A 54,358-nucleotide genomic window follows, 5' to 3' on the forward strand; every position below is an offset into this window, starting at 1 on the left:
GCCGCGGAGCCAAGATAGGCCGCGAGTAGTACCTTGCGCATAGTCATTCCTCCATTGGTCTCGTTTATTGTTTCCGAAGCATTGCTTAATCGCCGGGCTTTTCGTCCGGCGTCTGCTCGTGCAGGGCGGTCACGATTGGACCAGAAACGATGCTGTGGTGTTTCCTCCTCCTGATGAGAGCCACGGGTCCACGTGCGGAGCGGCCCGTTCTTGTTGTTCCTGATACAATCCCTAACGACTTCGTCATCGGGAAACTTGCCCAAGAGAGAAGCTGGTTTGCTTGACAGCGCACGGGTCGGAAGTTTTTGATTTTGCAGTAGCGAATTCAGCGGCTTCCGCAACGCTTTGGCAGCGCCTTCACCGCTCAGGTTCCGCTTGACGGCGCTGCAACTAAGGCGGAGGATTAACTTACAAGGGTGGCAATGGAACGATGGCGCTCGTTCTAGAAGATCGCTCAAAATCGAGGTAAACGTCACGCAATCACGGTTCAGGGCTCCGGCAGCGCGGCTCGCGATTCGCGTCAAATCTCCGGATCAAACCAGTGGCTGGATTAATGTCCGACACGATTCACACGCTCTCGACGACGGGCATGACGCCGAAACGTCAGATCCAAAGCTGGATCGACGGGCTGACCAGCCTGTGTGGGCATTTCGACGTAGATCCGCTGGAAGCGTCTTCGCTCGAAGGCCGCATCGACTACACCAGCGTCTCGCGTCTGAAGCTCTGCCAGATCGAGGTCAGCCAACATCGCATCGCGCACACGCTGGCGCGCGCCAAGGCCAATGAACACCCGTATATCAAGATCCACTTCCAGACTTACGGCGTGTCCTATTTCGAGCAGGAAGGCCGCCACATCGAGCTGAACCCGGGCGACATCATCGCCTATGACGTCTCCTGTCCGCATTCGATCATCAGTCCCGCTTTCACGCGCCATGACGTGGTGATCGTGCCGAAGGCGCTGCTGCGCGACCGTGGATTCCCGTCGCAGCGAATGCCCGCCTGCAAATTGACCTCACGCACGGGGACGGGGCGCATCGCCCATGATTTCGTCCATGCGACCTTCGACGAGGCGGCCAAGCTGTCGGCGAACAGTGCGGTCGGCGTCGCCGATTCGCTGATCGACCTCTTGCTGCTGCCGCTGCGCGAGGCCGACACGATGCTCGATCGCGTCGGACCCGAAGCGACCTATGTGCGCGCGCAATTCTTCATCCGCGAGCATTTGCGCGATCCGGATCTGTGCATCGACCAGATCTCCGGCGAACTGGGCTGCTCCAAGCGTTATCTGCACATGCTGTTCTCGGAGCGCGGCACCACGGTGAGCGACTACATCTGGCAGGCGCGTCTTCAGAATTGCCGCCAGGAGCTCGAGGCCCACGCCGGCAAGACCATTACCGACGTCGCGTTCTCCTGGGGCTTCTCCAGCTCATCGCATTTCAGCCGGGTGTTCCGGAAATATTTCGGCGTAGTGCCGTCCTCGATCCACAAGGCGCAACAGGGCGCGGTTGCGGCGGACGAGCACTAGGCAAACGCCAGGTTCGGAGTCGACGCGACGGTTGACCGTCACGCGCCCGCGATGTCTCTCATGCCGATATGGCGATGTAGGGAATGCTGGTCAGGAGAGCGACGAGCAACACCGCGTTGCCCAGCATTCCACTCCAATGCAGTCGGCGTAGCCGGCGCGGGGCCTCGGCATCGCCGGCGTCCCTGGCGCTGAGCTGTTCGTCCATCTGTTGCATGAACCAGCGGCGCCCATAGATCGCCAAGGCTGCAAGGAGGCCAACGCCCATCGCTGCGACCAGACGACCGTCGAGCAGGAAAGCGACCGCTCCGATGATTCCGGCAACGCGCATCACCAGAAAATGCGCATTGAACATTCCGCGCAAAAGCTGGGCGACGGGCTGGATATCCAGCTTCACCAGCAGGAAGGCCGGAGACGCCAGGGTGAAATAGCCCATCGGAAAGAGTAGGATGATCATGACGGCTACGGCAACGCCATCCGGTGTCATGGGATCGGCCTTTCTCGTCCGCGCCGGCGAGACCTTCCCGCCAGCGTCGCACAATCATAGCGGGAAAATGCGCTTCCGGCACTAGGCTTTGGTCGGACGCCGCGCTGCGAAGGGCGTCATGCCTCGCGGTTCAGGCGGGTTCGAGGCCGAGCGATCGCGCGCTCTCGATCCAGATCGGCAGCTCGCGCTGATACAGGGCGTTGGTTTCCTTGAAGCCGATCGCGGGTTCGAGCACGAACGTGTTGAGAACCTCCTTCACCTTCGGATCGCTGTTGGCAGCGACGCAAAGCTCCGCCAGGCGGTCGACGACCGGCTGCGGTGTCGCTTTCGGCACGGCCCAACCGGAGAAGCCGCTGACGGTGAAGAATTTCGACGTCGCGCCCTGCTCGGGGAGGGTCTTGATATCAGGGATGGCGTCGACCTTCTTCGAATGCACCGCGAACACGGTGCCGCGATCGCTTTGCAAGACCGATTGCGCTGCGGTGTAGCTGCCCATGGCCACATCGAGCGTACCTTCCAGCATGCCCGTCCACATCGGGGCTTCGCCGCGATAGTGGATCGGCTCGATGGCAAGGCCATACTGCTTGTTGAGCTCGTGGACCGTCATATGCGGGGCCGAGCCCGCGCTATAGGTGCCGAAGTTGACTTTGCCGCTCTTGCGCGCAAAGGCGACGAAATCCTCCAGCGTCTTGACGCCGGTTTTCGGGTTCGCCACCAGCAACAGGCCGGCGCCCGGAATGACGCTGACCAGCGTCAAATCCTTGTCCATGTCGTAGCCGGGAGTCTTCATCACCACCCGGTTCATGATGTAGGTGGTCGAGATCGAGCACAGGATTGTGTGGCCGTCGGGCTCTGCGCGGGCGACCTCCGCCGTCCCGATCGCGCCGGCGGCACCGGGCTTGTTCTCGACGACGACGGTCTTTCCGACCTGCTTGGCAATGAATTCACCATAGGCGCGCGCGAGCAGATCGGTCTGTCCGCCGGCGGGATAGCTGCAAATCATGCGGATCTGCCGCGATGGCCACGCAGCCTGCGCCGAGGCGCCACGCGAGACGAAAGGCATCGCGAGTGTGGTGGTGCCGGCGGCGATGAAGCGGCGGCGATCGAGTTTTGCGGACATGATTCTCTCCCGGGTTGTCGCCGACGGTACTGCATCGGGTCGCCTCTGCCATGGGTGGCTGGCGAGACAGATTGGCGCATTCGAAGGGCCGCGCTGGGTGCGCCAGCTGTCCACTAGCGCTGAATGATCTTCAACCAGACGTCGCCAAGGATCGCAGGCTCCCGCGGCGGCAGATAGCTCAGCCCCGCCTGTGTGCCGAATTCGGCGATCTTGCCCTCGGCAGCAAGCCCGGTCAGCGCCTTGTTGACGGCGTCGAGCAGTGCGGGATCGCTGGCCAGCCCGACATAGCCGCGATTGGCCCCGATCGGATAGTAATAGCCGGACGCGGTGATCGCCGTGTCGGGGTGCGCGGCGCGATGGGCGTCGAAGCGGCCGAGGTCGATCAGCGTCGCGTCATAATCGCCACGGGCAAGTGCGCCGAGGAGATCATCGCGGCCGGGGACGAGATGCGTGATGTCGTCGATCAGGCGCCCCTTGTCGAAGGTCATGAGGATCGCATCGCCGAGCGAGCCGCTCTCGATGACGAGGCGCAGGCCGGCGAGATCTCCGATATCGCCGATGTTGCGACCCCGCGCCTTCGGCCCGAGCACGACCGTCATCGGCGAGTAGACATAGGGCTGGCTCGGCGCGAGCACGCCGAGCGCGACGCGGCGGCGCCGGTCGTCGCGCGTGGCGCCGGCAAAATCCGGCAAGCGCGCCGTTTTCATGCCGGGCTTGACGAGGGAGTCCGTCGTCAGCGCGTAGCCGCCGACGAGCGAGCAACGCCCATCGGACAGCAGCGCATTGGCCTCGAGCTGCGGGCTCGAATCCTCGTCCAGCTTGCTCTCGAACCACTGGATCGTCAGCGGCCGTCCGAGCCGGTCGGCGATCGCCTGCGCCAGCAGCACGTCGAAACCCGAGCCGGGCTTGCCCTTGTGATGCACGGAGAGTGGCGGCCTGACCTCGTCGAGACAAATCTTGAGCGGATCGTCGGCCGCGCGTGCAGCTGCGGCCGCCGCCGCGAGAATCGCGGCAATGCTCCAAACGGCCAGCCAGCGCCTCATGGTTTTCTCCGGCTCGAGATGAAGGCCCAGAGATTCCCGATCTCCTCGTCGCTGAGAATGTCAGCCCAGGGCGGCATCTTGTTGTTCTTGCCGTTCTTCACGGTGGTGACGAAGCGCGTCTTGTCGTCGGGGAAGGCGCGCAGGTCCGGCGTGATGGTGCCGGGGTTCATCATGTTGGGGCCGTGGCAGTGCGAGCATTTCTCGGCATAGGTCGACTTGCCGTGGTCGATCTGTGCCTGCACGGGATTGCCGGTTGAATCATCCGCGGCACGAACGGTCGCCGCAAGCGCGACCGTCAGCACCGCGACGGCGGCGAGGATCGCCACCGTCTTGTGAGATAGCTTTCTCAGCATCGTGCCGTGGTTATTGCTTGACCGCAAAAACCCAAAGTGAGCCGCCGGGCGGGACTTTGGCCAGCCGTTCGTCGCCGGAGAACAGCGAGTAGACGCCGCCATAGCCGCTCGTCACGGCGACATACTGCACGCCGTCCTGCTGCCAGGTCACCGGTTGTCCCTCGATGCCCGAGCCGGTCTGGAACTGCCAGAGCTTCTTGCCGGTATCGGCATCGAAGGCCTCGAACTCGCCGGTCAGCGCGCCCGAGAACACGACACCGCCCGCGGTCGACAGCACGCCGGAGAAGCGCGGGATGTCGCTGGGTGCTTCCCACTTCGCCTTGCCGGTCATGGGATCGATCGCCTTCAGATGACCGCGCGGGCCGTCACCCCATTCCCAGAGATCGGTGAGGTCCATGCCGAGATACCATTCACCCTGCCTGAAGGTGGCGGGTTCGGTCTTGTACCTGCCGCCGAAGGCGAGCGTGTTGGCGTAGGCGAGGCCGGTCTGCGGATTGAACGACATCGGCTCCCAGTTCTTGCCGCCGAGGATCGACGGATAGACGGTCACCTTCTTGCCCTCACGCGCATCCTTCGAGACGTCGGTCTCGATGGGACGTCCGGTCTTCATGTCGATTCCCGTCGCCCAGTTGACCTTCACGTAAGGATTGGCCGCGAGCAGCTTTCCGTTGGTGCGGTCGAGCACGTAGAAGAAGCCGTTGCGGTTGGCGTCCATCAACACCTTGGTCGGCTTGCCCTCGACGTTCATATCGGCGAGGACCATCTCGGCCACGCTGTCATAGTCGAACGGATTGTTGGGCGAGAACTGGTAGTGCCACTTGATCTTGCCGGTCTTGGGATCCATCGCCAGCACGGAGCAGGTGTAGAGGTTGTCGCCCGGGCGTACCGCCGAGTTGAACGGTCCGGGATTGCCGATACCCCAGTAAACCGTGTTCAGCTCGGGATCATAGGAGCCCGTAATCCAGGTCGAGCCACCGCCGAGCTTCCAGGTATCGCCCTTCCAGGTGTCGCCGCCGGGCTCATCCGGAGAGGGGATCGAATGGGTGCGCCACAGGTGCTTGCCCGTTGCGGGATCCCAGCCGTCGATGAAGCCGCGGGTGCCGAACTCGGCGCCGGAGATGCCGGTGATCACGACGCCGTCGGCGACCAGCGGCGCCACCGTCATCGAATAGCCTTCCTTGATATCGGCCGCCTTCTGTCGCCACAGCTCTTTGCCGTCCTTGGCGTCGAGCGCGATCACGTTGGCGTCCAGCGTGGTGCGGAACACCTTGCCCTCATAGAGTGCTGCGCCGCGATTGATGATGCCGCAGCAGACGATGCGCGGCGTTTCGGCAGGATACTCGACCTTGGATTTCCAGATCTGCTTGCCGGTCTTGGCGTCGACCGCCATGGTCGCGTTGTGCGACGTCACGTAGATCACGCCCTGGTACACCAGCGGCTGCGATTCCTCGCTGCGATCGTCGTTGAAAGAGTAGTTCCAGACCGGGACAAGGTTCTTGACGCTGTCCTTGTTGATCTGGTTCAGCGTCGAGAAACGCTGAAGATTGTAGCCCATCCCGTAGTTGAGAACGTTCGATGTATCGGTCGCGCCTTTGACCAGCTGCTCGCTGGTTTGTGCACTTGCACAAGTCGATGCAAGCATGACGAGGCTCGCGGCCATCGCAAAGCGTTTCATCCGTCCCTCCCAATATGCGCGCCTATTGACGCTGCGACAGCAACACTCCGCCCGAATGCAAAACGCGTCAATACGAAAGTCGTAATTGCGATGCCGATATGGTAGGCGGCGCGGGATGCCGTCACCTGACGGAGACCTGACAAAGCAACTCTCACTTGTGCGCAGGCGCTGAAGAAATTCCGCGGCATGGAGCAGAGCGCGTGCGCCACGGCAGCGGTCGCGCCGACGGGTTCTGCAAGTTGTGCGGTGCGCAGGCTGCAATTCGGGACTTGAACCGAGGCTCGCTTGTGGACTTATGTCGTTTCGATCCGGTTCGAATCGGAGCTCTTGGTGAGGGAGGTTTTCATGATATCGCGTCGCTCTGTTGCACTTGCGCTCACGATTGCACTGCTGTCCGGTCCGGCATGGTCGGCCTCCGGCAACGCGGTCAAGACGTTCGATACCGACAATGACGGCACCCTCGATCTTGCCGAGGTGAAGAAGGCGGCGGCGGCGTTGTTCGCCAAGCTCGATCCCGATCACGACGGCACGCTCGACGCCCGCGAATTGCGCGGACGGTTAACAGCGAAAGAACTCGCCGCCGCCGATCCCGATCGCGACGGGACTCTCACGCTCGACGAATATCTCTCGGTGGTGGAGCAGCGCTTCAACGCGGCGAATCCCGACAAGGATGGAACGCTGGATGCGAAGGAGCTGAACTCGCGCGCCGGTCGCGCGCTGCTGCGCTTGTTGCGGTGAGAACCGCGCCGCTTGACTGGGAGCGAAGGCGAGTTGCCCGAGAGAGAAATTTGCAAGCGCGATGCGACAGTTCGCTGTGTCAACGGTGCGATTCCAGACTTGCGCTGTGGCTGACGCAGCCCTAGGTTTTCGCCGGCGCGATGTCGCGCTCAATCCCTTGGGAGTCCCCGAATGGCCTGGAAAGCTCCGAAGATCGTGGAAGTGCCGGTCGGCATGGAAATCAACATGTACGCCTGCGCTTTGCGCAAGTAAGACCACAAGTAAGACTGACGACCTGCCGCGGCTTCGATGGCAACCACCGTCGAAGCCGTGGTAGTGTCGGGGATGCGCGCGAGAGCCCTTACATTCTGGACCATAGCCGCCTGCACCGTCGCGCTCGCGCCGGCATGCGTCCGCGCCGAAGAGGGCTTCGATACCGAACACATCTTCGGCTTCATGATCGGTACCGATGTCGGCAATCCCGGCGAGCGCGAATTCCAGACTCAGACGACAGGCCGATTCGGCAAAGGAGGCGGGACCTATCGCGCCCTCTCGCAGGAGGTCGAGATCGAGATCGTGCCGCTGCCGAACTTTCGCATCGAGGTCGGCGGCACTGCCACCCTGCACGACATCACCGGCGTCCCCGACATCGGCGACCGCCGCCAGTTCAATTTTCAGGGCGCTTCGCTCGACCTGCGCTATCGCCTGCTCGATCGCGAGCGCGCGCCATTCGGGTTGACCGTCGCCGCCGAACTCCATGGCGACCGCATCGACGAGACTTCTGGAGCAAAAGGGCGGATGTACGGTACCGATTTCACGCTCGCCTTCGATCGCGAGCTGATCCCGAACTTCGCCATCGGGGCGCTCAACCTGATCTATCAACCCGAATGGGCGCGTTTCGAAATGGCGGGACTGTCCGAAAAGAGTTCGACCATCGGCGCGGCCTTCGCCGGCCTGGTGCGCGTGCGGCCCGATGTGCTGCTCGGCGGCGAGGTGCGCTACTTCCGGCAGTACGAAGGCATCGGCCTCGGCGAGTTCGCAGGACAGGCGCTCTTCGTCGGTCCGACCGCTTATTTCCAGCTTTCCGAGCGCTCGCGCCTGACCATGAGCTGGAGCATGCAGGCATGGGGCCGGCCGGCCGGATCGGGCGGCAATCTCGACCTCGTCAATTTCGAGCGCCACCAGGCAAGGCTGGTCTTTGGAGTTAATTTCTAGCGCTCGGGGAGAGTTGACAGGCAATTCCCGCTTTATTTCGGGCGGCCGGATTGAAACTTCCCGCTCATCGGAACGTAATCTTTTGTGCTAACTTCATCGCCTCTGCGAGGATCCCGGCATGAATCCGATCGACCTGGTGGTGACTGTGTGTGCGTTGCTCTCGCCAGCGACCTGCGAGGAGCAACATCTGGTGTTCAACTATGCGGGGTCGCCGACGCAATGCGCGATGGCTGCGCCGCCCTATATCGCGCAATGGATTGGTGACCATCCGAAGTGGCAGGCGGTGCGGTGGCGCTGCGAATATCCGCATCCGAACGACAAGGCGTAAAGCCCTGAGCTGCGTTGCCGGTCGCGACTGGCTTAGGTCCTCATCCTGAGGAGCTTGCGAAGCAAGCGTCTCGAAGGATGGCCGCAGGGCGACAGACGGGCCTGCATGGTTCGTGACGCGCGTTCCGCGCTCCTCACCATGAGGGGATAACGCTCGTAACGCAGCCCCCGTTACTTGCTGCAGTCCTTCAGATCCTTGTCGGCGATCGAGAACACCGCATCCGCCTTGATCTCGATGTCGCGCACGATGCATTGCCGCGCATTGGGATAGCTGACCCTGGCGTCGTAGCGGCCGGGCTCGACGCCGGTGATGCGCAGCCGCTCGTCGTGGTCGACCTCCTTGTCTTTGTCGTTCAGGCACTGGTTCGGCCCCCACTCGGTCTTCCCGGCCGGGGAGAGCTGGAAGCCGGAGATCGCCTCCGTCGTCAGATTCCAGAGCCGGATACCCTTGCCCTTGGCCTGGGCGAGCGCCGCGCCCGGCATCGCAACCAACAGGATGCCGATCGCAATCAGCGTACGCCGCATGATGACCCTCCCGCGAAGATGTCGTTGGTCCAATTGACCATGAGTTCTCATTGCGATTCAAGCTGCAACGCCGCGAGCTCGGCCCTGATCTTGCCGAGTTCGGCCTCGCTGCGCTCCGCGCGCGGGATGGCAATCGGCACCTCGCGCACGATGCGCGCCGGTCGCGGCGACAGCAAGAACAGGCGGTCGCCGAGCCGGATCGCGTCATCCAGACTGTGGGTGACGAGCAACGTCATCACCGGACGGCGCGCCACCAGCGTCGCGATCTCGTCGCGCAAACGGCCGGCGAGTGCGTCGTCGAGCGAGGCGAGGGGCTCGTCGAGCACGAGCAGGTCAGGCTCGACGGCAAAGGCGCGAGCGAGCGCGACGCGCCGGGCGAGGCCAAGCGACAGCTCGCCTGGAAAATGACTGCGATGCGCGTCCAGCTCCAGGATCCTGAACAGCTCGGCGAGCTTGGCGTCGGTGACATCGGGTGCCGCAAGCCGCACATTCTGCTCGACCGAGCGCCATGGCAGCAGCCGCGGCTCCTGGAAAACCATACCGATCCGCGCTTCCGGCGGGCGCGAGACGCGTCCCTCGAAATCGCGGTCGAGGCCGAGGATAATGCGCAGCATCGTGCTCTTGCCGCAGCCGGACGGTCCGATCAGCACGCCGACCTCGCCGGATTGAAGCGCGAAGCTGACCGGCGCGAGCACCTCCTGCGTCCCGCCCGCGGCACTCTTGAACCTCTTGCCTGTGATATCGACCTCAAGCCGCACGGGGTCGCCATCGTGTTGCGCGGGCTTCGAACGGTTGCACCAGCGCGGTCTCGATCACGAGCACGACGGCGGCGAAGGTTAGCGAATAGGCCAGCAGCCGCGGCGTGTCGAACAGCTGGAAGGCGACGCCGATCTCGAAGCCGACGCCGTTGGGTCGCCCCAGGAGTTCGGCGACCAGCACGATCTTCCACACCAGCGACAATCCGGAGCGGGCTGAGGCTGCGATATAGGGCGCCAGTTGCGGCAGCACGACGTGGCGGAAAGCGCGCCAGCGCGGCATCGCGAACACGCTCGCCATCTCGTCGAGCGAGCGGTCGAGCGCGCGCGCGCCCTCGCGCAGGGTGACGATGGCGGTCGGCAACTTGTTGATGGCGATCGCCGCGATCGCTGCGGCTTCGGTGAGCCCGGCCCAGATATAGGCCAGCACGATCACGACCAGCGCGGGCAGGTTCAGGAGCAGGATTAGCCAGGGATCGCCGAGCCGGTCGGCGAGCTTCACCCGTCCCATCAGATAGCCGATGGCGCTGCCGAGCGACATCGCCAGCACGAAGGCGAGGCTTACGCGGGCAAGCGTTGCGCCGAGATGCAGGAACAGCGCGCCGCTCGATGCTTCCGCGACGACGACGTCGAGCACGGCGGGCGGGGAGGGCAGCTTCGCGGCGCCGACGAAGAGGGCGGCGATCCACCAGATCGCGAGCAACAGGGCAAACGACAGAAGACGCAGCACCTCACTCCCCGGCAACTGCGTGAAAGAACGTGCCGGGATCGAGCTCGGCAGCCGGGCCGACGAGGTCGCGGCCGCCGGTCTCGGCCAGCACGCGGTAGAGCACGCGCGCGTCCCTTTCTTCGTCATCGATGCTCCGGCGCGGAATGCCGTCGCGATAGCGCTCGCGATAAGTCTTGAGCAGGGTGGCATCGCTCGTGCCGGTGAGCGGTGCGATCTTGTCCCAGGCGGCATCGGAGGTCACCAGCAGCTGCTTGGCCTTGCGGGTCATCGCGATGAAGCGCGCCACCGCATCGCGATGACTTGCCGCCCAGGTTTCGTCGAAGACATAGCCGACCGCGGAGACCGCGCCCTTGGCGCCGAGTTTCGGCAATATGTCCTCGATACCGGCAAGGCGTCTAAAACCCTTGGCCTCCAGCTGTGCGCAGAAATTCCAGAAATTGAGGCTCGCATCCATCTCGCCGTCGAGCGCCTTGGCGGCGAGCAGAGGCGGAGCACCATAGACGATGGTCGCCTCCGATTTCAGGTCGATGCCGTCCTGCTTCATGCGCGCCTGGAGCAGCAGCCAGCTCTTGTCGATGGGACCGCCGCCGACGGCGAGCTTGCGGCCCTTCAAGTCGGCGAGCGACTTGATCGGCGAGGAGGCCGGCACCATCACCGCGCCGAGCGCGCTGGAATAGGGATAGAAGGTGAGCTTGGCGCCAAGCGTGCGCTCGCGAGACACCCACAGCCAGTCGGAGAGGATGATGTCGGCATTGCCGGCGCGCAGCGCGATCTTGCCGGCCTCGGGGCTCGCAAGCTCGGCGACGTCGAGCGACAGGTCGGCCTCCTTGTCGAGGCCGTTGGCGCGGATCGCGGCCAGCTCCCAGGAGAATGTTCCGGTCTTCTGCACCGCAAGGCGAATCGTATCCGCGGCGCGGCCGGGCCCGGTTAGCGTCAGCGCCAGCGCCACCGCGAGCGCCAATGATCCACCAAATGTTCTCATCACGTTGTGAGCCGTTTCCTCTGACAGAAGTGCTTTTCAGGACAATACGCATAGCATAGCTTCCGTCGCAACCAGCGGGAGGACGCTCATGAATCTGGCCGGACAGCTACGACCGATTGTCGCCGCATTGGCGGTGTGGGCTGCGACCGCGCTCGCCGCGCAGGCTGAACAGGCCAATGATTATCCGACGTCGGCGCGTGCCGAGTATGTCTATGGCTGCATGAAGGCGAATGGCGAGAGCCGGCAGGCGATCGAACAATGTTCCTGCTCGATCGACGTGGTGGCCTCGATCGTGTCCTATGAGCGCTACGTTACCGCAGAAACCGCGCTCAGCATGTCCCAGGTCCGCGGCAATCTCGGCGTCCAGTTCCGCACCTCGGAGCAGGCGAACTCGGCCGTGAATGATTTGAGGCGTGCCCAGGCGGAAGCCGAGGTGAGGTGTTTCTGACCGCTTGGTTGTACGACCACCGTATTCGTCATGCCCGGGCTTGTCCCCGGGCATCCACGTCTTGGCGGCACCTAAGATCGTGGATGGCCGGGACAAGCCCGGCCATGACGACCGGGAGCCTCACGTCCCCGGCTTCTCCACGTCCCACTCGTTCCGGAACACGTGTCCGTCCGTGTCCTTGGCTTCCGCGCGAAAACGCCTGGCGCCGTTGGATACATAGGTGAAGCGCAGATTTGGATCTTCCGAGATCGAGATGCCGCCTTCCATCGACAGCACGGGGCTGTCGTCCTGCGTCAGCTTGAGCTGGTTGATGAAGAAGGCGGGAATGTAGAGCTGTGTGACCTGGTCCATCTGCAGGCCGGAATTGTTGGGATGGCCGATCATGATCTGCGCTTCCCGCATGCGGCTCGCCGGGGCCTCCTCGCGCGCGAATTGGCGGTAGCGCATCTGGCCGAGCCGGTTCTGGGCCTCCTCGGCATTCTTCCCTGCTGGTGCCGAGCAGCCGCCGGAGGCCTTCACGTAGACTTTCGAGACATAGAGCTGGCCATCGCTGAGCTCGGCCACCGCATGAACGTCGGTGTAATTGTTGACGCGCACGCGGGTCGAGATTTCAGTGACGTTGGCATCCGGTCCGAGCTCGAACTTCGCCGCCATCGGCGCGGGATTACGATCGATCACCAGCGTGATCGAACGGATGCGGCGGGCATCGCCGGGCGAGAGCTTGCTGCGCAGGGTCACCGGCACGATGGCCGCGTCTTCGGCACGATACGGCATCTCGATTCCAATGACATTGCCGCCGTCATTCATCGGACGGCTGCTGAAGATGTCCTGCACCAGGCCCGGCCAGGGATCGTAAGCCTCTTCCGCCTGCGCCGGCACGGCGAATGCAATGCCGAGGAGCAGGGCGATCAGAGGCAGTCGGCGCGTGCATCCCGTCATGGTCATGGTCCCGCGGACGAAGCAACGTTTCACGCATCGTAGCGCGTCCGCTACTCCCATTCAATTTCCGAAAATGCTGCGGTTGCGTTGCGGGCGTTGTAGTCGTCGAACAGCTCCCAGTGCGGCCGTTCCGAGGCGGCGGCCCTGTCTGCAGCGGTTCGGATCGGCTCGCCCTTCTTGTTCGACGCCCGGATGTCCGCCAGCAGTGCCGTCAGATAGCGCCGTTCATCGGTCAGCGCGGCAGGCCATTCACTCACAGGTCCGTGACCGGGAACGACGCGCTGCGCCGGAATGCTCTCGAGTTCCGCGAGGATGCGAAGCCAGCCGCGAATGCTGCCGTCCATCACCGGAATATGGCGGAGGAAGATGAGGTCGCCAGTGAACAGCGTCTTCGTCATCTCATCGAACACGGTCAGGTCATTGTCGCTGTGCCCGGCCGGCCAAGCCCGCAGGTTGAGGCGGCGCGCACCGAGATCGAGCATCAGGGTGTCCGTGACGAGCATTGTGGGCGGCACGATTTTCACGGGAGATATCAACTCGTCGCCCATGATGCGCCTAAAATTGTCGAGATAGTACGGCCCACGGGCAGCGAGCGCCCGCGGCAATCGGCTGTGACCGACGAAAATGGTGTCCCCGGCGACGAAAGCCGCATTGCCGAAAACATGGTCGGGATGGCCGTGGGTATTGATGACGTAGCGGATCGGCTTGCTGGTGCGGGCCCGCACCGCCGCCAGCAGCGCCTCGCCCTCGCGAACGCTACCGCCGGTATCAATCACGGCCACCGCATCTTCGCCCACGATGAAGCCGACATTGGCGATGTCGCCCTCGTTCTCGCGGGTCATCAGGGCGATGGTCCCGGAGTGTACGAAGATTCCCGGCGCGACTTCGCTCACAGGCAATTCGGCCGCTGCGGCGCATGCTAGCGTCGCTGTTACCAGGGACAAGGCTGCGATCACGAGAGCGATGCGAGACACTTTTCAGCCTCAGTTCAAAGGTTGCGCGCATTGCACTGCAACAAAGAAAGCCAGCACAAAGTCTGGCAAAACATGGCGCGTCATGCGTTGCATGGCTAGCATTCAAACAAGCCTAGGAGGAAGCGCGATGACGGAGGCCGGACGACATCGTCGCTGGTTGCTTTCACTGAGTATCCTGGTTGCGTCTTGCGCGTTCGGCGACGTCGCCATAGCGCAGACCAACGAGACGGGTGACCTCTCGTTCGAACTGGTCGACCCCAAGGTGCTACGCGTCTGTTCCGACCCGCGCAATCTGCCGTTCTCGAATGAGAAGGGCGAGGGGTTCGAGAACAAGCTTGCCGAGCTGTTTGCGGACAAGCTCCAGAAGAAGCTCGACTATGTCTTTTTTCCGCAAGCCACCGGCTTCGTGCGCATGACGCTCGGCTCGCATCGCTGCGACGTCATCATGGGCTTCCCCCAAGGCGATGACCTCGTGCAAGGCACCAATCCCTACTACCGCACGAGCTATGCCTTGGTCGCGAAAGCAGGTAGCGGGCTGGAGGAGGTCGACACGCTGGAGGATGCCAGGCTCAAGGGCAAGCATGTCGGCATCGTCGCCGGCACGCCGCCTGCGACCAACATGGCCATTGCGGGACTGATGGGTGATGCAAAGCCCTATCCGCTCATGATCGACACGCGCTACGACAATTCGGCGCAGGCAATGATCGATGATCTCACGGCGGGCAAGATCGACGCCGGCGTGCTGTGGGGACCGATGGCAGGGTTCTACGCGAAGAAGGCGGGGTCGCTTCATGTCACGCCGCTGGTGAAGGAAACCACCGGGCCAAAACTGGTCTATCGCATCGGCATGGGCGTGCGTGGCGCCGACCAGAACTGGAAGCGGCAGCTCAACAAGCTGATCCAGGAGAACCAGGGCGAGATCAACAAGATCCTGCTCGATTTCGGCGTGCCGCTGCTGGACGAGAACGATCGGCCGCTTGGCGCGGAGACGACCAAGAAGGCACCATGAGGCAGACGCCATGAGGCGGCACCTTGCGGCTGCGCTGGTCGGCGCCGTGCTGGTGGCGCCGGTCGTTGCGCAGCAGCAGGAGCCGTTCGAGCCCGAAGGCTATCGCACCGACAACTACCGCGCGCCCGTGCCGCCGACGCTCGGCGGCGCGCGCGTGCTGTCGACGTCAGAAGCCGAGGCGATTTGGCGCGCGAAGAGCGGCGCCTTCATCGACGTGCTGCCGCGCGCGCCGAAGCCGAAAAACCTTCCCGCGGGTACCGTTTGGCGCGAGGCGCCGCGCAAAAATATTCCGGGCAGCATCTGGCTGCCGGATACCGGCTACGGCACGCTGCCGCCCGCCATGGACGACTATTTCCAGCGCGGCCTGGCGCGTGCATCACACGGCGATAAGAACGCGCTGCTCGTGATCTATTGCCTGGCCGATTGCTGGATGTCCTGGAACGCCGCCAAGCGCGCGCTCGCGTATGGCTACTCCAACATCGCCTGGTATCCCGATGGCACCGACGGCTGGGAGCGTGCAAAGCTTCCTACTGAGGAGGCGCAGCCCGAGCCGCGGCCGGAGCAATAGGCAAGAGATCGTCATGCCTGGGCTTGCCCGGGCATCCACGTTCTTGGTGCCTCGTGGCTGTGCGTGGATGGCCGGGACAAGCCCGGCCATGACGCCCTGTCGCACGTGGGAAGAGGCGAGGAAAAGCTTACTGCTTCTGCAACTTCGTCAGCGTGCCCGTCCCGTTATTGTCGGTCGCAGAGTAGCTCACCCTGTCGCCGGCGTGGACGGCGTCGAGCATCGCGGCATCCTTGGCCTTATACTCCTGGAGCGCGCCGGCGCCGCCTGCGCTGCCGCCGACTGTGCCCTTCTGCGTCTGCTGGATCGAAATCGTGCTGTTGAGCCGATCTATCCGGGTGACCATTCCGGTCAGATCGTCAGCGAATGCGCTGCTTGCGAGCATGCTGATGGCTGCAGCGCCTGCGAGGATGAATTTCGTGGTTCCCATCGAGGCCTCCCGATGCCTTGGATTACCCGTCGACAAGACATCCTAGACCGATTTGGTTCCGGCATATAGCACGGCGGCAGGTTAATGATCGCCATGGAGGCGCGGGAACCGGCCGCAAGCGGTCAATGAGGCTGACTCTATTCCATTTCCTGCTGGATCACGCGTCCAAGCGCAAACAGCCGCTGGTCGATGGTGGTGGGAACCTCGCAGACGAATCGCACCACCTTGTGGCGGTCCTCGAAAATGCGAGTCTTCCAGATCAGCTCGTTGCTGAGCGCATCGACCTTAGCCTCGTCGCGCGGCGTGGCGCCTTGGAGCGCCTGAAGCTGGACGCTCTCCTCGCGGATCTTGTCGGCGGCTTCGCGCTGCTTGCGGCTGACGCGTTCCAGCCCGCTCATGACCTGCGAGCGCTGAGCGTTGAGCGTGTCGAACAGGCCTGCGAACAGCAGTTTTGCGTTCGTGGTCTTGTCGGCCGCGGAGCCCGCCAAAAACTCCTTCACCAACTTCTCGCCCTCGTCCAGCGGCGTCTTGCGTGCCGACAGTTTGGCGACCAGCGCGCTGACCTTGGCGTCGTCCTTCCATTTGTTCTGCACGTCGTCGAGCGGAGGACCGGCCCATACGGCGGCGAGCGAAATTTCCGGCACTTTGGCCTGCGTGCAGGGCCAATCCGGATAGCGCGGATCGGCCGCGCGTGCCGCCGTGCTCGCGGCTGCGAGCATCAGAGCGGCCATGGCCAGAACCCGAACCGTCATCCTTCGCCTCCCGCAGGCCCCCGTCGCGCCAGCCCGCGCGAGGGATCATAGGCCAGAATCGCGCCGATCATGAAGACGATTGTGCAGGTCGCGACCACCGCCAGCGAGATCCAGTTGATCTGTCCGTACAGCGCGAAGCGGATCAGCTCGACCGCATGGGTGAACGGATTGGCCTCGCAAACATAGTAGAGATATGGGCTGCCCTCCTGCACCCGCCAGAGCGGGTAGAGTGCCGATGAAGCGAAGAACATCGGGAAAATGACAAAATTCATCACGCCGGCAAAGTTCTCCAGCTGCTTGATGCCGGAGGAGATCAGCATGCCCAGCGAGCCCAGCATCAGTCCGGACAGGATCAGGGCCGGCAGCACGGTGAGATAGCCCGATAGGGGAGGGGTGATGTCCCAGAACCAGGCTATCAGCAGGAACGCGTAGACCTGGAGCAGCGACACCGCGGTGCCCGCGAGCAGCTTGCAGAACAACAGGTAGGCGCGCGGCAGTGGGCTCACCAGCAGCGTGCGCATGTTCCCCATCTCACGGTCATAGACCATCGAGAGCGAGGACTGCATGCCGTTGAAGAGCTGGATCATGGCCATCAGCCCCGGCGCGATGAAGACCTCGTAGAGGATGTAGGTCTCGTAGGGCGGGATGATGGAGATGCCGAGCACCTGGCGGAAACCGGCGGCGAAGATGAACAGCCAGACCAGCGGCCGCACCAGCGCCGAGACGAACCGCTCGCGCTGGTGCAGGAAGCGCAGTCCCTCGCGCCAGACAATGCCCGTGAGGCAGGTCATGTATTCGGCGGCCGAGAAGCCGCGCTGCGCCTCGCGCGTGGTGATGCTGCTCATGCGCCGCCGCCCGGCAGGGTCTGCGCGCCGGTCAGGCGCATGAAGGCGGTGTTGACGTCCTGCGCGCCGGCTTCCGCGACGACGCGGCTCATCGGTCCCTGCGCCAGCACCTTGCCCTGATGCAGCACCACGAGATCGTCACCGGCCATGATTTCGTCGAACAGATGCGTGGCCCAGAGTACGCCGATGCCTTGCTCGCTCACGAGCTGGCGCACATGGCTGATGATGTCGGCGCGCGCCTTGACGTCGAGGCCGACGGTCGGCTCGTCCAGCAAGAGCAGGCGCGGCCGGTGCAGCAGCGCCCGGGCGATCTCCAGCCGCCGCATCTGCCCGCCCGAGAGATCGCGCACCTTGCTGCCGGCGCGCTCGGTAAGCCCGATGCGACCGAGCAGCTCGGCGGCTCGAGCGCCGGCTTCGCGGCGGCTGATGCCGTGGAGTGCGGCGTGATAGAGCAGGTTCTGCGTCAGCGACAGATCGAGATCGAGCGTGCGCGGCTGGAACACGACGCCGAGCAACCGCAGCGCCTCGCCGGGACTCTTGCTGATGTCATGGCCGAAAATGCCGACGCGGCCGGACTGGATGCCGAACAGGCGCGTGATCAGCGAGAACAGCGTGCTCTTGCCCGCCCCGTTGAGGCCAAGCAGGGCCGTGAAGCTCGCGGGCTGCACGTTGAAGGACACGTCCATCAGCGCGCGGCGCGGTCCATAGGCGTGGCTGACGTCGTCGATCGATAGCGCGGGCACGGTCGCCGGATCGGGCCTTGGTGTTTCGCGTTGTTCGGCGATGGGAACAGGGCTGGTCATGGCGCGATCGTGATACCCCAGGGCAGTTCGCCCACTTGAATGGTCTTGATCACCTTTTGCGCGGCGACGTCGATGACGGAGACGTCGTTCGAGACGCCATTGGTGGTGAGCAGAAATTTTTCGTCCGGGGTGAATGCCATGTGCCAGACCCGCTGTCCCACCAGCAGATATTTCGTCACCTTGCGCGAGGCGGTATCGACCACGGCGACGCGATTGGCGGGACCGAGCGCGATGAAGGCGGTCTTGTCGTCCCGGGTCATGCCGATGCCAACGGGCTGGATCGCCTCTTTCCTCAACCCCGGAATCTCGAAATTGATCTTGCCGGTCACCTCGTGCTTTCCGGGGTCGATGATCGAGACGGTGCCGCCGATCTCCGAGGACACCCACAATTCGGAAGCGTCGTGCTTGAATTCGGCAAAGCGCGGTCGCGCGTCGACCAGCACGTTGGCGACGATCTGGCGCGACGACGTGTCGATGAAATGCGCCATGTTGGTGGTCTCGGACGTGTTGATCAGCGTCTTGCCGTCCGGGCTGATGGTCATGCCCTCGGGCTCGACGCCGACCTGGATGTCGCCAAGGCGAGCGCGCTTCTCGAGGTCGATCACGGTCACTGTGTTGTCGTTCTCGTTGGCGACATAGAGGACCTTGCCGGCGGCATCCTGGGCGAACAATTCAGGGTCGGGACCGGAGGGCAGGCTGTCCACCACGGTTTGCGTCTTCGCGTCGATCATCTGGATCGTGTCGTCGTCGCCGACCGCGACCATCACGAACTTTCCGTCGCGCGTGAAGTCGATGCCACGCGGGCGCTGGCCGACCTTGATGGTCTTGGTCACCGTCCAGCTTTCGGTATCGATCACCGACACCGTGTTGCTCTTCTCGTTCGAGACATAGGCGATGAACGCATGCGCCGGCGCTGCCGCCAGCGCCAATCCGGACAGCAACCCAACACGCCACGCGCGGAACGTCCAAGTCCTCACTTTAATGTCCTCACTTCAGCTTGCATTTGCTCTCCGGGCGGTCATAGCCGAGCGTGTCGAGCTCGGAGACCTGGTGCAGGAAACCTTCTTGCGGCGACACCGACACCACCATGCGGCCATCGACCAGCAGGATCGGCTGGCGCAGCTGCAGGTTCCAGTCGCGCAAGGTCAGCTTCGTGCCCTTGAAGGCGGCGACCGAGAACTCCGGGCCCTTGATGAAATCGGTGACCTTCTTGACCTCGCCGGAATTGGTGCGCGACGTGGCCTCTCCGATCATGCGCACGGCGGTCCACGCCTGCATGTCGAGCGCAGTCATCCGCCGCGCGTTGAGCTTGACGAAGCGGTTCTGCATCTGGATCGCGCCCCACTGGTCCTGCGCAGCGTCCCAGCTCCGCGGCACGAGGCCGGCCGAGCCCGCGACAGGCCGTGGATCCCAGGTGCGATAGGGCAGGTAGGCGCCGAACACCTCGCTCTCGTCAGCGGCGACCAGTACATCATAGGCCGGAGCTTGTTGCGTGAACACCGGCATCTGCCGCTGGATCAGCGTCACGCCGGAGTCCGTGCGGCGCGCGCCGCCTTTGTCTTCGAAGCTGCGCTCCTGCACGATCTTGGCGCCGAACCGCGTCGCGGTGCGCCGGAGCGCATCGGCGAACAGTCTGTCCTCGTCATGCGAGCCAACCACGAGCAGCCAGCGCTTCCATTGCTTCCACACCAGATACTGACCGAGCGCATCGGCCAGCATTGCGCGCGTCGGCGCGGTGTGGATGACGTTGGCACGGCAATCGGCCTCGCGCAGCCGCTCGTCGATCGCGCCGGCGTTGAACAGCAACGTGCCGCGCTCGCGCAGGGCGTCGGCGACCTTCAGCAGCGTGTCGGCCGGCAGGTCGGCGATGATGAAGCCGTTGCGTGCGGCGAGCTCTGTCGCGGCCTGCACGGCATCTTCGCCCTCCTTGATACGACGCTCCTCCAGCGCAAATCGCTGGTTGAGGAATTTGCCGGTAGTGTTGTTGTCCTCGATGGCCAGGCGTGCGCCGGCGACGCCGTCATTCTCCGCGGGCTGCTCGACCAGCGACAGCGTTGATCTGGTGCCGGCGATTCCGAGATAGCCGACGCCGATCATGACAGGGTCGGCTGCGAGCGCACTCGTCGCAGCAAAACCCAGGCAGATCAGGCCGACCAACCATCGGATCATGTTTCCTCCAGATGTTCTCCCCGGCTTGACCGCCGATGGAGAATTGTCTCTGCTAAAGCATGACCGATTTGTCAGGGCATGCAACCCCGCATTTCGTCCTCACGCCGCCACGCCGGGAATCACGATCATGCGAGCGCTGATATGTTTCGCCGCTTTGCTGTTGACGGGCTCGGCCGCATTCGCCGATCCGCCGAAACTCGCGGTGTTCGATTTCGAACTGATCGACACCAGCCTGCCTGGCGAGTTCTACGGCTCCAAGCCCGAGGAAGCGCGGCTCGACCTCATCAGCGAGCAGTTGCGCAAGGCACTGGTTGAGTCAGGCAGGTTCCAGCTGATCGATATTGCGCCGGTCCGGGATGCGGCCCGTCACGCCAATCTGCAGGCCTGCGGCGGCTGCGACCTCAAGCTTGCCGGGCAGCTGGGTGCCGATTTGGAAATCACTGGCATGGTGCAGAAGGTCTCGAACCTGATCATCAATCTGAACATCTACCTGCGCGACGTGAAGACCGGCAACATGATCACGGCCGCCAGCGCCGATATGCGCGGCAACACCGATGAATCCTGGACGCGCACGATGAGCTATCTGATCCGCAACCGCTTGCTGGCGCCGAACTACGGCAAGCCGTGAGGGAGATATTTACCCCTTCAATCGCTCCGCATGCCAGTGCAGGTGATCGCCCATGAAGGTCGAGATGAAGTAATAGCTGTGGTCGTAGCCCGCCTGCCGCCGCAGCGTCAGCGGAATGTTGGCCTTGGCACAGGCCGCCTGCAGCAATTCAGGACGAAGCTGCTCTTTCAAAAAGTTATCGGCCTCGCCGACGTCGACGAGGAAGCCTGAAAACTTCGCGCCGTCCTCGATCAGCGCCACCGTGTCGTGGCTGCGCCAAATGTCCTTGTTCGGCCCGAGATAGCCGGTCAACGCCTTGATGCCCCAGGGCACGAGCGACGGCGCGACGATCGGCGCAAAGGCGCTGGCCGCGCGAAAACGGTGCGGGTTGCGCAGCGCGACCGTCAGCGCGCCATGGCCGCCCATCGAATGGCCCATCACCGATTGGCGCTTCGCATCGACCGGAAAATTTTCCGCCACGAGTTTCGGCAGTTCGTCGGTGACGTAGCTCCACATGCGATAATTGCTTGAAAACGGCGCTTCCGTCGCGTCGACATAGAAGCCGGCGCCAAGACCGAAATCATAGGCATTATTGGCATCGCCGGGCACGTCGGGGCCTCGCGGGCTGGTGTCGGGCGCGACGAAGATCAAGCCGAGCTCGGCGCAGGCTTTGCGGAATTCGCCCTTCTCGGTGACGTTGGCGTGCGTGCAGGTGAGGCCGGAGAGATACCAGACCACAGGCAGCTTGGCGCCCTGTGCGTGCGGGGGAACATAGACCGAGAACGTCATGTCGGTTCCGGTCGCCTGGCTGGCATGGCGATACACGCCCTGCACGCCGCCATAGGATGTATTGGTCGAGACAGTCTGGATCGTCATGCCGTTATGCTCCGTGGCATCAAACCACATCAGGATTGCAACGCTTGTGTGACCGAATTCGCGGCGGCCGTCAGGCCACGCCGCTGTCGATCGCCAGCCGCACCAGCTCGACAGAGGTTTTCACCCCGAGCTTCTGGCGCATGATGGACGAGGTGTTGGCGACAGTCTTGTAGGACGACTGCACCAGCCAGGCGATCTCGGATAGGCTCTTTCCGGCGCTGAGCAGCCGCAAAATCTCCATCTCGCGCGCGTTCAGCTTCGACAGCGGGCTTTGCGCCAGCGCGGGTCCCGCAAAGGCGATGCTGCGCGCGATCGCGCTCGGCAGATAGGTGCCGCCGCCGCCGACGGTGCGAATCGCCTCGACGAGATCGTCGGGGTCACCGGTCTTGGAGACATAGCCCTTGGCGCCGCACTCGATCGCCCGCGCGGCAAAAGCAGGGTCGTCGTTCATGCTGAACATGATGATCCGGGCCTCGGGCGCGCGCTCGAGGATGCGGCGCGCGAGCTCGAAGCCGGACACGGTCGGCAGGTTGATGTCGATGATCGAGAGGTCGGGGCGCTCGACGATGAAGACGCACTCGCCGTCTTCGGCGTCGGCGGCCTCCAAAATCTCGATCTCGCCCTCGTCCGCCAGCACGGCACGGCAGCCGGAGGCGACGATGGGATGATCGTCGACGATCAAAATGCGCATAGGCGTTCCTCGCGACAGCGTCTTGGCCTGTTTCGCGCCCGGCCGGGATTGCTGTACGCTTTCGATTAGATATCGGGCGCTTCGCCTCTGTCAACGTTATCGGACAAGGGGCAGGCCAATCCTTCGCGGGGGCACGGGCGATACCAATGTGGCAAAATCTATCCTTGCGCGGGCGCATCAACCTGCTGCTGGCGCTGCTGCTGGCGCTGGGACTCGCCGTCAATATCGGCCGCCAGGTCGCGGAAGCCGGGCCGCGCGTGCAGGCCGAGGACCAGAGCGTGATCCGGCTCGCGCGCGAATTCATCGAGATGATCGTTGCGGATCTCAACGAGGCGCCCGATCCGGATGCCAGGCTGAACCAGATCGCACGCGACCTCAGCCGCCTGCGCCATGTCAGCATCGCGCTTCGGGACGAAGCCGGCCGTCCGCTGACGCAGCCCCGGACCGACGCCGATGACGACACCCGCGCGCCGCCGGCCTGGTTCGTCAGCCTGGTTCATCCCGAGCAGACCGCGGTGAGCGTGCCCGTCTCGATCCATGGCAAGCCGGGTTCGCTGCTGATCACCTCCCATCCCGATGACGAGATCGCCGAGATCTGGGACGCCATCGTGACCCAGCTCGAGGTCGGCTCGGTGATCGCGCTGGCGCTGTTCCTGGTGATGATGAATGTGATCGGCCGGGCATTGGCGCCGCTCCAATCCCTTGCGGACGTGATGGCCGAGCTCGAAGACGGGCGTTATCAGGCGCGCGTCGCGCCGGGCGGCGCGCCGGAACTCGCCGCGATCTGCACCAAGCTCAACCATCTTGCGGCAACGCTCAGTGACGCCATCGAGGACAAGCGGCGCCTCGCCGAGCGAACGGTGTCGCTCCAGGACGTCGAGCGCAAGGAGATCGCGCGCGAGCTCCATGACGAGTTCGGGCCATACTTGTTCTCGCTACGCGCGCATGCCAGCGCGCTGGCGAAGCAGGCGGACGGACGCGCCCCGAATGCGGAGGCCGTGCGAAAACACGGCAGTGCCATGCTGGAGCAGATCAACGCGCTTCAGCAGTTCAATCGCCGCGTGCTGGAGCGCCTCCGGCCAGTCGGCCTGGCCGAGTTCGGCCTGCGCCAGGCGCTGGAATCGCTGTCGCGGCTGTGGCGGGAGTCGCATCCCGATGTCACCATCGAGACCGTGATCTCGCCGGCGCTTGGCGTCACCGGGGAGACCGCCGACCTCACCATCTACCGCATCGTGCAGGAGGCGCTCACCAACGTGTTCCGCCACGCCGGCGCGACCTCGGTTAACGTCGTCATCGAGCCGGTGGCGGAGGCGGCAAGCGACGGCCGCAGCTGTGCCCGGGTGCGGGTCAGCGACAATGGCCGCGGCATGGAGCCCGGCCAAAAGCTCGGCTTCGGGCTCGTCGGCATGCGCGAGCGGATTCTCGCGCTGGGCGGCACGCTCAACGTCGTCTCGGGTGACGGTGGTCTGACCGTAGAGGCCCTGGTCCCGACGGCAGCGGCCTGATCGCGTCGGGAAAAATTCCCGATTTGGTCGGGAAATTTGGTGCGATACGGCCCGACCTTTTGTGGTGGCGCACGCATTCCTGCCGATTACACTCGTCTCGACCAACCGGGGGAAGATCAAAACAGTCGGTGGTCACGGATGGGAAGGCTGGGATGGGCGATCGTGTTTGGTTCAAGCGTTTTCGGTTCAAGCCTATTGGGTTCAAGCCTCTTGGGTTCAATCGTCGTTTGTTGATCGCCTTGGTTTCGACCGGGCTGCTCTCCGTCTTCGCGATCCCCGCGGGGGCCGCGCAGGACGAGGAAACCAACGTCCAGAACCTGCCGCCGGTCGAGGTGACGGCGCCGCCGCGGTCAACGGCGCGGCGCACCGCGTCATCGCGTCCGGTCGCGCACATCGGAGCGCCGTCATCCGCCAGCCCCAAGACGCGCCTCTACGTCTATCCGACCGCGCCGGGTACCGGCAGAGGTCTTGACGTCGACAAGGTCCCCTCGGCGATCAACGCCGTCGACGCCAGCCAGATCAAGCGCACCGGCTCGCTGAACATCACCGACGCGCTTCGCGACAACATCGCCGGCGTCAACATCAGCGAGGTTACCGGCAATCCATTTCAGCCGGATGTCGAATTCCGCGGCTTCGTTGCCTCGCCGGTGACGGGCACGCCGCAAGGCCTCGCTGTGTATCAGAACGGGGTTCGCATCAACGAGGCCTTCTCCGACGCCGTCAACTGGGACCTGATCCCGACCGCGGCGATCCGGTCGGTGACGCTCGTGACCAACAATCCCGCCTTCGGCCTCAACGCGCTGGGCGGCGCGATCAATTTGCAAATGAAGGACGGTTTTACCTATCAGGGCGCGGAGCTTGATCTCATGGGCGGCTCGTTCGGCCGCATTCAGGGCTCGGCGCAATGGGGCAAGACGGTCGACAAGAACTACGGCGTCTATGCCGCGCTCGAAGGCCTGCACGACAACGGCTTCCGCAATTTCTCCCAATCGGACGTGCGGCGCTTCTACGGCGACGTCGGTTACAAGGCGGGCGACAGCGAATTCCACGCCAACATGGGCGTCGCCAAGAACGATTTCGGCGCCAACGCCACCGTTCCCGCCGAGCTGCTCGACAAATATTGGGGCGCGACCTACACGACCCCGCAGACCACTTCCAACCGCGTCGGCTATCTCAACCTGACGGGCAAGGTCGATGCGACGCCGACCTGGACACTCGAAGGCACCGCGCATGTGCGCAGGTACGAGCAGAAGCTCGTCGACGGCAATCCGACCGACGCGCAGGAATGCACTGACCCGGGGCTCGCTGGGCTTCTTTGCTTCGGCGACGGCGCCACACCGGCAAACGGCGTGAACGGCCTGCCGCTTGCCAATCCTTTCGCGTCCGGGACCATCCTCGGCGAGATCGACCGGAGCTCGATACGTTCGACCACCTTCGGCGTGTCGGGGCAGGCCACCAACACCGACCAGCTGTTCGGCCACGACAACCGCTTCGTGATGGGCGCGACCTATGACGCCAGTGTCACGCGCTATAACGCCACCGCCGAAATCGGCACGATCGGAGAAAGCTACGTCGTCAGCGGCGGCGGCCTCTTCCTGGGGCCGACTGGCGTACCTGATACCGTTGCCGGCCCTGTCTCGCTGCGGACCGTCAATCAATATAACGGCCTCTACGCAATGGACACGTTCAATATCACGGACGCCTTCGCCGTCACCGGCGGCGGCCGGTTCAACGTCGCGCGCATCACGCTGGAGGATCAGCTCGGGACCGATCTCAACGGCGATCACACCTTCACCCGCTTCAATCCGGTAATCGGCGGCACCTACAAGATCACGCCGGAGCTGACGGCCTACGCCGGCTATTCCGAGGCCAACCGCGTTCCGACGCCGCTCGAGCTCGGCTGCTCGGATCCAGCCCGTCCCTGTCTGATTGCCGCGTTTCTCGTCTCCGATCCGCCATTGAAGCAGGTCGTGTCCAAGACCGTGGAAGCGGGCCTGCGCGGCAGCAGGGAGCTGAACATCGGCACGCTCGGCTGGAAAATCGGCGGCTTCCGCGCCACCAATTACGACGACATCGTCGCCGTTCCCGCAGTCGGCCGCACCGGCTTCGGCTATTTCTCCAACGTCGGCCGTACCAGGCGTCAGGGGCTCGAAGCTGAGGTCAACATCAAGTCGCCCACGCTTCAGTTTCAGGCGAGCTACGCTTTCGTCGACGCACGCTATCTCGACGCTTTCGCGCTCGGTTCCGAAAGCCCGTTCAGGGATACTGTCACCGAGACCATTCAGGTGCTACCCGGCAACCAGCTCCCCGCGATCCCGCGCCATCGCGTCAAGGTCGGCATCGACTATGCCGTCACCGACGTGTGGAAGGTTGGCGGCAACGCGCTGTTCGTCTCCAGCCAATATCTGGTCGGCGACGAGTCCAACCAATATACGAAGCTGCCGTCCTACACCGTGTTCAACTTGCACACGTCCTACCAGGTGACCAAGAACGTCCAGCTCTACGGCAAGATCGACAATATCTTCGACAGGCGCTACGCGACCTACGGACAGTTCTTCGACCGCGAAGCCGTGCCCAACTTCACCAATGGCGGTGCCGAGTTCACCGACCCGCGCTCGCTCAGTCCGGCAAGGCCGCGTGCGTTCTATGCGGGGATGCGGGTGACGTTCTGATCTTGGCTCGGTAAGCCCGGGTTGGCGCCGCCCGGCATGGCGTGTCACGCCGGCTCTGCTCTACCTCAAGCCGATTGACTCATTGTTCATGTTTTGTTCTTATGCTGCTCGTCCAGCCAAGGGAGCGAGCCATGGACAACCGCATCAACGAAATCCGCAGGATCATCAGGGCGTTACGCGTCAGCATGCGTGAGGCCGAGGCGATCATGCATGAGCAGATCAACAGGGACGAGGACTGCAGCTTCGTCGCAGGCGAAGTCATGAAGATGCGCACGGTAATGAGCGGGCTCGTTCAGGAGCGGGCCGCGCTCGGAGACACCGACCCGATCGTCGTCGCCAGCCTGTTCGTTCCCCGCCGTCGGCCGATGCCATCGCGCGTCGGGGTTGAGAAGCGCAGCCTTGTTCCGCCGCGAAAGATGGCACGAGCATGAAGGGGGAGAGGCCGACCTACTTCTCCGACATGCAGGAGCCGCCGGAATTTCTGAAGGCGCTTCATCATGCGCGGCGCCTGTCCTGCCTCGAGGGTTGGTGCCGCATGCACATCGAGGCCATCCAGGTTGCGATTGATCAGTACGCGGAGGCGGCTCTCGGTAACCGGGAGTTCTTCCTCAATAAGCCGCACAGCATCGGTGGAAGTCGCAGCGGCGGCGACGTGCCGTGACAGCGGTGCGTGTCAGCGTATCGACCTTTTGACATCTCCGATGATCCCGCCCGCCGGCGAAGCTTGGCGTCGCGTTGTTTTTACCGATTGGAAACCATAGCGAATGATCCTAAAATTGTAACGAAACTGTTCGGCTGTCTCTGCGTCGGTTCGTCGGAGGGCCCGTCCGATGACAGAGCACCAGTTGAGAGAGCAGGAATTCCAGATCGCGCGGTACCGGCATTTGGAGCGCGAAGTGACCGATCCACTTGCCGCCTGTCTGCTTCACAGCATCATTGAAGACCTGGAGGCCGAGCTGCGCAGGAATAGCCCGGATTGGCTCGGGCCGCGCGATTAACGCTTTGTTAGCGCTGATCGTGTCGATATGCGCGAGGAAATACCAGGGGAGACTGCTCCCATGTTGAAGGACGGCACCTACGCCGCCTGGTACAAGACGCCGCTCGATCAGGGGACCGGGATCGTCCATATCGCAGACGGACAGATCTGGGGCTGCGACAGCCTGATGACCTATCACGGCTCTTGCAAGGTCGACGGCGATCGCTTCACCGCCACCGTGTCGACGAAGCGCCATACCGACGGACGCGCAACCGTGTTCGGCGTCGACGATGAGCTCACGCTGGACATCGAGGGAAACTGCCCGGGCAAGGTGGCGACCTACACGGCGACGGCAGCGCAAGCGCCGGGAATGATCCTCCAGGGTACGCTGATTCTGACGGAACAGCAGGCGCCCGCACCTGAACGAACCGGGCAGATGCCGCCGTTCAATCCCGACAAGCTGCCAAAGTTGCCGAAGCGCTCGCGCTGATCGCGGAAGCCCGCGCGCCACCGCGGCGGAAGGACCTCATGTCTGCTCCCGACCCAGGCAGACATTCCGCAATCCAGGCTCGCCAAGCAACGAGAACGGTCCCGTCGTTGGTCATGGCAACACCGAGCCAATTCATCCGCGCTGGATTCCCGCCGTCATCAAGCGATCACTGCGAATACGAAAGCTGATCTTCCGTGACGACTCGCTCGATTTTCTCCGACTTGCACTTGATGCGGTATCGGAGACGTCCATCGGACTCGATGGGCATATGCTGGACGATGGTGTAAATCATCGGTGGCTCAGTTGCGGCACGTCCTTGTGGGCCTTGGGGCTGGTGGCGAACGTCTTCATTCAGCTTGTAGGCATACGACATACATCTACCTCGAATTCACGGTGGCTCTGACGCGGGTCAGTCATTGTATCCCTGGCAGGACAGGCGCTTGGTCAAGCGGAAGAGGTTACCACAGTCTGATGCGGTCAAACCGCGTCATAAGTCAGTCGTTCTCTTGCTTGACCGGTGCAGACAGACAATCGCCCAGAGCGGAGCGGCGATGGCTGCAGCATACGCCATATTTGCGAAGTTTGGTCGTAATTTCCGAGCGGTATATGGCATTCTGTGAGCCTACGGGCCCTCGTATCGAGGGAACTGACAACTTCCTTGCCGGATTGGGCTGGAATTCGAATGACGGTGGGGCTGGTATTTCGGCTTTGGGGTAGCTCTGCCGACGATCGCCCTAGCCCCTTTCGGACAACTTTGTCGCATTCCGCAATCCTGCATCCTCGGCCCTCGGCTCGCCCGCTTCTCAAACGACCCGCGATTCGCCATGGTGCCACCGAAAGAGCATCACCCCGGAGCACGATCAATGTCGGACAAGGTCTCGCGTCGCCAGTTCGCCACGCTGGCGGGATTGTCCGCAGCCGGAATCGCCAATCCTCTCGAGGTCGCGGACGCCAAGCCCGCATCGCCGCCGCGAAACGTGGACGGTTTCCCCGCGGGCTTCGTCTGGGGCACGGCGACCTCGTCCTATCAGGTCGAGGGCGCGGTCAACGAGGACGGGCGAGGGGCCTCGATCTGGGACAAGTTCGTCCGCATCCCCGGCAAGATCGAGGATGGCTCGACCGGCGACCGCGCCAACGAGCACTATCACCGCTACAAGGAGGACATCGCGCTCATCAGGGAGCTCGGCTGCAAGGCCTATCGCTTCTCGGTGGCCTGGCCGCGGCTGTTTCCGGACGGCGACGGCAAGCCCAACCCGAAGGGACTCGATTTCTACAACCGCCTGGTCGACGAACTCCTCAAGAACGGCATCGAGCCGTGGCTGACGCTCTATCATTGGGACCTGCCGCAATCGCTCCAGGACCGGTTTGGCGGCTGGCGGTCGACGGAGACCTGCAAGATCTTCGGTGATTACGCGGCCTATGTCGCCGAGCACCTGACCGATCGCGTCAAGAACGTATTCACACTGAACGAGAGCGGTCGCTTCGTGTATTTCGGCTACGGCATCGGCATCGACGCGCCCGGCGTGACGCTGCCACAAGCCGAGGTCAACCAGATCAGGCACAACAGCGCGCTCGCGCACGGGCTTGCGGTGCAGGCGGTACGCGCCCATGGCCGCCGTGGCACCAGGGTGGGGCCGGCGGAGAACATCGATGCCTGTGCCCCCGCGATCGACACGCCGGAGAACGTCCGCGCCGCAGAGATCGCGCTGCGCGAAATGAACGCCGGCTATCTCAACGTCATCATGACGGGCCAGTACACCGACGCCTTCCTGAATTTCGCCGGGCGCGACGCGCCGAAATACACGGATGCGGAGCTGAAGATCATCTCCTCGCCGGTCGATTTCCTCGGCCTCAACATCTACGCGCCGCAGAACTATGTGGTGGCCTCCGACCAGGGCGCGGGCTTCATGCCGCTGCCGATCCCGAAATCCTTCCCGCACATGAATTCGGACTGGCTGCGCGTCGGCCCCGAGACGATCTACTGGGTGCCCAAGCTGGCGGCAAAGATCTGGAAAACGGACGCGATTTATATCAGCGAGAACGGCACCTCCGGCGACGACGTCGTGACGCCCGACGGCAAGATCTACGACACCGACCGCATCATGTATTTGCGCAACTACCTGGCCCAGCTCCAGCGCGCCACCGCCGAAGGCGTGCCGGTGCGCGGCTATTTCCTCTGGAGCCTGATGGACAATTTCGAATGGGTATTTGGGCTCAACAAGCGCTTTGGGCTCTACCACGTCAATTTCGATACGCAGGTGCGTACGCCGAAACTCAGCGCCAGCTTCTATCGCAACGTGATCGCGAAGAACGCAGCGGGGGTTTGATTGCTCTCCCTCGCCCCGCTCTTGCGGAAGGGCGACGAGCTTGGCTCGCGTTGAGAGGGCGGGGTGAGGCGGTTCCGCCAGCGCGCATTGACTCCCTTCGCCCGCTGATTCAAAACGCTTCCAACCGTTCAACAAGAGGATAATGCCAATGATCGACGCACTCATCATCGATGCCTGCCGGACCCCGCGGGGCGTTGGCAAGGCCGGCAAGGGGGCGCTCTCGGGCATTCATCCGCAGCAGCTGGGAGCAACCGTGCTGCGCGCGCTCGCGACGCGCACCGGCATCGACACCGCCGACGTCGACGACGTCATCTGGGGCTGCAGCGCGCAGGTCGCAACGCAAGGCGGCGATCTCGGCCGCATGTCGGCGCTGGACGCCGGCTACGACGTGCGCGCGAGTGCCGTAACGCTCGACCGCTTCTGCGGCTCCGGCATCACCGCCGTCAACATGGCCGCAAGCTCGATCATGTCGGGCACGGAGGACCTCGTCGTCGCCGGCGGCTGCGAGATGATGTCGATGGAAGGACGCCGCGGCGGCGGTCCGATGATGATGGACAACGGCAATCTGCGCCTGCGAGCGCGGCATCCGCAGTCGCATCAGGGCGTCTGCGCCGACGCGATCGCGACGCTGGAAGGCATCACGCGAAGGGACGTCGACGCGCTCGGCCTCGAAAGTCAGAAGCGTGCCGCGCATGCGATCGCGAACGGCCACTTCAAGAAGAGCCTCGTGCCGGTGCATCGCGAGGACGGCAGCCTCGCGCTCGACCATGAAGAATATCCGCGGCCGCAGACCACGATGGAAGGGCTGAGCGCTTTGAAGCCCGCATTCCCCGCAGTCGCCGACCATGCGCTCGACGACAGGGGCACGACCTATCGCGGCCTGATCCTGCAGAAATACCCCGACCTCGAGATCGACTTCATGCACCACGCCGGCAACTCGTCCGGCGTCGTCGACGGCGCCGCCGCGATCCTTCTGGCTTCGCCCGCTTACGCCAAGGCGCACGGCCTGAAGCCGCGCGCCCGCGTCGTCGCGATGGCGAATATGGGGGACTCGCCGACGCTGATGCTGAACGCGCCGGTGCCGGCGACGCGCAAGGTGTTGGCGAAGGCGGGGCTGACCATCGACGACATCGACCTGTTCGAGATCAACGAGGCCTTTGCCGTGGTTGCGGAAAAATACATCCGCGACCTCAAGCTCGACCGCGCCAAGGTCAACGTCAACGGCGGCTCGATCGCGCTCGGCCATCCCATCGGCGCCACCGGCTCGATCCTGATCGGCACCCTGCTCGACGAGCTTGAACGGCGCGACTTGAAGCGCGGTCTCGTCACCATGTGCGCGGCCGGTGGCATGGCCCCGGCCGTCATCATCGAACGTATCTAGCGCGAGCGAAGCTCGTCGCGCTCCCTAGAAATAAGGGAGAGAAAGTACCCGCGATCGCCACATCACGACGATCTAGCCTTATTTTCCAGGGTGAATCGCGACCGGACTCCGACAAAGAGGCCGGTCATCGCTTGTCGAAAGCATCGAATCAGCTTTAGCAAGGCTGCGTGCGGGCCTTTGAAACAAGGTAAAATCCGCTGCCTGAGGCTTCTCCCGCTCCGGAAGTGGCTAAAAAGCAGGGTTTTTTGCCACAGAGGGCCAAAAAAGCCCGTAAAACCCCGACAAAACTGTGCAGAAGGCTATAGGCCTTCACCGGTTGGTCTAATATGCAGCCGTCAACGAATCAGAGGAGACACGATGGCCACCCAAATGTCGAAATCGCAGCTGATCGAAAAGATCGCGACCACCACCGAGCTTTCCAAGCGTGACGTCAAGAGCGTCATGGAGACGCTGACCGACGTCGGTCACAAGGAGCTCAAGAAGAACGGCCTGTTCCTGGTGCCGGGCTTCGCCAAGTTCGTGGTCATCAAGAAGCCCGCCACCAAGGCGCGCAAGGGCACCAACCCGTTCACGGGCGAAGAGATGATGTTCAAGGCCAAGCCGGCCCGGAAGATCGTCCGCGCCCGCCCGGTCAAGGCCGCCAAGGACGCCGTGGGCTAACAACGCAAAGGCCCCCTCGAGCGAGGGGGCCTTTTGTTCGGGGCTGTCGCGAGGACTTGAGACGGAGGGCTCAACCCTTGCGGCGCTTCGCGCGGACCGGGATCGGCTGAAGCCGCGGTCCGGATGCCGCCAGCGCATCGCGAACCCCGTCTATGGCGCGATCGAGCAACTGGCGCAACCGCTGCGTCTTTCGCGATTGCTTCGCTTTTTCCAGCAGTTTCTTCATCGCATTCACTCCGCCGCTTCGACCTTGGCCTCGATTTTGGCCTCGGCCGGCTCGAGCGCCGCGGCGATGGCTTCGTCGACGCGCTCCAGCCAGATGAATTCGAGGTTGTCCCGCGCGCTCTGCGGGATGTCGTCGTAATCCCGCTTGTTGCGCGCCGGCAGCATCACCCGCTTCAGGCCCGCGGCCGCGGCTGCCACCACCTTCTCCTTGATGCCACCGACCGGCAGCACCAGGCCGCGCAGCGAGATCTCGCCGGTCATGGCGGTGTCGCTGCGCACCGTGCGATTGGTGAGCAGGGACGTCAGCGCCGTGAACATCGCAACGCCCGCGCTCGGTCCGTCCTTCGGGGTCGCGCCCGCGGGCACGTGAACGTGGATGTCGCTTTTTTCGAACAGCTGCGGATCGATGCCGAGCTGCGTGGCCTTGCTTTTCACCAGCGTCATCGCAGCCTGCACGCTCTCGCGCATGACCTCGCCGAGCTGGCCGGTCAGGATCATCCCGCCGCGGCCTGATACCCGCGAGGCCTCAATGAACAGGATGTCACCGCCGACCGGTGTCCAGGCGAGGCCGGTGGCCACGCCTGGAATGCTGGTGCGCTGCGCGATCTCGCCTTCGAAGCGCGGCTGGCCGAGCACAGTGCCGATATCCTTTGGCGTCACGACGACCTTGGCAGCCGTGCCTTCGGCGACCTGCACGGCAGCATGGCGGAACAGCTTTCCGATCTCGCGCTCGAGGTTACGCACGCCGGCTTCGCGGGTGTAGCCCTTGACCACCAGCTTCAGCGCCTCCGGCTCGATCTCGGCCTGCTCGGTCGTCAAGCCGTTGGCCTCGAGTTGCCGCCGCACCAGATAGCGCCGCGCGATCTCCAGCTTCTCATCCTCGGTGTAGCCGGCCAAGCTGATCAGCTCCATGCGGTCCAGCAACGGACCTGGGATCTGGTCCAGCATGTTGGCGGTCGCGATGAACACCACGCGGGACAGGTCGAAGGGCACGCCCAGGTAATTGTCCCGGAACGTCCCGTTCTGCTCGGGGTCGAGCACCTCCAGCATCGCGGCGGAAGGATCGCCCTGCACGCCGCGGCCCATCTTGTCGATCTCGTCCAGCATCATGACGCAGTTCCGGGCGCCGGCCTTCTTAATGCCCTGGATGATGTTGCCGGGCAGCGCACCGATATAGGTGCGCCGGTGGCCGCGGATCTCGGCCTCGTCATGCACGCCGCCGAGGCTGACGCGCACGAAAGGACGGTCCATCGCGCGTGCGATGGACTGGCCGAGCGAGGTCTTGCCGACGCCGGGCGGTCCGACGAAGCACAGGATCGGCGCCTTGCCCTGCGGCGCCAGCTTGCGCACCGCCAGATATTCGATGATCCGGCTCTTGATCTTCTCCAGGCCAAAGTGATCGGCGTCGAGGATGCGGCGCGCTTCCTTGATGTCGATCGGCTTCTCCGCGGGCAGTGCCCACGGCAGCTCGATCAGCCAGTCCAGGTAAGTGCGGACCATGCCGGCCTCGCCGGCGGCCTCCGGCATGCGCTCGTAGCGGCGCAGCTCCTTCTTCGCATGTGCATCGGCCTCGGGCGGCATGTTGGCCTTGGCAATGGCAGCGGTCAGCTCGGCGACCTCGGCCGCCTTGCCGTCGCCTTCGCCGAGCTGGCGCTGGATGGTCGCCATCTGCTCGCGCAGGATCGCTTCGCGCTGCCGCTCGTCGAAGCTGGCGCGGGTCTGCTGGCCGATCTCGTTGCTGATGCGCAGCACCTCCAGCCGTTCGGCCAGATGCTTCGACACCTTCTCGACACGCAGAGCGAGGTCGATGGTCTCCAGCACCTCCTGCTTGTCCTGCGGCTTGATGTCCATGAACGAGGTCGCCAGGTCCGCCAGCGCGCCGGGCGCCGTGGTGCCCTGGAACATCGCGACCAGTTCGGGCGGCGCCTGCGGCAGCAGCTCGATTGCCTCGATGGCCTGGCGCTGCAGGTTCAGCCCGCGGGCCTCGATCTCGGGCGTGCTGGTGGTCGGCTCCGGAATCTGCTGGATCCGCGCGGCCGGGAACGGCGTCGCCGGCAGGAAGTCGAGGATGCGCGCGCGCTGCACGCCCTGGCAGACGATGTGATGGGTGCCGTCGGGCGCGGTGATGTAGCGCACGATGTTGGCGATGGTCGCGACCCGATAGAGGTCGTCCGGTCCGGGCTCCTCGGTCTCGGGGCTGCGTTGCAGGACGATGCCGACCGGCCGCTGCTCGCGCAGCGCCTGCTGCGCGGCGGCGACCGACTTCGGCCGTGCGATCGCGATCGGCGCGATGGCGCCGGGGAACAGCACCATTTCGCGCACGGGAATGATGATCAGCGCGTCTTCGGGAATCTTCACGTCGGAATTGCTCTGGGGATTGGTCGGTGCGGTATTCATTGGTTCGGTGGCCATGATCGACCTCAGGATTTGGCGAGGCGCAGCGCGACGCAGCCGTCCATCACGAAGCGGCTGATGGCGTAACGGCCAACGGGCAATGCAATGCGGCGCTCAAAACGCCCCTGCGGCAGTTCGAGCCGGTGGATGCGGGCGTTGCGAAGCTCTGGCGGAAGGGTGCGCTGGCCGGAGATGACGAGCACGCCGTCATGGATGACAGTCTCGACATTGTCGGGATTGACGCCGGGAAGCGCGACCAGGATCAGGAGCTCATGCTCGGTTTCGAGCACGTCGATTGGCGGCTCCCAGCAGGCTTCCTGCCGGCCGAACTGCTGGCGCAGCCGTTCGGCGCGGGTCAGCGAGTCCAAGGCTTCGGACAGCATCCAGTCGAGGGGATTTTTGGGTTGCATGATGCGGGCTCGGCGGGTGAGGAACCCTGAATATGGGGCCGGTTCCCGAGAATTCCAGCCCGGCTGCGCGCAGGTGCCATGCGGATCGAGAGATCCGAAAACAAGCGCCGCGGCCTTCCGGGCCGCGGCGTTCCGTCGTCACCCTATGTGTGCCTCAGGCCGCCTGGCGGTATTCCTCTTCCGCCTCGAGGTTGATCACGGAGGTGGCGAGCTCGGTCAGGGCGTGATCGGTCGCCTCTTCCTCGTCCAGCGTCGCCTGCAGCAGCTTTGCCGCGTCCTGCATGCCGAGCTCCTCGGCCCAGGTGCGCAGCGTGCCGTAGCGGGAGATTTCGTAATGCTCAACCGCCTGCGCGGCTGCGAGCAGGCCTGCGTCGAGCGCAGGAGCGTTCTTGAACTCCTTCATGATCTCGGCGCCTTCGTCGGTGATGCCGTTGATCGCTTCGCAAGGCTTGCCGCGGGCCGGCTTGCCCAGCATCTTGAAGATCTGCTCCAGACGTTTGACCTGGCCCTGGGTCTCGCGCAGATGCTTGTTGAAAGCCGCCGCGAGCTCCTTCGAGTTGGCGGCCTTGGCCATCTTGGGCAGGGTCTTGATGATCTTGTTCTCGGCGAAATAGATGTCCTTGAGCGTCTCCAGGAATAGGTCGCTCAACATCTTCGGCGCCTGACGGGCGCGGCCCGTCGACGATTTCTTGGTTGTGCGCTTCTTCGCTTTTTTGGCCATAAATCCTCCTCTTGAGGCGACACGGGAAGGCATCGCCTTCCTCAATCCTCAGGCGATCCAAGCCTTTCGGTGAACGAAAGTTCCAAACGGCAAGCTGCACTCGGCGCGTCGCTCAGGTCGGACGCTTGTACGGGTCTTCCTGGCGCTGCCGCTCTTCCGTCGCGCGGTCGAGACGGGCCCGCTCGCTGCGACGGAGGTGACCGGCCTTCATCACTCCGTAGACGAGGGCGCCGCCAAGCACGAACGCGCCGATGAACCAGAGCCAAAGCATCTGGGTCGAGGCGTGGCCCAGCAACATGCTAACACCGCTGTCGCTCATAGATGATCTCCACCATGTCCCTTGCGGTCATGGTCAGCTAAGTCGGATGGCGGAAGGTCGTTCCTCAACCAGCCCTCGTCGCATGCGGCGCCTCACACCGGATTGGCGACAGGCTGCCGCACCGAACTCCCTCTCGGCTCGCCCGCACGTGCGGTGAAGTCCCCGGCCTCGGTCGAGGTCCGCAGCCATTTCGTCACATCGCCGATCGCCTCCCGCGGCGATCGGCCGAATTTCCTCAAGCCCCGGAAATATTCCAGCTGAAGATGGGCCGAGGTGCCGCGCTTGGGGATGGTCTTGAGATGCTGGATATCGTCCTCGATGCGAAGATGCGCGATGTCGGGGGCCAGCATGGCGATCACCGTCTCAAGCCAGGTCCTGAACGAGACCGGCTCGAACGACACCAGGTCGATATACGTCCCGTCGGTTCCGTAGCGCTGGGCACGCCAGCGGTTCTCCTCGATCAGCGCGCGGTGCACGGCCGAATGGGTGGCGTTAAGATCCGGATGGTGCACGGCGTGCCTGACCAGCGCGCGAAACAGCGCCGCGATCGCCACCGAGTCGGCAATTGCCGTGCAGCAATCGGTGATGCGCAGCTCCAGGGTGGGATGTTGGAGCGAAGGCCGGAGCGCCCACCACACATAGGTGGCATTAGGGACGATGCCTGCATCGACCAGGGTCTTCACATAGGTCTCGTATTCCGCGAGGTTGCGAAACATTTCGGGAAAGCCGGTCCGGGGCAGGGCGTCGTTTGCGGCATTGCGGTAGCCGAGCAGTCCCGTGGGGTAGCCGCACCAGAACGGCGACGAGGTCGACAGCGCCAGCAGCAGCGGCAGGAATGGCACGAGGCGGTGCATGATCTCGACCCGGTGGTCTGGCTCGGGCACCTCGACGTGAACGTGCAGCCCGCTGATCGGATTGCCCAGGCCAACCATCCCGAGGTCGCTGATGACCTTGCTGTAGCGGCGCTTGCGCGTCATGCGCTGCTGCTGGGGTTGAGCCAACGGATGCGTCCCCGCCGCGACGATGCCGACCCCGTGCTCCTTGCCGACCTCGGCCAGGACCGCGCGGTAGTGTGCAAGCTCAGTGACGGCATCGGCTGAAGTCGCCAATGGCGGCGTCGCCACTTCGATCTGCGATTGTAGGATCTCGGTGGTCAGCCGCTCCCCAAGGCGTTTCTGGGCGGCTGCCATATAGGGCTTGGGCAGCTCAGACTTCGGTGCCGCCGATTGGCGGTTGACCAGAAAATATTCCTCCTCAATGCCGAAGCGGTAACGGTGCATGACCTACGCTGCCCCTTGCGCCTTCGCATGCTGACGAACCGCGTCTCCGAAGGCAGAGAGAATGCGGGCCGACGCGTGGTCGGAGCTCGCCCAATAATCCGGATGAAAGATCGTGCCGAGCGCAAAAGCGCTCGCGCCTTCGACGCTGACGGCCTCGACCGAGCCGTCCTCGGCCACGGCCTCCGCCACAAGCCCCGGTGCGAGATCGGCGATCAGGCAGCTGTGCAGAGAATTCACCGAGATGGCGTCTGTGCCGCAGATCTGCTGCAACACGCCGCCTTTGCGCAGCGTTACTTTTTGCCGCAGCCGATAGCGGGCATCCTCATTGTCCGCCTCGGGCGTGCCGTGGCGTCGATCCTCGGGCAGATCGTCCGGCTCTTTCGCGAGCGTGCCCCCAAACGCGACGTTGAGCTCCTGGATTCCACGGCAGACGAACAGAGCGGGAATGCCGCGCGCCAGCGCGCGCGGAATCAGGCGTAGTGCGACCTCGTCGCGGAATTCATCAAATGGACCATCGCGCGCTTCGTCGGCCGTTTGTCCGTAACGGGAGGGATGGACGTTGGTCTGCCCCCCGCCGATGAAGAGGCCGTCGAGGCGGTCGAGATACGCATCGACATCTGCTTCCGGTGCCGCGGGCAGGACCCGCGGCACGGCGCCCGCGACGAGGCCGACGGCGTTGACGCAGATCAAGGCGACCGAGGCCAGCTGTTCGCCGCGCGCAACCATGGAATCCGAGAGGATGCCGACCTGTGGCGCGCCGCTGCGGGCTTGCCACTGGCCACGGAATGCGGTGAGCCGCCACTGCTGAAGACCGTACGCCACTGCGTCCGCGGCGCCGCCGAATTGGTGAATGGCGGCCTGGAGTTCTCTGACGTTTGTCCCTAATCGAAGCGCCCAGCGGCTGCAGGAAATGGGATCGTGCGGATCAATTCTGGAATGGGGCTCGTGCAATTGTCTGGGCTGCTTCTATTGGTGTGTCGATGCCGAGGGCAACGGCAATCCTGCAGAATGGTTGCTTCGCGATTGAGCTGCTTGATGTTTTTGAGCACACGCTGAACTAACTTTTGTTATTGCGACGTGCTTGGGCCGTCGGATCGGAAGAGGCGCCATGATCGATTTCTCCCTGTCCGCCTTCGTGACGCTGCTGCTGGTGGTCGATCCCGTTGGTCTCGTGCCCGCCTTCCTCGCCGCGACCGGAGGAATGCCCGACAAGACCAAACGCACGATCGCGCTGCGCGCGCCGCTGATTGCGGCGTCGATCCTGGTGGTGATCGCCACGATCGGAAACTGGTTGCTGCGCCAGCTCGGGATCGGCATCCCCGCGTTCCAGATCGCCGGCGGGCTGCTGCTGTTCGGCGTGTCCTACCAGATGATATTCGGCGACCGTCCGCATCGCGAGGCCCGCGAGGCCGACAAGGCAACCTCCGAGCATGCCTCCGACGTCGCGGTCTTCCCGCTGGCCATCCCGATGATGGCCGGTCCCGGCGCGATCGCGACCACGCTGCTCCTGACCGGCGATGCAGGCTACGGGCCGAGGCTCGCGATCATCATCGCGGTCGTGCTCGCCGTGTGCCTGCTCTGCATGCTCTGCTTTGTCTCGGCGAGCCTGATTGCCCGCACCCTCGGGCGTACCGGAAATGCGGTGCTGTCGCGCGTGCTCGGCATGTTGCTCGCGGCCTATTCGGTGCAGTTCGTGATCAACGGAATCGCGGCCGTCCGGGCGGGCCTGCCCTAGAGCTGCGACAATCTGTTAATAGTTTGATTTTCATGTTTATTCCATGATGCCATGAGGCAGCTGACGGGATCGTGCGCGACCCGGTCCGCTTTCTCTTGCGCTGCCACATTGCTTTGACGTACTCCCCGTCTGACAGGCGCCCACCGTCAGGAAATCGAGATGTCGATGACAGCGGACGAGCTCGACAAGAGACAGGCCATCATCGGCGCCTGCCGCCGCATGAATGCGCTCGGCATCAACCAGGGCACCTCGGGCAATATCAGCGTCCGGCATGTGGACGGGCTTCTGGTCACCCCGACCAGCGTGCCCTACGACGCCATGACGCCGGACCAGATCGTGTTCATGACGATGGACGGATCGCACGCGCCCGATCAGAAGCCGTCCAGCGAGTGGCGCTTCCACCTCGACATCCTGAAGGCCCGGCCAGACGTCGACGCCGTCGTCCACGCCCATCCGACCTATTGCACCATCCTGGCGATCATGGGCCTGGAGATCCCGCCCGTGCACTACATGATCGCGGCCGCCGGCGGCGACAGCATCCGCTGCGCGCCCTATGCCACCTTCGGAACGATGGAGCTGTCCGAGCATGCCGTGCGGGCGCTGGAGGGCCGGCTTGCCTGCCTGCTCGACCATCACGGCATGATCGCGATCGGCAAGTCGCTGGACAAGGCGATGTGGCTCGCGGTCGAGGTCGAGACGCTGGCGCGGCAATATCACGGCTGTCTCCAGATCGGAGAGCCGCCGCTGCTGTCGAGCGCCGAGATCGAGCGGGTCCGCCAGCGCATGTCCGGTTACGGCATGTCGGAAGGGTAGGGCGGACAGAACGTGTTCCTGCGGATCAGACATCTCGCCGACCGCAAGGGGACGAACCGCATCATGGTTCGGCTGCGGGCGCTGCTGCGCAGCAACGAATTCTATCTGATCCCGCTGGCGCTGGTGATCGGCACGCTCGCCGGCGCCATCGTGACGCTGATGGCCGAGATAGCGCAGATTGCCCACATGGTGATCTACGGCATTCCCATCGACGTCCGCCTGTCCGCCAATACCAGCGTCAGTCCCTGGGCCGCGCTGATCGCGCCCGCGCTGGGCGGGTTGGTGCTTGGGATCATGGAGTGGTGGCGGCGACGGCTCAAGCTCTCCAGCGCGGTCGATCCGATCGAGGCGAACGCGCTGCGCGGCGGCAATCTGTCGATGCGCGACAGCGTGGTGGTGTCCAGCCAGACGCTGATCTCGAACGGCTGCGGCGCCTCCGTCGGCCTCGAGGCCGGCTATACCCAGATCGGCTCGGGTATCGCCTCGTTGCTCGGCAAGTTCTTCAATCTGCGCCGCAACGATCTGCGCCTGATCGTCGGCTGCGGTGCCGCTGCGGCGATCGCGGCGGCCTTCGGTGCACCGATCACGGGCGCCTTCTACGCCTGCGAGCTGATCGTCGGCGTCTACTCGGTCGGCAGCGCGGCGCCGATCCTCGCCGCCTCGCTCGCGGGCGCCCTGACCGCGCAATGGCTCGGCGGCGCGCCATACTCGCTCGAAATACCCAAGGTCAGCGCCGTCGGCGTCGAGCAATATCTGGCGCTGATCGGTCTCGCGCTCGTCACCAGCGGTGTCGGCATCGCCGTGATGCGCTCGTCCTCGATGTTCGAGCGCCTGTTCAAATGGCTGCCGGTCTGGTTGCGCCCGGTGATCGGCGGCCTCATCGTCGGCGGTTTTGCGATCGTCACGCCGCAGGTGCTGGCGGCCGGCCACGGCGCAATGGTGCTCGATCTCTTTCACGACATGACGATCGGCCTGATCGCGCTGATCATCGCCTTGAAGGTGACGGCCTGCCTGATCTCGCTCGCCTCCGGCTTCCGCGGCGGCCTGTTCTTTGCCTCGCTGTTCGTGGGCAGCCTGATCGGAAAGTTCTTCTCCGCGGTGCTGCTCTTGATCAGCCCGAACTTCGTGATCGATCCGCTGGTCGCGATGCTGACGGGCATGGCGACGCTGGGCGTCGCCATCGTCGGCGGTCCCTTGACCATGTCGTTCCTCGTGCTCGAGATGACCCGCAACGTCGACGTTACCGCCGTGGTGCTCGCCGGCTGCATCGTCACCTCGATCTGCGTCCGCTTCATGTTCGGGCACTCCTTCTCGACCTGGCGCCTGCATCTGCGCGGCGAGACCATCCGCAGCGCCAACGACGTCGGCTGGCTGCGCAACCTCACCGTCGAGCGGCTGATGCGCTCAGATGTTGGCAAGGTGCCGTCGACCACGACGATCGCCGCGGTGCGCCGCGAATTCGCGCTGGGCTCGCGACCCGGGATCGTCATCGTCAACAATGCGGACGAATATGTCGGGCTTGTCCTGCTGCCCGACCTGTTCTCGGGCGACCTCGACACCATCGCCGACGAAATCCAGGTGATCGAGCTCGCGCGCCTGACGGAGATCGTGCTGATCCCGGAAATGAACGTGAAGTCGGCGATGGCGGTGTTCGACGAGGCGGAGGCCGAGATGCTGGCGGTGGTCGATTCCACCGACAGCCGCAAGGTGGTCGGCTTCCTTACCGAGACCTTCGCCCGCCGCCGCTATGTCGAGGAGATCGACAAGGCGACGCGCGGCGTACTCGGCGCGCTGTCGTAAGGTCACGCGGAAGCGGGACGGCGTGCGTCATGCGCCGCCGTCCGCGCCTGCTATCGGCCTGGCTGCGAGGGAGCAGCGACGACGCTCGCCACGATCCGGCGGACCAGCGGCAGCACCATCAGCAGCGTCGGAAAGGCGACGAGCCATGACAGCGCCCAGGCGCCCGGCCAGGTCGCGAGGAACGCCGGCGTTGCGCCGAGGCTTCGAAGGGTGGAAATGACCGACACCACGGCCGTCATGAGGATGGACAGCACAAATGGCATCACGATCGACGCATAGCGCGCCGGCAGTTTGCGAACCGCAATCATCTGGTTTCTCTTGGAATAAGACGCGTCAGTCACGGTGAACCCAAGAATGGCATCGATCCCGACGGCGTCGGTTGATGCGTTGGTTCACGTAAAACGCTTACGGCGACCGAAAAACGGTGCGCCTGTTCATTATCCGCTCATGTTGGATGGTTCAAGCTGGATCTGGACGTTCGATTTACAATCGTTCAACGCGTGGCAGATTGCCGCGATCACGAAACCATTTCAGTGGTTTGCCCGTTAAGTGGTGTTTGATTATGTCGCTTTGAGCGAGAACAGGAAGGTCAAGATGAATAAGGGACCGATGATTTCTGCAGCCGGCCGCAACGTTGGGCTGGCAGCTTTCGCAAGTCTTGTTCTGATTACGGCCCCGCTCACCCCTTCGGCTGCTGCCAACTCGCCCGCGCCCACCAAGGCCGCTGCCGCGGGCCCGGCCGCTCAAGCTGCCACCGATTTCAGCGCGGCTCGCCGCCATCGCTATTATCGTCGCGGCCCGAACGCTGCAGGCCTCGCCTTCATGGGCGCGGCGGCAGGTCTGATCGGCGGCGCGATCGCAGAGAGCAGGCGCCAGGAGTACTACGAGGACCGCTATAATTACGGCCCCGGTCCTTACTACGGCGGCCAGGGATATTACGGCGGCGCTCCCTACTATGGTCCGCGTGGCTATTATCAGCCTTATTAGGCGCCTGTCCTCGCCGCAGTCTCGTTTCGCGCCAAGGGGCGGTGTTTTGCACCGCCCCTTGTTGCTTCTGCGCGAGGCGTCTCATTGCGCGACCTGTGTCGCGGGCGCGTCAATCCCTTCCGGAAAAAATATTCCACTTTACCGAAATTCGGTTTTGGCGTATGTGTCGCCCATCCCGGCTCATCCTCGAGGGGCGATCTTGTGGTCGTCATGTTCGCGAGCCGGGCTTGCGGTGGACGCGGCAGCGTTCGGGTGCGAGAGGCCAAGGGCAGCTCTCCGTGAGCCCAAGGCTTCGTTCCGACGAGCGGCGCTGCTAGGCTTCGTCTCGTCTGTAAGTTTCCGGCTCCGTCGACAGGGCTGGGAAAACTGCGGCGAAATGGCGGGCCGTGCGTACGGCAAAACCGTGTGGTCCTGGCGTCTAGCGATTTCCTGCGCTTGGGAAAAACTCAAGAGCCTCGTCTAATGAAGGACTTATATGGGATTGGTGCCCGGCGCCGGGTCCGGTCGAAATGCGTTGGGCCCTATTAGGCCCTAGTTTCGCATGCTGGCGGCGCGGGCCTGCTGGATGCGATGGCCGGACCTGCCCGGTTGCGCTGGCGGCGCGCTGTGGGGCTTCCCTGCGGCCTTCCTGCGGCCTCGCCGCTGACCCCTGCCGGTCGCGATCTACTGGATCCGGTCAGCGATGATGCCGAGCATAACAACTACAGCTGCGAGCAACCACATCACCCCTCTAATATCCTGCCGCGTATGTCGAATGTAGTCGTCGGTGCTGCCAGTGTCCTTGCGCTGCTCTCTATTCGCGAGGAAGGCCACTACGACTATCATGCCAATGCCGATCAGCGTGAACATGGTGCTTCCTCACTTAGCCTGCCCGTCTTGGGCGGCGAGAGCATCGAGCAGGGCTTTGCAGGGTGCCTCTAGTCTGAACCGCTTGCAGATGCCCTCGACCATGAAGACGATAGTGCTCTTGGGCGCGGCGTCGATGAACTTGCCAGTCTCTTGAGAAATGGCCTTTTGGATTTCACCGTAATTGATTGGAAGACGCGGGCAGTATTGTTGGTTGAGCTTATCGAGGTCGTCGCGGCCAGACGCGGAACTGGTGGCATATTTCAGGTCGACACACATGCTGTCGGCGCTCTTCCATCCCTCTGCTGAACAGGCCAAGCGTCGACTTGTCACTTTAGCCGCGCCCCCGCTGGCAAGCCCTCCCTCCCCGACGAGGCTCGGGCATTCACACACGGTCGCCCCTGCAGAATACGACTGGCCCGCATAGTCGCACGTCGGCAAAGACAATGCGGTTGTCGGGATGGTAACAACAAACGCGACTGCCAGTATCCACTTCATGTTGCGCCCCCTTAAACCTACAACTCCGATAGAGTGTGGTTTGTCCTTGCGGTCAAGGGGCCACTCTCTTCAACAACGGCCTTGTCAACATCTGTTGCTCAAGGGGGCCATGGGCTCGCCCGCCGCTGCCTGCCGTCGCGTGGGTCGTGGTCACCCCGCAAAAATTATCCGCGCGGATAACATCGACCGCGACATGCGCGACGCTGGGCGATGGTGACGCGGTTACGCTTGAAGAGGACGTGCTCGTCGTTTTTCCATATCAGGGGTTAGCACGGTCAAAGTGATGCGCGACGGCTGGCGGGGCCGTCGAAGGATGGCGGTCCCATCCGCATCGGTCGCCAAGGTACTGTGGAGGGCGTCAGTTTGTGCGGGGACCGCGCGACGGCCCCGTATAAATATATTTGTCATTTTGCATTCCCGGTTTAATTTTATGCTGGTTGGTACACAAAGGGCGGTGCGCGATGTGGCGCATGTCGAATAGAAGCAGTGATCTTCATGGATTGGAACGCCGGGACCGGCACGAGGTTAGATGGATTGCGCACGCTCGCGGCGGCGCTGACCGGCGCGTCGGATTGGAGGCGGCCGATGAAATTCATCGTGGATGAAGCCGGCGAGATCATCGCCCAAGCAACGGATGACCATACTCTAATTGGCGGCCAACACCGCCTCGCAGTGGCGGCCAGCCTCGGTAAAAGACTGTTCTGGCGAGATACCGGCGAACCTTTAAATCTTGATAACTTCTTCAAGCATTATGGAAGTTCTCGTGGACATACAGCCTGAGCCACTCACCGAGCGTATCCCTGTTAGGGGACATCGCACCGTCTTGGAATAATTGGCGCGATGTTGCCGTCCGCGACGGCCCGGCGCTATCGCCTCACCTGGCCCTGCTGCTTGATCGCCCACAGCCGGTAGGCTTCGTCCTCGTAGGGATCGTCAGCGGTCCGCGGCGGCACCAGCTTTGCGCCTTCCTCGCGGAAGTGCTGGAGCCCGCGCCCCATCGCCTTGCCCTTGATCGTGTGCTGATCGAACGCCCAATCCGGTAGCTCCGGCGTGTAGCCCTCCAGCATCGACCGCAGGCCGATGGCCGCAGCGAGGTGGTCGGCCTCACGGCTCTTCCTGGCGCGGCACATCGACCGTATTGCATTGCCTGTGGCCATGCGCGATGCGCCCGGCTTCTCCGCGTCGTACCATCGCTGCGCCTGTTCAACACACGCCCTGACGAATGGGATGATGGTCCTGTCGGCGGTGTCGATGTCCTCATGGCTGCCGAATGCCGGAAACTCGCGAGCTTGCCCAACACCAGCCGGCATCTATGCCCGGTATGGCTTCGACCAGAGCGAGACCGGCGCGGACCGCGCGCTCGGCGTCGTGCTCGCTCGCCTGCGGATAACCGAAGTAGGCCAGTACGCCGTCGCCTCCGGGAATACTGGGCTTCCTATGGTGGCAGGCTTGCGGTACTGCCTCGTAGGACGGGATGCTCATTGCCGACCACCGTCTTGAACGCCGCTTGGCTGTGGAATTATCGGACTACGTGCTGAAAATCGACCACTGGCTAGCGGCCAATCAGGAGGGCTACAAAAAGCGCCAAGTACGAAGCACTCGCTTCTGAGCTTTCCGAACTGCAGCATCTCCATGAGCTGGTGCTTGAGACCGCAGATCTGGCGGCGCCCCAGCGAGCCGGTTGCATGGGACAAGATAGCTTTGACGGTGCCGGGGCGCATCTCCGGCCCACTACCGAGAACTATCGAAACTTGGCGCAGCCTGGACGATCACTTAAAGAGGCCGCCGGCCGAGTCGGCCTTACCACATCTTCCTATAGGTGCCGGAATTGAAAGGGGCCACCGCGAGGTGGCCCCTTGCCGGTTGCAATAATTGTTCGTGACCAAATGCCGTAACCGTCCGGTGAGGCTCGACCGGAGGCTTACGAAATGCCAGCCCCGGCCTGCACATCTCAACCCACCCGCGATTGGAGCCTGAGGCAGGTGAGGGCAGCACCCGGGCCGCATGCATCAGAAGTATCGGTCGGCCGGATCTGCGGAAGAACGGTTGCCAAAAGATATGAAAAGCTCTGCGATCTCAAAGGGGGTAAATCACGCCGTTTCCCAAAATAGCTTGTCAAATCAATGTTCTGCCTCCGCCTGGGAGACTAGGGGTCGGAGGTTCAAATCCTCTCGCTCCGACCAATAATTTCAAGGACTTAATCTGAGCGGGCCAAGGGCTTGGTTCGCCTCCGGGAAACCTCGGGGAAACTCTGCACTGGCCGCACGGAGGGCGAACCGTTTGGCAAAAGCACTGACCTGCGGAAGCAATTCGCCGCCACTTTAGCGGCGCCTCCTCAAATTGCCGCACCGCCGCCGTCGTGGCCGGCTTGTCGGTTCGCATAGTCCCATGTTGGTCTCCGTCGAGTTGGCCATCTTGGCTGTTCGGCGACAGAGCCGCCTCCTCTAGAGCAGGGCGGCGACTCCCGAATGGCAGCGTGTGCTGCCGAAGCTTCGCCAGCTCACAATCGCTGATCTCGGCAGCCTCGAAAGCGAGTGCATCGCGATCGACCGCGTCCCGAGCTTGAGAAGCCGTCTCGCGCTGGCATCCATCCAAAGCTCTTCGGATGCAGGTTAAGGTGATAGTGACCGCCCGGCCGGCTTGCGGCCGAACTCGGCTTGCACCCTATTTCCCCGTCGCGCCCGGCAGTCCGAGAGAACGATAGCGAAGCGACGAAGACAGCCGGTCGTCCTCTAGGGATACCTACTCCCGAACTGGGGCCGCCACGGTGGTCGTCCTCGGCCACAACCGCCGCGCTTGCCGCGGCCGCAGTGGCACTTCCGCAAATGTCGCCGAGCGTGCTGCTCCGATCGCACTGCTGCTTGCGACCGTCTTCGCTGACGCAACGAAGGATCAGCATCAGACCAACTCCACCACTCAAGGACTGAGCGCCACGCGGAATCCGTGCGTCGGATAGCGAACATTGGTGTCGTAGCCATCGCGGTTGGACGGCCGCACATATCTCGAATCGTTCTTCCAGGAGCCGGAGCGCAGGACGTGAGCGCTGCAGTCGCCGCTGCTCCATGCCGATCCGTCGCCGGGCGCGCCCTGATAGGTCTTGTGCCAGCAGTCCTCGACCCACTGATCGATACCGCCGCCCATGTCGTGGAGCCCGAACGGATTCGGCCTGTAGCTACCGACCTTCGCTGGCTGCTCGGCCGCGAGATCACCGCAATCCTTGCAACCGGCCACGCCCGGCTGCAGCTTGTCGCCCCACCAATATTTGGTCTGCGTTCCGCCCCGCGCGGCATATTCCCATTCGGCTTCGCTCGGAAGCCGATAGGTCTTCTTCGTCGCCTGAGCGAGATAGGCCGCATATTGCTGCGCGTCTGTCCAGCTCACATTGCTGACCGGCGCATCGTCCTTGCCGATGGCCGTGAAGCCGCACGCCTTTGCAGCGGCGCACTCGTTCCATTCCTGCACGGTCACCGGATATTTGCCGATCGAGAACAGCTTGACGGTCACCTGGTGGACAGGACGCTCGGTCGGGTCGTCATTGCTTCCCATTGCAAAGCTGCCGCCGCGAATGGCGACCATCTCGGGTTCGCGGACGGGAACTGTCGATGGACTTGGCACCGGAGCGGGCGAGGGAGGCGACGAAGCCAACGAGGGAGAAGGCTGCGGCGTCTGCGGCGCCGCTTCGCGCGGCGGAGGCTGCGGGCTCGGCGATGCGGCCGGAGAAGCGGCAGGAGAGGCGCTGGGCACGGCGGCCTGCTCGCTCACCTTGCCCGGCGCCTGCGCCAGCAGGTACCACAGCACGCCGGTGGCAATGACCAGCAGCGTGAGGCTCAGGAGGAAGATCAAGATATTCTCGCGCCGGCCCTTGGTCTTGCCGACCGCATCTGCATCCGCCAGCACGCGATAGACCCGCACGGGATCGGTGATGTTCTTGACTTTGCGGTCCCCGAGCGAATCGTAGCCGCACACGACCTTGTGCTTGATCTGCTCGTAGATCGCGCCGGAGATATAGACCTGGCCCGGCTCGGCAATGCCCTCGATGCGTGAGGCGATGTTGACGCCGTCCCCGTAGATATCGTCCGCCTCCACGATGACGTCGCCGAGATTGACGCCAATCCGGTACTCGATCCTCGTATCCCTCGGAAGCGAGGCGTTGCGCCCGATGAGATTCTGCTGGATGACGATGCTGCATCGCACGGCCTCGACCGGACTGTCGAAAATCGCGATGAAGCCATCCCCCGTCGTCTTCACCAGACTTCCGTGATGCTCGACGATGCTGGGCCGGATGAGGTCCCGCTCGATCCGCTTGACGCGGACGTGCGTGCCCTCTTCGTCGGCCTGCATCAAGCGACTGTAGGAAGCTATGTCACCGACTATGATGGCGGCGAGACGACGAGGCCCGACGCCGTGTGAAGGGGGTTCACCGTTGTTCCCCGATCGGAAGTTGCGAATTTCGCCCATAGCGGGACCCACAAAACTGCAAGGCGACCCAGCATACGACCCGTCAAAAGGATCATCCGCGACGATATCACATCGATGAACGCAGACAACATCGAAGCACTCGTGCATCGCCTTGCCGATCGAAATGCCATCCCAGATCACCTGCTGGTCGTTGGACGCGGTCGCCGCCGATGCCCCTCGTGCGTAGGGATGGGGCTTAAGGCGCGGCGACCAGAGCGCGCCGATCCCCGACCTTCACATACCTGCGACAATCGACTCCATGGCTTTTGACGTTCGGCGTCATCTCCGCGTCAATCAGTGGTGCAAGCAAACTGCCGCTAGGCTGGCCTGCGTTATCGGCATCGATCTCTTGTCAGGTGTGGCGCACCGCAGCCCGCGTAACCGAGAACGGATTATCGCGTCGCGTTCGCTTACTGTTCGGCTTTATTCTCAAAAACACAACCCGAAAGCACTGATCCGTTGTATTGCCCTGCGCGGAACACGCTGCCGATCTCGAAGTTAGGAGTCTCGTGACTAACACTACTTTGGCAGATTGTTGATTTTGCCGCGATTTATAGGATTCCCGAATCAATTGTTCAATGATTCATGGGTGGTCGGCTCTTGGAGGGCTGACCATGCCGGGATGGGAAGACGAACTCGAACGCTGGCTGATGCCGTTCTTGGACCGGCTGGGTCATAAGACCCGACAGCGGATGTGTCCTCTATATGTTGCGGGATTGATCGGTCCTGGCGATCGCAAGAGCGTTCAGCCGATGGCGGAACGCCTTGCCACGAGCAACTACGACCAGTTGCACCATTTCATTGCGGACGGCGTCTGGAACGCGACGCCGCTAGAGACAGAGCTGCTCAACCAGGCGGACCGACTTGTCGGCGGCAGGGATGCGGTGCTGGTTATTGATGACACCTCACTGCCGAAAAAGGGTGAGCGATCGGTCGGTGTTGCGGCTCAATACGCGTCGGCTCTCGGTAAAACTGCAAATTGCCAAACGCTGGTGTCTTTAACGCTTGCGCGCGGGGAAGTGCCCGTGATGGTCGCGTTACGTCTCTTTCTGCCTGACAGCTGGACAAGCGACATGCCTCGCTTGAAGCGCGCTCGCGTGCCAGTCGAACACCGAACGCCGCGGTCCAAGCCGGAGATCGCTTTGGCCGAGATTGACCGCGCGATGGCAGCCAACATACGCTTTGGATGTGTGCTGGCGGATGCAGGATACGGCCTCAGCGCGCCGTTTCGACAAGGGCTAACAGAGCGCGGGCTGGCCTGGGCGGTCGGTATCCCTCGGCACCAGAAAGTGTATCCGGTCGATGTGAAGCTCATTTGGCCGATCACCAAAGCCCGTGGCAAACCACGAAAGCACCACGTGCCCGATATCTTATCGATTGCGGCAGAACAAATGCTGGCCAGCGCCAAATGGAAAACCGTGAGTTGGCGCAGCGGGACGAAAGGTCGGCTCAAAGCCCGATTTGCTGCTCTCCGTGTCCGCACCGCCGACGGCCCTCCGCAGCGGATATGGGATAAAGGTCAGCAGCATCTCCCAGGCGACGAAGCCTGGCTCATTGGCGAGCAACGTGCCTCCGGGGAGAAGAAATACTATCTCGCCAATCTTCCGGCGACGACGGATCTGCGCACGCTGGCCGCCACCATCAAGGGACGGTGGATTTGTGAGCAGGCGCATCAACAGTTGAAGGAGGAACTTGGACTTGATCACTTCGAAGGGCGATCATGGCAAGGTCTTCATCGCCACGCCCTTATGACAATGATTGCCTACGCCTTCCTGCAACATCGTCGCCTCGCAAACGCGGGGCGAAAAAAAAAGAATCAACGGGCCTCCGCCTCAACCGACTATGCCCGCCGTACGTCACGCCATCGTCGATCTCATCCTTCGGCCGCCGCCCCAGCAGTGCCCACATTGCCGAAAGCAAATCCTTGAAAAACAGCGGCGAAAACACATTCTGCCAAAGTAGTGCTAAGAAGGTAGACTGCCCCGCCGTCGGCTTCCAACGCCGGCGGCGGGCTTTTTGTGAGTAGCGTTAGTGCCAAAGCGTACCCCAGCACCGGCCAAGAAGCCGCGAGCTTCCATGCCGGGCTTCATCAGCCCCCAGTTGGCGACACTGAAGATGAAAGCTCCTTCCGGGGCTCAGTGGATTCACACGACGGCTACCGCATCCAGCTCCACATCGAGGGCGACACCCGTAAAGCCTTTACCCGCAAAGGCCATAACTGGGTCAACCGGTTCTCGGTCATTGCCGGCGCCTTCAACATCGAAGGGCAAGCCATTGTCGATGGTGAGGTGGTCGTCATTCACCAGGGACGAACCAACTTCTCCGAACTCCAGGCGGACCTCGGCAGAGGCGACCAGGACCGGCTGGTTTACTTCGCCTTCGATCTCCTCTGGCTGGACGGCAAGGACCTTCGCAGAATGGCTCAGCTTGCCCGCAAGGAGCTTCTAAAGGAGTTTATCGAGGCCAACGAGGTGGAGAGGCCCATCCTGTACAGCGAGCACCATGAAGGGGACGGGCAGGCGCTGTTCGAGGCTGCCAGCAAGCTGAACTACGAGGGTATCGTCTCGAAGCGGGTTGATGCCCCGTATCGGTCGGAGCGGGTTGAGGCCTGGCAGAAGATCAAGACGGTGCACCGCGAAAAATTCCCTGTTGTTGGTTTCGTCAAGGACCCGTCCGGCGTCGCCGCGCTCTACCTCGGCAAGCAGGAGGGCAAAGAGCTGCGGTATATGGGGAAGGTCGGCACGGGTTGGAGCCGGACGAAGTCGGCGGAGATCCGCAAGGCCCTGGATACCGTCGTTAGCCCGAAGCAGAAGCTCACAAAGCCGATCAAGAAGCCGAAGGCCACGTGGGTCGATCCGAAGTTCTACGCCGAGATCGAATACCGGGACATCACCTCTGAAGGCCTGCTGCGCGCCAGTTCATTCAAAGGGTTGTCCAAGAAATAACTGATGTACATTTGACGCCTCAGCACGCGGGCTAGTGATACCTCTGCGTGAGCGATGAGGATGCGGTGGCCTTGAAGCGCCAACGCTCCAAGCAGACGGGCTCTGTTGAAGCCTCTCGCCATTGCTGCCAAAGGCAGGACAAGCTCACAACGGGGCCAAGCAGGGCTCTTGCTCAAGCGCACCTATAACGCAGATTAAGCGATCAGCGCAGAGGCGCCAGCTTCATACGCAGCGGTAGGAACGGGGCGAAGCAGGTCAAGTTTTCCAAGCTATATGTAACCTCCCCAGACTAGGCCTCCGCCCTTCCGGAGGCCTTCCTTTTGGGAACACACCGTTCTTACGGGCGTTTTCCTTGCCAGTGAGTGGAGTACCGGCATGCCGGACCGCGTAACCCAAGCGGTAAAAAAAGCCAAAGCCATCTTGGCTCGCTATGTCGAGCCTGGCCCGAGGGACTGCGAGAAGACGATCAATGACCTGCTGACCGTTCTTGACGATGAACGGCTTGTACAGGCGATGGAGGAGGAACATGAGCGACAATCTCACCAAACGGGACCAGCGCGACCGTAGCAAGATCAACATGCATGAAGACTTCGAGGTCAAATATGGGACCAGGGAGCTTGGTGTCTCCAGCGACGAGCTGCAGAAAGCCGTCGACAAGGTAGGCAATTCGGCCGCCGCGGTTCGCAAAGAATTGGCGGCGTAACCGAGGCGCGCGGTATGCTTGCGATCTTTGGAGCAAGGCCCGCGCGCTTTTTCATGCCATGACGATCCCAACTGTCCCATCTGCTTTGGCTTAGGCTTTGTCTGCGAGAACCACCGGGACCGGGCATGGAGTGCAGAGCTCGGCTGCCAGTGTGGTGCCGGTGATCCGTGCGGTTGCAATTCCTCCGACGAAATCAAATCAAGGCATTGAAGAGCCTGACGCAAGCCACGTTATTCCCAATCCAGACGGAAAGAAGCGTCGTCATTGAACGGCAGACGACATCGAAGTGGGGACGCGCTATCCCGACGCGACGTTCGCTTTGATTGCGGCGCCCACGACAGAGCAATCGTTAGCGAAGATTACCGGCTTGGCGCATCCGACATCGGCGATCCTCACAGTAAGACGGCCGGCAGTCGTCGCCTGCGGCATGGCGTAAGACGGGCTGCCCGACGGGTGGTGTACAGGACAGAGGGCAGTCGAGAGCGTTTGGCCGTGATCGTGATCTGTGATTGCGGGCATATTCATCCAACTCGCTTTGCCACTTCGGCAACGATCAAATCCCGCTCCTGTAAATGAGCCTTTTGAGTCTCAATCAGAGTGTCGAGGACGGACAACGCGAGAGCAAGATCGCGCCCCTCGCGCTTGAGTCGGTTTATCAGCGTCTCTTGCTGGCTGATGTGTTGCTCGCCTTCATGAAGGCGACGCTCGGCCAAGGCTAAGAGTGCGCGGAGGCGCGGCAGCGGTCTCCCTTGCCTTCGCTCTGGCTCAAAGCGACCGAGCCGCCGTGGACCACACCACACTTCGATCGGTTGGTTCGCCACCCCGGCAGAGCCAAGCTGAAGAGCCTCTTCCGCGCTGCCGCACTCGATCTCCTGCACGTCCAGCGTCTTGCCCCAGTCGTCGAGCGTGAAGATATAGCAGCGCATCGAACTTTTGCAGCTGTTGCTCAGTCAAAGAATTCCGACACGGCCTAGACGTTCCTTAAGGATTTACCGGTTCAGCACCTTCGGTCGGCTTTCCCGGTTCCCGAATTAACTTCCAGCCTGCACATCAAGCTTAATTTGAACCTTAGATTGCGGCGAGCCTTCCGCGGGTTATCTTGGCGCATCGGACATTGCTCCCGTCCGGGCCCACCCATGGCGAAGTCGTCGCGCCAACATATTCGACGCGACGCTTCGTTCGATTGCAGGCCATTTCGTTGAAAAGCCAGCCGGACCACGAACCGCTTGATCTCGTCGAGATGCGTCGGCAACTCACCGGACTGCGTTCGCAACATTCCGACAATTTTCGAATAGCGTCGTTGTTGAACCGCTTCCTCGTGAAGATCGCGTTTCTGTCAGAGCCGAGGGACGTCGCGCACTCCCAACATCTTCGGTCTGAGTTCGCACGTACGCTACAAAAGGTTGGAGAGATCGCCTCGCGGTCTCCATCAGTAAAGCCATCAGACGCCGGCAAGCAGCCTAAGTAACATTAACGCACGGACGTTCTTGCGCCTGCCGCTGGCGGAGCCGACGCTGGATGCAGTCGCGAAGTCGTCCTCATCTCGCGTAACGGCGCCTTCGCGGCGAGGGGTCGCCGCCGTCACAAGCGACGGCCCCGCCCATGATCAGCTCTAGTGACCGCGCCCTACTGCTCGGGGCACAAACGGCAGTCTCGG

The 54,358-nt window shown here is 63.2% G+C and carries 61 protein-coding genes (2 of these 61 cut by a window edge); 27 read left to right on the forward strand and 34 right to left on the reverse strand.

Annotation, left to right across the window (positions count from 1 at the left end; genetic code table 11):
• On the reverse strand, nt 1–41 hold the 5' portion of the coding sequence (gene xoxF5, locus IVB54_RS11860) for a lanthanide-dependent methanol dehydrogenase XoxF5 (RefSeq protein ID WP_018460306.1). 1,765 nt of this gene lie to the left of the window's left edge; 41 of the gene's 1,806 nt are visible here — the first part of the coding sequence; its start codon is at nt 39–41; its stop codon lies beyond the left edge, outside the window.
• A 512-nt stretch (nt 42–553) separates the two neighbouring features.
• On the opposite strand from xoxF5, the gene IVB54_RS11865 reads away from it, so the two are divergent.
• A complete protein-coding gene (locus IVB54_RS11865; protein WP_007601369.1) occupies nt 554–1,522 on the forward strand; it encodes a helix-turn-helix domain-containing protein in 969 nt (322 codons plus the stop codon).
• Nucleotides 1,523–1,580: 58 nt separating this feature from the next.
• Here IVB54_RS11865 and IVB54_RS11870 read toward each other — a convergent pair whose 3' ends face one another.
• The 5 genes from IVB54_RS11870 to IVB54_RS11890 all read right to left on the reverse strand — a co-directional run bounded on the left by IVB54_RS11870 (nt 1,581) and on the right by IVB54_RS11890 (nt 6,197).
• Nucleotides 1,581–2,006, reverse strand: a complete 426-nt coding sequence (locus tag IVB54_RS11870; RefSeq protein ID WP_085350671.1) for a hypothetical protein — start codon at nt 2,004–2,006, stop codon at nt 1,581–1,583.
• A gap of 130 nt (nt 2,007–2,136) precedes the next feature.
• Complete coding sequence (locus tag IVB54_RS11875) at nt 2,137–3,126, reverse strand: tripartite tricarboxylate transporter substrate binding protein (RefSeq protein ID WP_085384845.1); 990 nt, start codon at nt 3,124–3,126, stop codon at nt 2,137–2,139.
• Between the two features lie 113 nt (nt 3,127–3,239).
• Nucleotides 3,240–4,169 (reverse strand): transporter substrate-binding domain-containing protein, encoded by a 930-nt coding sequence (locus IVB54_RS11880; RefSeq protein WP_018460303.1) that lies wholly within the window; start codon nt 4,167–4,169, stop codon nt 3,240–3,242.
• The gene (locus IVB54_RS11885) at nt 4,166–4,522 is read right to left on the reverse strand and encodes a c-type cytochrome (RefSeq protein WP_018460302.1); all 357 of its coding nucleotides are present in this window, start codon (nt 4,520–4,522) and stop codon (nt 4,166–4,168) included. Before IVB54_RS11885 ends, IVB54_RS11880 begins: the two co-directional genes overlap by 4 nt.
• Before the next feature lie 10 nt (nt 4,523–4,532).
• Nucleotides 4,533–6,197: a methanol/ethanol family PQQ-dependent dehydrogenase gene (locus IVB54_RS11890; RefSeq protein ID WP_247777227.1), complete on the reverse strand. Its 1,665-nt coding sequence runs from the start codon at nt 6,195–6,197 to the stop codon at nt 4,533–4,535.
• Nucleotides 6,198–6,542: 345 nt separating this feature from the next.
• Between IVB54_RS11890 and IVB54_RS11895 the strand changes: the two genes are divergently transcribed.
• The 4 genes from IVB54_RS11895 (at nt 6,543) to IVB54_RS11910 (ending at nt 8,457) form a co-directional block, all read left to right on the forward strand.
• Nucleotides 6,543–6,935 carry an EF-hand domain-containing protein gene (locus IVB54_RS11895; RefSeq protein ID WP_026233996.1) on the forward strand — a complete coding sequence of 131 codons (393 nt, stop codon included), beginning with the start codon at nt 6,543–6,545 and terminating at the stop codon, nt 6,933–6,935.
• Between the two features lie 171 nt (nt 6,936–7,106).
• A complete protein-coding gene (gene pqqA, locus IVB54_RS11900; protein WP_018460299.1) occupies nt 7,107–7,187 on the forward strand; it encodes a pyrroloquinoline quinone precursor peptide PqqA in 81 nt (26 codons plus the stop codon).
• Between the two features lie 36 nt (nt 7,188–7,223).
• Complete coding sequence (locus IVB54_RS11905; RefSeq protein ID WP_018460298.1) at nt 7,224–8,129, forward strand: hypothetical protein; 906 nt, start codon at nt 7,224–7,226, stop codon at nt 8,127–8,129.
• Nucleotides 8,130–8,247: 118 nt separating this feature from the next.
• Nucleotides 8,248–8,457: a hypothetical protein gene (locus IVB54_RS11910; RefSeq protein ID WP_018460297.1), complete on the forward strand. Its 210-nt coding sequence runs from the start codon at nt 8,248–8,250 to the stop codon at nt 8,455–8,457.
• 170 nt (nt 8,458–8,627) lie between these two features.
• On the opposite strand, the gene IVB54_RS11915 is transcribed toward IVB54_RS11910, so the two are convergent.
• The 4 genes from IVB54_RS11915 to IVB54_RS11930 are packed head-to-tail and all read right to left on the reverse strand — an operon-like array spanning nt 8,628 to nt 11,448.
• Nucleotides 8,628–8,981 (reverse strand): hypothetical protein, encoded by a 354-nt coding sequence (locus IVB54_RS11915; protein ID WP_018460296.1) that lies wholly within the window; start codon nt 8,979–8,981, stop codon nt 8,628–8,630.
• A 47-nt stretch (nt 8,982–9,028) separates the two neighbouring features.
• The gene (locus IVB54_RS11920; protein ID WP_018460295.1) at nt 9,029–9,739 is read right to left on the reverse strand and encodes an ABC transporter ATP-binding protein; all 711 of its coding nucleotides are present in this window, start codon (nt 9,737–9,739) and stop codon (nt 9,029–9,031) included.
• On the reverse strand, nt 9,729–10,466 hold the full coding sequence (locus IVB54_RS11925; RefSeq protein WP_018460294.1) for an ABC transporter permease subunit: 738 nt from the start codon (nt 10,464–10,466) through the stop codon (nt 9,729–9,731). The genes IVB54_RS11920 and IVB54_RS11925 overlap by 11 nt, the downstream gene beginning before the upstream one ends.
• 1 nt (nt 10,467) lies before the next feature.
• Nucleotides 10,468–11,448 (reverse strand): ABC transporter substrate-binding protein, encoded by a 981-nt coding sequence (locus IVB54_RS11930; protein ID WP_204513979.1) that lies wholly within the window; start codon nt 11,446–11,448, stop codon nt 10,468–10,470.
• A gap of 88 nt (nt 11,449–11,536) precedes the next feature.
• Between IVB54_RS11930 and IVB54_RS11935 the strand changes: the two genes are divergently transcribed.
• A complete protein-coding gene (locus IVB54_RS11935) occupies nt 11,537–11,896 on the forward strand; it encodes a hypothetical protein (protein WP_018460292.1) in 360 nt (119 codons plus the stop codon).
• Nucleotides 11,897–12,016: 120 nt separating this feature from the next.
• Here the strand turns inward: IVB54_RS11935 and IVB54_RS11940 are convergent, their stop codons facing one another.
• Nucleotides 12,017–12,835 (reverse strand): quinoprotein dehydrogenase-associated SoxYZ-like carrier, encoded by an 819-nt coding sequence (locus IVB54_RS11940; RefSeq protein WP_026233994.1) that lies wholly within the window; start codon nt 12,833–12,835, stop codon nt 12,017–12,019.
• A 50-nt stretch (nt 12,836–12,885) separates the two neighbouring features.
• The gene (locus IVB54_RS11945; protein ID WP_026233993.1) at nt 12,886–13,809 is read right to left on the reverse strand and encodes a quinoprotein relay system zinc metallohydrolase 2; all 924 of its coding nucleotides are present in this window, start codon (nt 13,807–13,809) and stop codon (nt 12,886–12,888) included.
• Nucleotides 13,810–13,936: 127 nt separating this feature from the next.
• Between IVB54_RS11945 and IVB54_RS11950 the strand changes: the two genes are divergently transcribed.
• Both IVB54_RS11950 and IVB54_RS11955 read left to right on the forward strand, forming a co-directional pair.
• Nucleotides 13,937–14,818, forward strand: a complete 882-nt coding sequence (locus tag IVB54_RS11950) for a substrate-binding domain-containing protein (protein ID WP_247295105.1) — start codon at nt 13,937–13,939, stop codon at nt 14,816–14,818.
• 10 nt (nt 14,819–14,828) lie between these two features.
• Entirely contained in the window at nt 14,829–15,386 is a 558-nt protein-coding gene (locus IVB54_RS11955; protein WP_018460288.1) for a PQQ-dependent catabolism-associated CXXCW motif protein, read from the forward strand.
• 127 nt (nt 15,387–15,513) lie between these two features.
• Here the strand turns inward: IVB54_RS11955 and IVB54_RS11960 are convergent, their stop codons facing one another.
• The 6 genes from IVB54_RS11960 to IVB54_RS11985 all read right to left on the reverse strand — a co-directional run bounded on the left by IVB54_RS11960 (nt 15,514) and on the right by IVB54_RS11985 (nt 20,382).
• Nucleotides 15,514–15,813, reverse strand: a complete 300-nt coding sequence (locus tag IVB54_RS11960; protein ID WP_007601401.1) for a copper-binding protein — start codon at nt 15,811–15,813, stop codon at nt 15,514–15,516.
• Between the two features lie 137 nt (nt 15,814–15,950).
• Complete coding sequence (locus IVB54_RS11965) at nt 15,951–16,565, reverse strand: hypothetical protein (protein ID WP_026233992.1); 615 nt, start codon at nt 16,563–16,565, stop codon at nt 15,951–15,953.
• Nucleotides 16,562–17,410 (reverse strand): ABC transporter permease, encoded by an 849-nt coding sequence (locus IVB54_RS11970; RefSeq protein ID WP_247361277.1) that lies wholly within the window; start codon nt 17,408–17,410, stop codon nt 16,562–16,564. Before IVB54_RS11970 ends, IVB54_RS11965 begins: the two co-directional genes overlap by 4 nt.
• Complete coding sequence (locus tag IVB54_RS11975; RefSeq protein ID WP_018460285.1) at nt 17,407–18,213, reverse strand: ABC transporter ATP-binding protein; 807 nt, start codon at nt 18,211–18,213, stop codon at nt 17,407–17,409. The genes IVB54_RS11970 and IVB54_RS11975 overlap by 4 nt, the downstream gene beginning before the upstream one ends.
• Nucleotides 18,210–19,190: a YVTN family beta-propeller repeat protein gene (locus tag IVB54_RS11980; RefSeq protein WP_026233991.1), complete on the reverse strand. Its 981-nt coding sequence runs from the start codon at nt 19,188–19,190 to the stop codon at nt 18,210–18,212. The genes IVB54_RS11975 and IVB54_RS11980 overlap by 4 nt, the downstream gene beginning before the upstream one ends.
• Before the next feature lie 10 nt (nt 19,191–19,200).
• Nucleotides 19,201–20,382 carry an ABC transporter substrate-binding protein gene (locus IVB54_RS11985; RefSeq protein ID WP_018460283.1) on the reverse strand — a complete coding sequence of 394 codons (1,182 nt, stop codon included), beginning with the start codon at nt 20,380–20,382 and terminating at the stop codon, nt 19,201–19,203.
• A gap of 127 nt (nt 20,383–20,509) precedes the next feature.
• On the opposite strand from IVB54_RS11985, the gene IVB54_RS11990 reads away from it, so the two are divergent.
• Nucleotides 20,510–21,010 (forward strand): DUF3280 domain-containing protein, encoded by a 501-nt coding sequence (locus tag IVB54_RS11990; protein ID WP_018460282.1) that lies wholly within the window; start codon nt 20,510–20,512, stop codon nt 21,008–21,010.
• 9 nt (nt 21,011–21,019) lie between these two features.
• Here IVB54_RS11990 and fghA read toward each other — a convergent pair whose 3' ends face one another.
• Both fghA and IVB54_RS12000 read right to left on the reverse strand, forming a co-directional pair.
• A complete protein-coding gene (gene fghA / locus IVB54_RS11995; protein ID WP_018460281.1) occupies nt 21,020–21,865 on the reverse strand; it encodes an S-formylglutathione hydrolase in 846 nt (281 codons plus the stop codon).
• 70 nt (nt 21,866–21,935) lie between these two features.
• On the reverse strand, nt 21,936–22,556 hold the full coding sequence (locus IVB54_RS12000) for a response regulator transcription factor (RefSeq protein ID WP_018460280.1): 621 nt from the start codon (nt 22,554–22,556) through the stop codon (nt 21,936–21,938).
• Between the two features lie 146 nt (nt 22,557–22,702).
• Between IVB54_RS12000 and IVB54_RS12005 the strand changes: the two genes are divergently transcribed.
• From IVB54_RS12005 to IVB54_RS12045, 9 genes are all read left to right on the forward strand, one after another.
• The gene (locus IVB54_RS12005; RefSeq protein ID WP_026233990.1) at nt 22,703–24,061 is read left to right on the forward strand and encodes a histidine kinase; all 1,359 of its coding nucleotides are present in this window, start codon (nt 22,703–22,705) and stop codon (nt 24,059–24,061) included.
• Nucleotides 24,062–24,213: 152 nt separating this feature from the next.
• Nucleotides 24,214–26,733, forward strand: a complete 2,520-nt coding sequence (locus tag IVB54_RS12010; protein ID WP_018460278.1) for a TonB-dependent receptor — start codon at nt 24,214–24,216, stop codon at nt 26,731–26,733.
• A gap of 131 nt (nt 26,734–26,864) precedes the next feature.
• Nucleotides 26,865–27,164, forward strand: coding sequence for a hypothetical protein (locus IVB54_RS12015; RefSeq protein ID WP_085384859.1), 300 nt, complete (start codon nt 26,865–26,867; stop codon nt 27,162–27,164).
• Nucleotides 27,161–27,394, forward strand: coding sequence for a hypothetical protein (locus IVB54_RS12020; protein WP_018460276.1), 234 nt, complete (start codon nt 27,161–27,163; stop codon nt 27,392–27,394). The genes IVB54_RS12015 and IVB54_RS12020 overlap by 4 nt, the downstream gene beginning before the upstream one ends.
• A gap of 169 nt (nt 27,395–27,563) precedes the next feature.
• Complete coding sequence (locus IVB54_RS12025; RefSeq protein ID WP_162847266.1) at nt 27,564–27,731, forward strand: hypothetical protein; 168 nt, start codon at nt 27,564–27,566, stop codon at nt 27,729–27,731.
• A gap of 60 nt (nt 27,732–27,791) precedes the next feature.
• Nucleotides 27,792–28,199: a hypothetical protein gene (locus tag IVB54_RS12030; RefSeq protein WP_018460275.1), complete on the forward strand. Its 408-nt coding sequence runs from the start codon at nt 27,792–27,794 to the stop codon at nt 28,197–28,199.
• Nucleotides 28,200–29,062: 863 nt separating this feature from the next.
• Entirely contained in the window at nt 29,063–30,526 is a 1,464-nt protein-coding gene (locus tag IVB54_RS12035; protein WP_085361044.1) for a GH1 family beta-glucosidase, read from the forward strand.
• Nucleotides 30,527–30,674: 148 nt separating this feature from the next.
• Nucleotides 30,675–31,907, forward strand: a complete 1,233-nt coding sequence (locus tag IVB54_RS12040; RefSeq protein ID WP_247443200.1) for an acetyl-CoA C-acetyltransferase — start codon at nt 30,675–30,677, stop codon at nt 31,905–31,907.
• Nucleotides 31,908–32,264: 357 nt separating this feature from the next.
• A complete protein-coding gene (locus tag IVB54_RS12045; protein WP_007601427.1) occupies nt 32,265–32,567 on the forward strand; it encodes an HU family DNA-binding protein in 303 nt (100 codons plus the stop codon).
• Nucleotides 32,568–32,637: 70 nt separating this feature from the next.
• Here IVB54_RS12045 and IVB54_RS12050 read toward each other — a convergent pair whose 3' ends face one another.
• From IVB54_RS12050 to IVB54_RS12080, 7 genes are all read right to left on the reverse strand, one after another.
• Nucleotides 32,638–32,793 carry a hypothetical protein gene (locus IVB54_RS12050; protein ID WP_247295101.1) on the reverse strand — a complete coding sequence of 52 codons (156 nt, stop codon included), beginning with the start codon at nt 32,791–32,793 and terminating at the stop codon, nt 32,638–32,640.
• Nucleotides 32,794–32,798: 5 nt separating this feature from the next.
• On the reverse strand, nt 32,799–35,204 hold the full coding sequence (gene lon / locus IVB54_RS12055) for an endopeptidase La (protein ID WP_247453679.1): 2,406 nt from the start codon (nt 35,202–35,204) through the stop codon (nt 32,799–32,801).
• An 8-nt stretch (nt 35,205–35,212) separates the two neighbouring features.
• Complete coding sequence (locus IVB54_RS12060; RefSeq protein ID WP_007601432.1) at nt 35,213–35,596, reverse strand: Hsp20/alpha crystallin family protein; 384 nt, start codon at nt 35,594–35,596, stop codon at nt 35,213–35,215.
• A gap of 154 nt (nt 35,597–35,750) precedes the next feature.
• Nucleotides 35,751–36,317, reverse strand: coding sequence for a ferritin-like domain-containing protein (locus tag IVB54_RS12065; protein WP_018460267.1), 567 nt, complete (start codon nt 36,315–36,317; stop codon nt 35,751–35,753).
• A 112-nt stretch (nt 36,318–36,429) separates the two neighbouring features.
• Nucleotides 36,430–36,636 (reverse strand): hypothetical protein, encoded by a 207-nt coding sequence (locus IVB54_RS12070; RefSeq protein ID WP_026233987.1) that lies wholly within the window; start codon nt 36,634–36,636, stop codon nt 36,430–36,432.
• Nucleotides 36,637–36,728: 92 nt separating this feature from the next.
• Nucleotides 36,729–37,916, reverse strand: a complete 1,188-nt coding sequence (locus tag IVB54_RS12075) for a carboxylate-amine ligase (RefSeq protein WP_018460265.1) — start codon at nt 37,914–37,916, stop codon at nt 36,729–36,731.
• A gap of 3 nt (nt 37,917–37,919) precedes the next feature.
• Nucleotides 37,920–38,738, reverse strand: coding sequence for a gamma-glutamyl-gamma-aminobutyrate hydrolase family protein (locus IVB54_RS12080; protein ID WP_247777228.1), 819 nt, complete (start codon nt 38,736–38,738; stop codon nt 37,920–37,922).
• A 286-nt stretch (nt 38,739–39,024) separates the two neighbouring features.
• Between IVB54_RS12080 and IVB54_RS12085 the strand changes: the two genes are divergently transcribed.
• From IVB54_RS12085 to IVB54_RS12095, 3 genes are all read left to right on the forward strand, one after another.
• Nucleotides 39,025–39,651: a MarC family protein gene (locus tag IVB54_RS12085; protein WP_018460263.1), complete on the forward strand. Its 627-nt coding sequence runs from the start codon at nt 39,025–39,027 to the stop codon at nt 39,649–39,651.
• 159 nt (nt 39,652–39,810) lie between these two features.
• Nucleotides 39,811–40,464 (forward strand): class II aldolase/adducin family protein, encoded by a 654-nt coding sequence (locus IVB54_RS12090; RefSeq protein WP_247404789.1) that lies wholly within the window; start codon nt 39,811–39,813, stop codon nt 40,462–40,464.
• Nucleotides 40,465–40,476: 12 nt separating this feature from the next.
• Entirely contained in the window at nt 40,477–42,264 is a 1,788-nt protein-coding gene (locus IVB54_RS12095; RefSeq protein ID WP_085361046.1) for a chloride channel protein, read from the forward strand.
• Nucleotides 42,265–42,314: 50 nt separating this feature from the next.
• On the opposite strand, the gene IVB54_RS12100 is transcribed toward IVB54_RS12095, so the two are convergent.
• Complete coding sequence (locus IVB54_RS12100) at nt 42,315–42,572, reverse strand: DUF2798 domain-containing protein (protein ID WP_247404786.1); 258 nt, start codon at nt 42,570–42,572, stop codon at nt 42,315–42,317.
• 46 nt (nt 42,573–42,618) lie between these two features.
• Here IVB54_RS12100 and IVB54_RS12105 point away from each other — a divergent pair, with 46 nt between their 5' ends.
• Nucleotides 42,619–42,813 (forward strand): hypothetical protein, encoded by a 195-nt coding sequence (locus IVB54_RS12105; protein ID WP_247409134.1) that lies wholly within the window; start codon nt 42,619–42,621, stop codon nt 42,811–42,813.
• A gap of 45 nt (nt 42,814–42,858) precedes the next feature.
• Nucleotides 42,859–43,251: a hypothetical protein gene (locus tag IVB54_RS12110; RefSeq protein ID WP_247777229.1), complete on the forward strand. Its 393-nt coding sequence runs from the start codon at nt 42,859–42,861 to the stop codon at nt 43,249–43,251.
• A 663-nt stretch (nt 43,252–43,914) separates the two neighbouring features.
• On the opposite strand, the gene IVB54_RS12115 is transcribed toward IVB54_RS12110, so the two are convergent.
• A complete protein-coding gene (locus IVB54_RS12115; protein ID WP_018460258.1) occupies nt 43,915–44,100 on the reverse strand; it encodes a hypothetical protein in 186 nt (61 codons plus the stop codon).
• A gap of 9 nt (nt 44,101–44,109) precedes the next feature.
• On the reverse strand, nt 44,110–44,595 hold the full coding sequence (locus IVB54_RS12120; protein ID WP_018460257.1) for a hypothetical protein: 486 nt from the start codon (nt 44,593–44,595) through the stop codon (nt 44,110–44,112).
• 585 nt (nt 44,596–45,180) lie between these two features.
• On the opposite strand from IVB54_RS12120, the gene IVB54_RS12125 reads away from it, so the two are divergent.
• Nucleotides 45,181–45,375 carry a hypothetical protein gene (locus tag IVB54_RS12125; RefSeq protein WP_247361288.1) on the forward strand — a complete coding sequence of 65 codons (195 nt, stop codon included), beginning with the start codon at nt 45,181–45,183 and terminating at the stop codon, nt 45,373–45,375.
• A gap of 86 nt (nt 45,376–45,461) precedes the next feature.
• Here the strand turns inward: IVB54_RS12125 and IVB54_RS12130 are convergent, their stop codons facing one another.
• Both IVB54_RS12130 and IVB54_RS12135 read right to left on the reverse strand, forming a co-directional pair.
• Entirely contained in the window at nt 45,462–45,905 is a 444-nt protein-coding gene (locus IVB54_RS12130) for a hypothetical protein (RefSeq protein ID WP_247777230.1), read from the reverse strand.
• A gap of 1,606 nt (nt 45,906–47,511) precedes the next feature.
• The gene (locus IVB54_RS12135) at nt 47,512–49,053 is read right to left on the reverse strand and encodes an SUMF1/EgtB/PvdO family nonheme iron enzyme (RefSeq protein ID WP_247777231.1); all 1,542 of its coding nucleotides are present in this window, start codon (nt 49,051–49,053) and stop codon (nt 47,512–47,514) included.
• A gap of 578 nt (nt 49,054–49,631) precedes the next feature.
• Between IVB54_RS12135 and IVB54_RS12140 the strand changes: the two genes are divergently transcribed.
• From IVB54_RS12140 to IVB54_RS12150, 3 genes are all read left to right on the forward strand, one after another.
• The gene (locus IVB54_RS12140) at nt 49,632–50,981 is read left to right on the forward strand and encodes an IS701 family transposase (protein WP_247767993.1); all 1,350 of its coding nucleotides are present in this window, start codon (nt 49,632–49,634) and stop codon (nt 50,979–50,981) included.
• Between the two features lie 210 nt (nt 50,982–51,191).
• Nucleotides 51,192–51,998, forward strand: a complete 807-nt coding sequence (gene ligD / locus IVB54_RS12145; RefSeq protein WP_018460253.1) for a non-homologous end-joining DNA ligase — start codon at nt 51,192–51,194, stop codon at nt 51,996–51,998.
• A gap of 526 nt (nt 51,999–52,524) precedes the next feature.
• Nucleotides 52,525–52,701, forward strand: a complete 177-nt coding sequence (locus IVB54_RS12150) for a DUF3606 domain-containing protein (protein WP_247443207.1) — start codon at nt 52,525–52,527, stop codon at nt 52,699–52,701.
• A gap of 521 nt (nt 52,702–53,222) precedes the next feature.
• On the opposite strand, the gene IVB54_RS12155 is transcribed toward IVB54_RS12150, so the two are convergent.
• Both IVB54_RS12155 and IVB54_RS12160 read right to left on the reverse strand, forming a co-directional pair.
• A complete protein-coding gene (locus tag IVB54_RS12155; protein ID WP_247361292.1) occupies nt 53,223–53,627 on the reverse strand; it encodes a hypothetical protein in 405 nt (134 codons plus the stop codon).
• A 686-nt stretch (nt 53,628–54,313) separates the two neighbouring features.
• Nucleotides 54,314–54,358: the end of a hypothetical protein gene (locus tag IVB54_RS12160; RefSeq protein ID WP_247361295.1), read on the reverse strand. Its footprint extends 378 nt past the window's final position; only the last 45 of its 423 coding nucleotides appear in the window; the start codon falls outside the window, past its right edge; it ends in the stop codon at nt 54,314–54,316.

It is taken from the genome of Bradyrhizobium sp. CW1, from assembly GCF_023100665.1.
GTDB lineage: Bacteria > Pseudomonadota > Alphaproteobacteria > Rhizobiales > Xanthobacteraceae > Bradyrhizobium > Bradyrhizobium canariense_D.

Excerpts from the sequence above, each read along its gene's own strand:
- IVB54_RS12140 (WP_247767993.1), top strand. The coding sequence starts at position 49,632 with ATGATTCATGGGTGGTCGGCTCTTGGAGGGCTGACCATGCCGGGATGG.
- IVB54_RS11870 (WP_085350671.1), bottom strand. The coding sequence starts at position 2,006 with ATGACACCGGATGGCGTTGCCGTAGCCGTCATGATCATCCTACTCTTT.
- IVB54_RS12045 (WP_007601427.1), top strand. The coding sequence starts at position 32,265 with ATGGCCACCCAAATGTCGAAATCGCAGCTGATCGAAAAGATCGCGACC.
- IVB54_RS12015 (WP_085384859.1), top strand. The coding sequence starts at position 26,865 with ATGGACAACCGCATCAACGAAATCCGCAGGATCATCAGGGCGTTACGC.
- IVB54_RS12035 (WP_085361044.1), top strand. The coding sequence starts at position 29,063 with ATGTCGGACAAGGTCTCGCGTCGCCAGTTCGCCACGCTGGCGGGATTG.
- IVB54_RS11990 (WP_018460282.1), top strand. The coding sequence starts at position 20,510 with ATGCGAGCGCTGATATGTTTCGCCGCTTTGCTGTTGACGGGCTCGGCC.
- IVB54_RS12005 (WP_026233990.1), top strand. The coding sequence starts at position 22,703 with ATGTGGCAAAATCTATCCTTGCGCGGGCGCATCAACCTGCTGCTGGCG.
- IVB54_RS11885 (WP_018460302.1), bottom strand. The coding sequence starts at position 4,522 with ATGCTGAGAAAGCTATCTCACAAGACGGTGGCGATCCTCGCCGCCGTC.
- IVB54_RS12025 (WP_162847266.1), top strand. The coding sequence starts at position 27,564 with ATGACAGAGCACCAGTTGAGAGAGCAGGAATTCCAGATCGCGCGGTAC.
- IVB54_RS11975 (WP_018460285.1), bottom strand. The coding sequence starts at position 18,213 with ATGACCAGCCCTGTTCCCATCGCCGAACAACGCGAAACACCAAGGCCC.
- IVB54_RS12110 (WP_247777229.1), top strand. The coding sequence starts at position 42,859 with ATGAATAAGGGACCGATGATTTCTGCAGCCGGCCGCAACGTTGGGCTG.
- IVB54_RS12085 (WP_018460263.1), top strand. The coding sequence starts at position 39,025 with ATGATCGATTTCTCCCTGTCCGCCTTCGTGACGCTGCTGCTGGTGGTC.
- IVB54_RS11940 (WP_026233994.1), bottom strand. The coding sequence starts at position 12,835 with ATGACGGGATGCACGCGCCGACTGCCTCTGATCGCCCTGCTCCTCGGC.
- IVB54_RS12100 (WP_247404786.1), bottom strand. The coding sequence starts at position 42,572 with ATGATTGCGGTTCGCAAACTGCCGGCGCGCTATGCGTCGATCGTGATG.
- IVB54_RS12020 (WP_018460276.1), top strand. The coding sequence starts at position 27,161 with ATGAAGGGGGAGAGGCCGACCTACTTCTCCGACATGCAGGAGCCGCCG.
- IVB54_RS12050 (WP_247295101.1), bottom strand. The coding sequence starts at position 32,793 with ATGAAGAAACTGCTGGAAAAAGCGAAGCAATCGCGAAAGACGCAGCGG.
- IVB54_RS11930 (WP_204513979.1), bottom strand. The coding sequence starts at position 11,448 with ATGAGAACATTTGGTGGATCATTGGCGCTCGCGGTGGCGCTGGCGCTG.
- IVB54_RS11960 (WP_007601401.1), bottom strand. The coding sequence starts at position 15,813 with ATGGGAACCACGAAATTCATCCTCGCAGGCGCTGCAGCCATCAGCATG.
- IVB54_RS12010 (WP_018460278.1), top strand. The coding sequence starts at position 24,214 with ATGGGCGATCGTGTTTGGTTCAAGCGTTTTCGGTTCAAGCCTATTGGG.
- IVB54_RS12030 (WP_018460275.1), top strand. The coding sequence starts at position 27,792 with ATGTTGAAGGACGGCACCTACGCCGCCTGGTACAAGACGCCGCTCGAT.
- IVB54_RS11865 (WP_007601369.1), top strand. The coding sequence starts at position 554 with ATGTCCGACACGATTCACACGCTCTCGACGACGGGCATGACGCCGAAA.
- IVB54_RS12065 (WP_018460267.1), bottom strand. The coding sequence starts at position 36,317 with ATGGCCAAAAAAGCGAAGAAGCGCACAACCAAGAAATCGTCGACGGGC.
- IVB54_RS11965 (WP_026233992.1), bottom strand. The coding sequence starts at position 16,565 with ATGACGGTTCGGGTTCTGGCCATGGCCGCTCTGATGCTCGCAGCCGCG.
- lon (WP_247453679.1), bottom strand. The coding sequence starts at position 35,204 with ATGGCCACCGAACCAATGAATACCGCACCGACCAATCCCCAGAGCAAT.
- IVB54_RS11895 (WP_026233996.1), top strand. The coding sequence starts at position 6,543 with ATGATATCGCGTCGCTCTGTTGCACTTGCGCTCACGATTGCACTGCTG.
- pqqA (WP_018460299.1), top strand. The coding sequence starts at position 7,107 with ATGGCCTGGAAAGCTCCGAAGATCGTGGAAGTGCCGGTCGGCATGGAA.
- IVB54_RS12115 (WP_018460258.1), bottom strand. The coding sequence starts at position 44,100 with ATGTTCACGCTGATCGGCATTGGCATGATAGTCGTAGTGGCCTTCCTC.
- IVB54_RS12130 (WP_247777230.1), bottom strand. The coding sequence starts at position 45,905 with ATGCCGGCTGGTGTTGGGCAAGCTCGCGAGTTTCCGGCATTCGGCAGC.
- IVB54_RS12000 (WP_018460280.1), bottom strand. The coding sequence starts at position 22,556 with ATGCGCATTTTGATCGTCGACGATCATCCCATCGTCGCCTCCGGCTGC.
- fghA (WP_018460281.1), bottom strand. The coding sequence starts at position 21,865 with ATGACGATCCAGACTGTCTCGACCAATACATCCTATGGCGGCGTGCAG.
- IVB54_RS11955 (WP_018460288.1), top strand. The coding sequence starts at position 14,829 with ATGAGGCGGCACCTTGCGGCTGCGCTGGTCGGCGCCGTGCTGGTGGCG.
- IVB54_RS11890 (WP_247777227.1), bottom strand. The coding sequence starts at position 6,197 with ATGAAACGCTTTGCGATGGCCGCGAGCCTCGTCATGCTTGCATCGACT.
- IVB54_RS11905 (WP_018460298.1), top strand. The coding sequence starts at position 7,224 with ATGGCAACCACCGTCGAAGCCGTGGTAGTGTCGGGGATGCGCGCGAGA.
- IVB54_RS12070 (WP_026233987.1), bottom strand. The coding sequence starts at position 36,636 with ATGAGCGACAGCGGTGTTAGCATGTTGCTGGGCCACGCCTCGACCCAG.
- IVB54_RS12125 (WP_247361288.1), top strand. The coding sequence starts at position 45,181 with ATGAAATTCATCGTGGATGAAGCCGGCGAGATCATCGCCCAAGCAACG.
- IVB54_RS11915 (WP_018460296.1), bottom strand. The coding sequence starts at position 8,981 with ATGCGGCGTACGCTGATTGCGATCGGCATCCTGTTGGTTGCGATGCCG.
- IVB54_RS12105 (WP_247409134.1), top strand. The coding sequence starts at position 42,619 with ATGGCATCGATCCCGACGGCGTCGGTTGATGCGTTGGTTCACGTAAAA.
- IVB54_RS12135 (WP_247777231.1), bottom strand. The coding sequence starts at position 49,053 with ATGGGCGAAATTCGCAACTTCCGATCGGGGAACAACGGTGAACCCCCT.
- IVB54_RS11970 (WP_247361277.1), bottom strand. The coding sequence starts at position 17,410 with ATGAGCAGCATCACCACGCGCGAGGCGCAGCGCGGCTTCTCGGCCGCC.
- IVB54_RS12090 (WP_247404789.1), top strand. The coding sequence starts at position 39,811 with ATGTCGATGACAGCGGACGAGCTCGACAAGAGACAGGCCATCATCGGC.
- IVB54_RS12150 (WP_247443207.1), top strand. The coding sequence starts at position 52,525 with ATGAGCGACAATCTCACCAAACGGGACCAGCGCGACCGTAGCAAGATC.
- IVB54_RS11875 (WP_085384845.1), bottom strand. The coding sequence starts at position 3,126 with ATGTCCGCAAAACTCGATCGCCGCCGCTTCATCGCCGCCGGCACCACC.
- IVB54_RS11935 (WP_018460292.1), top strand. The coding sequence starts at position 11,537 with ATGAATCTGGCCGGACAGCTACGACCGATTGTCGCCGCATTGGCGGTG.
- IVB54_RS12040 (WP_247443200.1), top strand. The coding sequence starts at position 30,675 with ATGATCGACGCACTCATCATCGATGCCTGCCGGACCCCGCGGGGCGTT.
- IVB54_RS12075 (WP_018460265.1), bottom strand. The coding sequence starts at position 37,916 with ATGCACCGTTACCGCTTCGGCATTGAGGAGGAATATTTTCTGGTCAAC.
- IVB54_RS11880 (WP_018460303.1), bottom strand. The coding sequence starts at position 4,169 with ATGAGGCGCTGGCTGGCCGTTTGGAGCATTGCCGCGATTCTCGCGGCG.
- IVB54_RS12120 (WP_018460257.1), bottom strand. The coding sequence starts at position 44,595 with ATGAAGTGGATACTGGCAGTCGCGTTTGTTGTTACCATCCCGACAACC.
- IVB54_RS11950 (WP_247295105.1), top strand. The coding sequence starts at position 13,937 with ATGACGGAGGCCGGACGACATCGTCGCTGGTTGCTTTCACTGAGTATC.
- IVB54_RS12060 (WP_007601432.1), bottom strand. The coding sequence starts at position 35,596 with ATGCAACCCAAAAATCCCCTCGACTGGATGCTGTCCGAAGCCTTGGAC.
- IVB54_RS12155 (WP_247361292.1), bottom strand. The coding sequence starts at position 53,627 with ATGCGCTGCTATATCTTCACGCTCGACGACTGGGGCAAGACGCTGGAC.
- IVB54_RS11910 (WP_018460297.1), top strand. The coding sequence starts at position 8,248 with ATGAATCCGATCGACCTGGTGGTGACTGTGTGTGCGTTGCTCTCGCCA.
- IVB54_RS11985 (WP_018460283.1), bottom strand. The coding sequence starts at position 20,382 with ATGATCCGATGGTTGGTCGGCCTGATCTGCCTGGGTTTTGCTGCGACG.